The sequence below is a fragment of the Pseudomonas sp. PSB18 genome, from assembly GCF_014596565.1.
In the GTDB taxonomy this organism is placed as follows: domain Bacteria; phylum Pseudomonadota; class Gammaproteobacteria; order Pseudomonadales; family Pseudomonadaceae; genus Aquipseudomonas.
The window spans coordinates 1-57,671 of the sequence record NZ_NOIN01000012.1; the positions used below are offsets into that span (position 1 = coordinate 1).

The 57,671-nt window shown below is 60.7% G+C and carries 48 protein-coding genes (1 of these 48 running past the window's edge); 21 read left to right on the forward strand and 27 right to left on the reverse strand.

From position 1 onward, the window contains the following. Positions 1 to 2,432: RHS repeat domain-containing protein (locus CGA22_RS22980; protein WP_188258715.1), on the forward strand; the 2,432-nt coding region annotated here is incomplete at its 5' end. 108 nt (positions 2,433 to 2,540) lie between these two features. Then, a complete protein-coding gene (locus CGA22_RS22985; protein WP_188258716.1) occupies positions 2,541 to 5,300 on the forward strand; it encodes an RHS repeat protein in 2,760 nt (919 codons plus the stop codon). Between the two features lie 101 nt (positions 5,301 to 5,401). On the opposite strand, the gene CGA22_RS22990 is transcribed toward CGA22_RS22985, so the two are convergent. From CGA22_RS22990 to yaaA, 13 genes are all read right to left on the reverse strand, one after another. Then, positions 5,402 to 6,853, reverse strand: a complete 1,452-nt coding sequence (locus CGA22_RS22990; protein ID WP_041021625.1) for a mannose-1-phosphate guanylyltransferase/mannose-6-phosphate isomerase — start codon at positions 6,851 to 6,853, stop codon at positions 5,402 to 5,404. A 212-nt stretch (positions 6,854 to 7,065) separates the two neighbouring features. Then, on the reverse strand, positions 7,066 to 7,731 hold the full coding sequence (locus tag CGA22_RS22995) for an alginate O-acetyltransferase AlgF (protein WP_041021624.1): 666 nt from the start codon (positions 7,729 to 7,731) through the stop codon (positions 7,066 to 7,068). Between the two features lie 14 nt (positions 7,732 to 7,745). Next, positions 7,746 to 8,921: an alginate O-acetyltransferase gene (locus CGA22_RS23000; protein ID WP_041021623.1), complete on the reverse strand. Its 1,176-nt coding sequence runs from the start codon at positions 8,919 to 8,921 to the stop codon at positions 7,746 to 7,748. A gap of 11 nt (positions 8,922 to 8,932) precedes the next feature. Continuing rightward, on the reverse strand, positions 8,933 to 10,498 hold the full coding sequence (locus CGA22_RS23005; RefSeq protein WP_041021622.1) for an MBOAT family O-acyltransferase: 1,566 nt from the start codon (positions 10,496 to 10,498) through the stop codon (positions 8,933 to 8,935). Between the two features lie 195 nt (positions 10,499 to 10,693). Next, positions 10,694 to 11,815, reverse strand: a complete 1,122-nt coding sequence (locus CGA22_RS23010) for a mannuronate-specific alginate lyase (protein WP_041021631.1) — start codon at positions 11,813 to 11,815, stop codon at positions 10,694 to 10,696. A 23-nt stretch (positions 11,816 to 11,838) separates the two neighbouring features. Then, the gene (locus CGA22_RS23015) at positions 11,839 to 13,287 is read right to left on the reverse strand and encodes an alginate O-acetyltransferase (RefSeq protein WP_041021621.1); all 1,449 of its coding nucleotides are present in this window, start codon (positions 13,285 to 13,287) and stop codon (positions 11,839 to 11,841) included. Positions 13,288 to 13,298: 11 nt separating this feature from the next. Next, positions 13,299 to 14,888, reverse strand: coding sequence for a mannuronan 5-epimerase AlgG (algG, locus tag CGA22_RS23020; protein ID WP_041021630.1), 1,590 nt, complete (start codon positions 14,886 to 14,888; stop codon positions 13,299 to 13,301). Positions 14,889 to 14,914: 26 nt separating this feature from the next. Further along, positions 14,915 to 16,399, reverse strand: coding sequence for an alginate export family protein (locus CGA22_RS23025; protein ID WP_041021629.1), 1,485 nt, complete (start codon positions 16,397 to 16,399; stop codon positions 14,915 to 14,917). A 5-nt stretch (positions 16,400 to 16,404) separates the two neighbouring features. Next, entirely contained in the window at positions 16,405 to 17,784 is a 1,380-nt protein-coding gene (gene algK / locus CGA22_RS23030; RefSeq protein WP_223194903.1) for an alginate biosynthesis TPR repeat lipoprotein AlgK, read from the reverse strand. Between the two features lie 137 nt (positions 17,785 to 17,921). Further along, complete coding sequence (locus CGA22_RS23035) at positions 17,922 to 19,091, reverse strand: alginate biosynthesis protein Alg44 (RefSeq protein ID WP_041021619.1); 1,170 nt, start codon at positions 19,089 to 19,091, stop codon at positions 17,922 to 17,924. Between the two features lie 35 nt (positions 19,092 to 19,126). Beyond that, a complete protein-coding gene (gene alg8 / locus CGA22_RS23040; RefSeq protein ID WP_370444489.1) occupies positions 19,127 to 20,608 on the reverse strand; it encodes a mannuronan synthase in 1,482 nt (493 codons plus the stop codon). A gap of 100 nt (positions 20,609 to 20,708) precedes the next feature. Beyond that, positions 20,709 to 22,025 carry a nucleotide sugar dehydrogenase gene (locus CGA22_RS23045; RefSeq protein WP_041021617.1) on the reverse strand — a complete coding sequence of 439 codons (1,317 nt, stop codon included), beginning with the start codon at positions 22,023 to 22,025 and terminating at the stop codon, positions 20,709 to 20,711. Between the two features lie 808 nt (positions 22,026 to 22,833). Continuing rightward, positions 22,834 to 23,613: a peroxide stress protein YaaA gene (gene yaaA / locus CGA22_RS23050; RefSeq protein WP_041021616.1), complete on the reverse strand. Its 780-nt coding sequence runs from the start codon at positions 23,611 to 23,613 to the stop codon at positions 22,834 to 22,836. 329 nt (positions 23,614 to 23,942) lie between these two features. Here yaaA and CGA22_RS23055 point away from each other — a divergent pair, with 329 nt between their 5' ends. From CGA22_RS23055 to CGA22_RS23080, 6 genes are all read left to right on the forward strand, one after another. Further along, on the forward strand, positions 23,943 to 25,067 hold the full coding sequence (locus CGA22_RS23055; protein ID WP_041021628.1) for a polysaccharide deacetylase family protein: 1,125 nt from the start codon (positions 23,943 to 23,945) through the stop codon (positions 25,065 to 25,067). Between the two features lie 336 nt (positions 25,068 to 25,403). Continuing rightward, on the forward strand, positions 25,404 to 26,798 hold the full coding sequence (locus CGA22_RS23060) for a PhoH family protein (protein ID WP_188258717.1): 1,395 nt from the start codon (positions 25,404 to 25,406) through the stop codon (positions 26,796 to 26,798). Between the two features lie 277 nt (positions 26,799 to 27,075). Further along, positions 27,076 to 27,549 carry a cyclic pyranopterin monophosphate synthase MoaC gene (gene moaC / locus CGA22_RS23065; protein ID WP_024777617.1) on the forward strand — a complete coding sequence of 158 codons (474 nt, stop codon included), beginning with the start codon at positions 27,076 to 27,078 and terminating at the stop codon, positions 27,547 to 27,549. After that, complete coding sequence (moaD, locus tag CGA22_RS23070) at positions 27,546 to 27,788, forward strand: molybdopterin converting factor subunit 1 (protein WP_041021613.1); 243 nt, start codon at positions 27,546 to 27,548, stop codon at positions 27,786 to 27,788. Before moaC ends, moaD begins: the two co-directional genes overlap by 4 nt. Positions 27,789 to 27,791: 3 nt before the next feature. Then, on the forward strand, positions 27,792 to 28,244 hold the full coding sequence (gene moaE, locus CGA22_RS23075) for a molybdopterin synthase catalytic subunit MoaE (RefSeq protein ID WP_041021612.1): 453 nt from the start codon (positions 27,792 to 27,794) through the stop codon (positions 28,242 to 28,244). 237 nt (positions 28,245 to 28,481) lie between these two features. Continuing rightward, positions 28,482 to 29,258 (forward strand): ABC transporter substrate-binding protein, encoded by a 777-nt coding sequence (locus CGA22_RS23080; protein ID WP_041021611.1) that lies wholly within the window; start codon positions 28,482 to 28,484, stop codon positions 29,256 to 29,258. Positions 29,259 to 29,383: 125 nt separating this feature from the next. On the opposite strand, the gene CGA22_RS23085 is transcribed toward CGA22_RS23080, so the two are convergent. The 5 genes from CGA22_RS23085 to CGA22_RS23105 all read right to left on the reverse strand — a co-directional run bounded on the left by CGA22_RS23085 (position 29,384) and on the right by CGA22_RS23105 (position 34,689). Further along, positions 29,384 to 30,010, reverse strand: coding sequence for a transcriptional regulator (locus CGA22_RS23085; RefSeq protein ID WP_041021610.1), 627 nt, complete (start codon positions 30,008 to 30,010; stop codon positions 29,384 to 29,386). 88 nt (positions 30,011 to 30,098) lie between these two features. Beyond that, positions 30,099 to 31,226 carry an NAD(P)/FAD-dependent oxidoreductase gene (locus CGA22_RS23090; RefSeq protein WP_041021609.1) on the reverse strand — a complete coding sequence of 376 codons (1,128 nt, stop codon included), beginning with the start codon at positions 31,224 to 31,226 and terminating at the stop codon, positions 30,099 to 30,101. 175 nt (positions 31,227 to 31,401) lie between these two features. After that, positions 31,402 to 32,349, reverse strand: a complete 948-nt coding sequence (locus CGA22_RS23095; RefSeq protein WP_041021608.1) for an ornithine cyclodeaminase family protein — start codon at positions 32,347 to 32,349, stop codon at positions 31,402 to 31,404. Positions 32,350 to 32,476: 127 nt separating this feature from the next. Beyond that, the gene (gene rhlB, locus CGA22_RS23100; RefSeq protein WP_041021607.1) at positions 32,477 to 33,943 is read right to left on the reverse strand and encodes an ATP-dependent RNA helicase RhlB; all 1,467 of its coding nucleotides are present in this window, start codon (positions 33,941 to 33,943) and stop codon (positions 32,477 to 32,479) included. 89 nt (positions 33,944 to 34,032) lie between these two features. Continuing rightward, positions 34,033 to 34,689 carry an alpha/beta hydrolase gene (locus CGA22_RS23105; protein ID WP_041021606.1) on the reverse strand — a complete coding sequence of 219 codons (657 nt, stop codon included), beginning with the start codon at positions 34,687 to 34,689 and terminating at the stop codon, positions 34,033 to 34,035. 474 nt (positions 34,690 to 35,163) lie between these two features. Between CGA22_RS23105 and CGA22_RS23110 the strand changes: the two genes are divergently transcribed. From CGA22_RS23110 to CGA22_RS23125, 4 genes are all read left to right on the forward strand, one after another. Continuing rightward, complete coding sequence (locus CGA22_RS23110; protein ID WP_041021605.1) at positions 35,164 to 36,195, forward strand: amino acid ABC transporter substrate-binding protein; 1,032 nt, start codon at positions 35,164 to 35,166, stop codon at positions 36,193 to 36,195. Between the two features lie 65 nt (positions 36,196 to 36,260). Further along, positions 36,261 to 37,442, forward strand: coding sequence for an amino acid ABC transporter permease (locus tag CGA22_RS23115; protein WP_041021604.1), 1,182 nt, complete (start codon positions 36,261 to 36,263; stop codon positions 37,440 to 37,442). Positions 37,443 to 37,452: 10 nt separating this feature from the next. Continuing rightward, positions 37,453 to 38,550, forward strand: a complete 1,098-nt coding sequence (locus CGA22_RS23120) for an amino acid ABC transporter permease (protein ID WP_041021603.1) — start codon at positions 37,453 to 37,455, stop codon at positions 38,548 to 38,550. A gap of 10 nt (positions 38,551 to 38,560) precedes the next feature. Further along, positions 38,561 to 39,325, forward strand: coding sequence for an amino acid ABC transporter ATP-binding protein (locus CGA22_RS23125; protein WP_003178331.1), 765 nt, complete (start codon positions 38,561 to 38,563; stop codon positions 39,323 to 39,325). Positions 39,326 to 39,388: 63 nt separating this feature from the next. Here the strand turns inward: CGA22_RS23125 and CGA22_RS23130 are convergent, their stop codons facing one another. Together CGA22_RS23130 and CGA22_RS23135 are read right to left on the reverse strand one after the other, a co-directional pair. Further along, positions 39,389 to 39,871 carry a type II TA system antitoxin MqsA family protein gene (locus CGA22_RS23130; protein ID WP_041021602.1) on the reverse strand — a complete coding sequence of 161 codons (483 nt, stop codon included), beginning with the start codon at positions 39,869 to 39,871 and terminating at the stop codon, positions 39,389 to 39,391. Further along, positions 39,868 to 40,179, reverse strand: a complete 312-nt coding sequence (locus CGA22_RS23135) for a type II toxin-antitoxin system MqsR family toxin (RefSeq protein ID WP_041021601.1) — start codon at positions 40,177 to 40,179, stop codon at positions 39,868 to 39,870. The genes CGA22_RS23130 and CGA22_RS23135 overlap by 4 nt, the downstream gene beginning before the upstream one ends. 167 nt (positions 40,180 to 40,346) lie before the next feature. On the opposite strand from CGA22_RS23135, the gene CGA22_RS23140 reads away from it, so the two are divergent. From CGA22_RS23140 to CGA22_RS23160, 5 genes are all read left to right on the forward strand, one after another. Beyond that, positions 40,347 to 41,006: a FadR/GntR family transcriptional regulator gene (locus tag CGA22_RS23140; RefSeq protein WP_041021600.1), complete on the forward strand. Its 660-nt coding sequence runs from the start codon at positions 40,347 to 40,349 to the stop codon at positions 41,004 to 41,006. Beyond that, positions 40,996 to 42,324 carry a CynX/NimT family MFS transporter gene (locus CGA22_RS23145; protein ID WP_041021599.1) on the forward strand — a complete coding sequence of 443 codons (1,329 nt, stop codon included), beginning with the start codon at positions 40,996 to 40,998 and terminating at the stop codon, positions 42,322 to 42,324. Before CGA22_RS23140 ends, CGA22_RS23145 begins: the two co-directional genes overlap by 11 nt. An 88-nt stretch (positions 42,325 to 42,412) precedes the next feature. After that, positions 42,413 to 42,883: a nuclear transport factor 2 family protein gene (locus CGA22_RS23150; protein ID WP_041021598.1), complete on the forward strand. Its 471-nt coding sequence runs from the start codon at positions 42,413 to 42,415 to the stop codon at positions 42,881 to 42,883. 41 nt (positions 42,884 to 42,924) lie between these two features. Then, positions 42,925 to 43,239 (forward strand): GIY-YIG nuclease family protein, encoded by a 315-nt coding sequence (locus tag CGA22_RS23155; protein ID WP_041021597.1) that lies wholly within the window; start codon positions 42,925 to 42,927, stop codon positions 43,237 to 43,239. Between the two features lie 79 nt (positions 43,240 to 43,318). Next, on the forward strand, positions 43,319 to 44,254 hold the full coding sequence (locus CGA22_RS23160; protein ID WP_041021596.1) for a glutathione S-transferase family protein: 936 nt from the start codon (positions 43,319 to 43,321) through the stop codon (positions 44,252 to 44,254). Positions 44,255 to 44,448: 194 nt separating this feature from the next. Here the strand turns inward: CGA22_RS23160 and CGA22_RS23165 are convergent, their stop codons facing one another. Beyond that, positions 44,449 to 44,805, reverse strand: a complete 357-nt coding sequence (locus CGA22_RS23165; RefSeq protein WP_041022971.1) for a glutaredoxin family protein — start codon at positions 44,803 to 44,805, stop codon at positions 44,449 to 44,451. After that, positions 44,805 to 45,809: a nucleoid-associated protein YejK gene (gene yejK / locus CGA22_RS23170; RefSeq protein ID WP_014340016.1), complete on the reverse strand. Its 1,005-nt coding sequence runs from the start codon at positions 45,807 to 45,809 to the stop codon at positions 44,805 to 44,807. Before yejK ends, CGA22_RS23165 begins: the two co-directional genes overlap by 1 nt. Before the next feature lie 396 nt (positions 45,810 to 46,205). Between yejK and CGA22_RS23175 the strand changes: the two genes are divergently transcribed. Beyond that, on the forward strand, positions 46,206 to 46,490 hold the full coding sequence (locus CGA22_RS23175) for an HU family DNA-binding protein (protein ID WP_024777638.1): 285 nt from the start codon (positions 46,206 to 46,208) through the stop codon (positions 46,488 to 46,490). A gap of 86 nt (positions 46,491 to 46,576) precedes the next feature. Here the strand turns inward: CGA22_RS23175 and rlmF are convergent, their stop codons facing one another. From rlmF to CGA22_RS23200, 5 genes are all read right to left on the reverse strand, one after another. Then, the gene (gene rlmF / locus CGA22_RS23180; protein ID WP_041022970.1) at positions 46,577 to 47,602 is read right to left on the reverse strand and encodes a 23S rRNA (adenine(1618)-N(6))-methyltransferase RlmF; all 1,026 of its coding nucleotides are present in this window, start codon (positions 47,600 to 47,602) and stop codon (positions 46,577 to 46,579) included. Between the two features lie 254 nt (positions 47,603 to 47,856). Then, the gene (locus CGA22_RS23185; protein ID WP_041022969.1) at positions 47,857 to 50,703 is read right to left on the reverse strand and encodes a valine--tRNA ligase; all 2,847 of its coding nucleotides are present in this window, start codon (positions 50,701 to 50,703) and stop codon (positions 47,857 to 47,859) included. Positions 50,704 to 50,938: 235 nt separating this feature from the next. Further along, entirely contained in the window at positions 50,939 to 51,304 is a 366-nt protein-coding gene (locus CGA22_RS23190; RefSeq protein WP_041022968.1) for a hypothetical protein, read from the reverse strand. A gap of 7 nt (positions 51,305 to 51,311) precedes the next feature. Further along, positions 51,312 to 51,740, reverse strand: a complete 429-nt coding sequence (locus tag CGA22_RS23195; protein ID WP_041022967.1) for a DNA polymerase III subunit chi — start codon at positions 51,738 to 51,740, stop codon at positions 51,312 to 51,314. 60 nt (positions 51,741 to 51,800) lie between these two features. Next, positions 51,801 to 53,291, reverse strand: a complete 1,491-nt coding sequence (locus CGA22_RS23200; RefSeq protein ID WP_041022966.1) for a leucyl aminopeptidase — start codon at positions 53,289 to 53,291, stop codon at positions 51,801 to 51,803. 317 nt (positions 53,292 to 53,608) lie between these two features. Between CGA22_RS23200 and lptF the strand changes: the two genes are divergently transcribed. The 3 genes from lptF to lepA form a co-directional block, all read left to right on the forward strand. Continuing rightward, on the forward strand, positions 53,609 to 54,730 hold the full coding sequence (lptF, locus tag CGA22_RS23205; RefSeq protein ID WP_041022965.1) for an LPS export ABC transporter permease LptF: 1,122 nt from the start codon (positions 53,609 to 53,611) through the stop codon (positions 54,728 to 54,730). Beyond that, the gene (gene lptG / locus CGA22_RS23210) at positions 54,723 to 55,784 is read left to right on the forward strand and encodes an LPS export ABC transporter permease LptG (protein ID WP_041022964.1); all 1,062 of its coding nucleotides are present in this window, start codon (positions 54,723 to 54,725) and stop codon (positions 55,782 to 55,784) included. The genes lptF and lptG overlap by 8 nt, the downstream gene beginning before the upstream one ends. A 161-nt stretch (positions 55,785 to 55,945) precedes the next feature. Next, on the forward strand, positions 55,946 to 57,671 hold the 5' portion of the coding sequence (gene lepA / locus CGA22_RS23215) for a translation elongation factor 4 (protein ID WP_041022963.1). 74 nt of this gene lie beyond the right edge of the window; the window shows 1,726 of its 1,800 coding nt (coding positions 1–1,726); the start codon lies at positions 55,946 to 55,948; its stop codon lies off the right edge, out of view.

The window sequence follows — 57,671 nt, forward strand, 5'->3', positions numbered from 1 at the left end:
GTGAAAGCCGGCAGGGCTGGGATGGCCGGGGCACGCAGCGCGACGTGGCCTTCGACGACTTGCTCCGTCCGGTGGCGGTGTTCGAGCAAGGTCGCGGACAACCGCGCACCTGTGTCGAGCGTATGCAATATGGCGCGCCAGGCCAGGGCCAGCAGGCCTTCAATCAATACGGACAATTGATTCGTCATGATGACCCGGCGGGCACTTTGCTGCTGGCGTCCTTTGCCCTGACCGGCCAGAACCTGGTCCTGAACCGACGGTTCTGCCTGGATGGCGCCACCCCGGACTGGCCGGCCTCGGAAGCCGATCGCGAATCCCTGCTCGAGCTTGGCGACGGTGCGCTGTCGACGTGGCGTCTCGGTTCGCTGGGGGATGTGCTGGAGCAGATCGACGCCAAGGGCAATCGGCAGCGCCAGGTCATGACCCGCGATGGCCGGCTGTCCAGCAGCCAATTGCTGCTGCAGGGCCAGAGCCAATGGCAATCGCTGGTGAGCGAGATCGACTACAACGCCCAAGGCCAGATCGAACGGGAAATGGCCGGCAACGACGTGCAGACCACGCTCACTTACGCCCCTGAAGACGGATGGCTGATGGAACGCCATGTCCGGCGGGCCGGCCAGTCGCTGCAACACCTGGTCTACACCTACGACCCCATGGGCAACGTGCTGGGGATCGAGGACAAGGCCCTGCCGGTGCGCTACTTCGCCAACCAGCGCATCGACCCGGTCAGTCGTTTTCGTTACAACAGTCTCTATCAACTGATCGAGGCCACGGGATGGGAGGCGGGCGGCCCGAATCAGGGGCCCGACTCTGTGGGACGCGTCGATCCGGCTGCGCTCAGCAACTACCGACAAACCTACCGCTACGACGCCGGCGGCAATCTGCTGGAACTGACCCATGTAGGGGCGCAGAACCATGGTCGCCAGTTGCAAGCGGCGCGCTACAGCAATCGTTGCCTGCCGTACCGTGACGGCGTGCCGCCGACAGAAGAGGAGATCGCCGCGGCGTTCGATGCGCGAGGTAACTGCCTGGCGTTGGAGAGCAGCCGGACCCTGGCCTGGGACCTGCGCAACCAGCTGTGCTCGGTCACGCCGATCGAGCGCGAGTCGGGGCTCAATGACCGCGAGGCCTATGTCTACGATGGCGGCGGTCAGCGGGTGCGCAAGCTGCGCACGTTGCACACCGGGGCGCGGACCCTGGCTGCCGAGGTCCGCTATCTGCCGGGGTTGGAGCTGCGTGCCGACAGCGGCACCGGGGAGTCATTGCAGGTCATCACCGCCCAGGGCGGGCTCAACAGCGTGCGGGTCTTGCACTGGGACAGCCCACCGCCCTCAGGCGCGAATGACCGCTATCGCTACGGTGTTGCCGAGCACCTGGGCTCGATCAGCCTGGAGCTTGACCATGACGGGCGAATCATCAGCCAGGAACACTTCTACCCCTTCGGTGAAACGGCGTTCCTGGCCGGGGACGATGTGATCGAGGTCGGCTACAAGACGGTCCGTTATTCGGGCAAGGAGCGGGATGCGACAGGATTTTACTACTACGGCTACCGGTTCTATGTGCCGTGGTTGCAGCGTTGGGCCAGTCCGGATCCGGCCTGGGCGATTGATGGGCTGAACTTCTATCGGATGGTCCGCAACAACCCGCTGACGTTTTTTGACGAGCAGGGTGAAGAGCCGCACTCGAACTCGTCGTTAACCACCGCGGCTGGCATTTATGATGCTTACAAAGAGGGTTACAGCGATACGGACCGGCAGTTGCCTTTCAAGATGATGGCCGAGATTACCCAGAACGCACTGAACTTCAAAACCAACAAAGCACCACCGTCGGTGCTCGCGAAGACCGAAGGCAAGCGTTTCACCTTGAGGCACTACACGGTGGGGGACAAGGGCGAGGCGCCGCCCTTCATGGAGATTGCATCAAACTTTGCGTTGGTCCATAGAAAGGTGAAAACCCTGGGCGCCAAGGGCGGCAATACCAATGAGAAGGACTGGACCAAAGCGGGAAACAGCGCATTCACCTTCTTCCTCCTGGCCGTGGATGGCGAGGTCAATGAACGCAGGTTTCTTCAGGGCATGACCCACTATGCCGAATATGACCTTGAGGACGACAAGGCATTGGAGGCTGCACTGGGAGCGGGCTTTGCGGAGGTCGAGTTTTTTGCGTCGCCGGATGTGCTGGACCCCAAGCATTCTGCAAAGTTGGAAAACGTTCCGATGGTGAAAGGTCGTCTGAAAGACCTGAAGGCCCTGCTGTTGGGCAACTCGGGAATCTCTCCCGTGCAAGTGGGAAGAATGGATGCACGCGCGCTGCTCGACACGATTGATCGGGCATTCGGGGGCAGCCTGGAGATCAAGCTACCCGGCTCGATTAAAGTCCAGGCGTGGCAGAAGAAAGTCGCGGTCCCCAGAGTCGGAAGAATGGCCGCCTGATTCAATCTCCTGCTCCATCGGTCGTCACTGTTATCTCTGACAGTAGCCACCAGGGGGGGCTCCTTGTTAGATGTCGGCCAGATCGCACGACTCTCAGGAGGCCAAGGCATGAACATGGATCACGGTACACCGAGGTTGATTGCGGTGGATCCCAGGTCCTTTCCGGTCCGTTCGGTCGATTACTGTCGTGCGCTGGAGCGGGAGCCTGCGCAATCGCGGATCAACCGCAGCCTTTTCGACATTGGCGGACGCGCGGTCAAGCAATGGGACCCGCGCCTGTGGGCCCTGCAACAGGACGATGGGGCGACCCCGGCCAATCTTTCGACGGTGTATGCGCTGTCCGGTGACGTGCTGCTGGCGAGCAGTGTCGATGCGGGTTGGCAGCTCGACCTGCCTGGGCTCGCCAGTGAAAGCCGGCAGGGCTGGGATGGCCGGGGCACGCAGCGCGACGTGGCCTTCGACGACTTGCTCCGTCCGGTGGCGGTGTTCGAGCAAGGTCGCGGACAACCGCGCACCTGTGTCGAGCGTATGCAATATGGCGCGCCAGGCCAGGGCCAGCAGGCCTTCAATCAATACGGACAATTGATTCGTCATGATGACCCGGCGGGCACTTTGCTGCTGGCGTCCTTTGCCCTGACCGGCCAGAACCTGGTCCTGAACCGACGGTTCTGCCTGGATGGCGCCACCCCGGACTGGCCGGCCTCGGAAGCCGATCGCGAATCCCTGCTCGAGCTTGGCGACGGTGCGCTGTCGACGTGGCGTCTCGGTTCGCTGGGGGATGTGCTGGAGCAGATCGACGCCAAGGGCAATCGGCAGCGCCAGGTCATGACCCGCGATGGCCGGCTGTCCAGCAGCCAATTGCTGCTGCAGGGCCAGAGCCAATGGCAATCGCTGGTGAGCGAGATCGACTACAACGCCCAAGGCCAGATCGAACGGGAAATGGCCGGCAACGACGTGCAGACCACGCTCACTTACGCCCCTGAAAATGGATGGCTGATGGAACGCCATGTCCGGCGGGCCGGCCAGTCGCTGCAACACCTGGTCTACACCTACGACCCCATGGGCAACGTGCTGGGGATCGAGGACAAGGCCCTGCCGGTGCGGTACTTCGCCAACCAGCGCATCGACCCGACCAGTCGTTTTCGTTACAACAGTCTCTATCAACTGATCGAGGCCACGGGATGGGAGGCGGGCGGCCCGAATCAGGGGCCCGACTCTGTGGGGCGCGTCGATCCGGCTGCGCTCAGCAACTACCGACAAACCTACCGCTACGACGCCGGCGGTAACCTGCTGGAACTGATCCACGTCGGGGCGCAGAACCATGGTCGCCAGTTGCAAGCGGCGCGCTACAGCAATCGTTGCCTGCCGTACCGTGACGGCGTGCCGCCGACCGAAGAGGAGATCGCCGCGGCGTTCGATGCGCGAGGTAACTGCCTGGCGTTGGAGAGCCGCCGGACCCTGGCCTGGGACCTGCGCAACCAGCTGTGCTCGGTCACGCCGATCGAGCGCGAATCGGGGCTCAATGACCGCGAGGCCTATGTCTACGATGGCGACGGCCAGCGGGTGCGCAAGCTGCGCACACTGCACACCGGAGCGCGGACCCTGGCCGCCGAGGTCCGTTATCTGCCGGGACTGGAACTGCGCGTCGACAGCGGCACCGGGGAGTCATTGCAGGTCATCACCGCCCAGGGCGGGCTCAACAGCGTGCGGGTCTTGCACTGGGACAGTCCACCGCCCTCAGGCGCGAACGACCGCTATCGCTACGGTGTTGCCGAGCACCTGGGCTCGATCAGCCTGGAGCTTGACCAGGACGGGCGAATCATCAGCCAGGAACACTTCTACCCCTTCGGTGAAACGGCGTTTCTGGCCGGGGACGATGTGATCGAGGTCAGCTACAAGACGGCCCGCTATTCGGGCAAGGAGCGGGATGCGACGGGGCTTTACTACTACGGCTACCGGTTCTATGTGCCGTGGTTGCAGCGTTGGGCCAGTCCGGATCCAGACTGGGCGATTGATGGGCTGAATTTCTATCGGATGGTCCGCAACAACCCGCTCACCCTGTTCGACACCGATGGCAGGATACCCACAGGCGCTGCACCCCCTCCGCCCCCTGGAATGAGAGGCCCCCCCATGCCTCCTCCACCCATGGGCGGTCCGCCGCCCCCTCCTGGAGCTGGTTCCCAGCAACCCATCCAAAAAAAATGGGTCATTAAAAAAGACCCGGCATTATATAAGCAACAGGGGGGTGAGTACCCTTACTACTCTTCGTTCTCAATTACTCTGCAGAAGCTGAATATTGAGCATTACAGTTCGATTTTTGATATGGAGATGTTTGTAGATGTATGGCGTGAAACCGGGCGTAATATGATTCCGCCCGCCAGAAGCATAGATTATGAAAAGGCCTTGGAGGTTCAAGGCGTGCTCAGAGAAATAGATGCAGAATGGTCTACGTATCGTCGAGCAGAGGTAAAGGAGGTATTCCGCGGAGACTCGCCGGCTATATTGAAAAGCTATCCATGGCTCGCGACCTTTGCAAAGAGGGGAGGGGATAGTGCGATAGAAGAAACAATAAATTTGGAGATTCGCTCTCAACTTATAATGTCAACGGCAAAAGACCCCGGAATGGGTTACGTGTCCGGTAAATCAATAATGTGGCACTTTCAGTTGGAACCTGGACATGCAGGGGTCTCTGAGGGGTTGTATGCATCTGAGGGCGAAGTAACGTTTCCGCTACATAACAGAATTCAAATAGTCTCCTTGCATTACATTCCAAAAGGAAAGTCCTATATGAATAATGCAGAGCGATTCGGAGTGGCGCATCGATACATAATCAAGGCGAAAATGCTGCCCCGCTCAGTCTCCAAATAAATATCAGGGATGCGAAAGAAGAAACTAAAAAAGCCCCCACCCAACCCGCTGCGGATAGGGGACGCAGTGGGCTGGATGGGGGCTTCTTGTTTCGCTGATCGTTACTGCGCGATGGTCTTCACCGACACGCCGCGTTCGATCGGGGTGGAGCGACCGTAGATGTCTTCGAAGCGCTCGATGTCGTCTTCGCCCAGGTAGCTGCCGGACTGCACTTCGATGATTTCCAGCGGGATCTTGCCCGGGTTGCGCAGGCGGTGAACCGACGCGATCGGGATGTAGGTCGACTGGTTTTCGGTGAGCAGGAACACGTTCTCGTCGCAGGTCACTTCAGCGGTGCCGCTGACCACGATCCAGTGTTCGGCGCGGTGGTGGTGCATCTGCAAGGACAGGCACGCACCCGGCTTGACCGAGATGTGCTTGACCTGGAAACGCCCGCCCATGTCCACCGAGTCATACGAGCCCCACGGACGATAGACTTCGCAGTGGTTCTGGGTTTCGGTGCGACCCTGGGCATTGAGGGTGTTGACCATCTTCTTGACGTCTTGGACCTTGTCCTTGTGGGCAATCATCATGGCGTCCTTGGTTTCGACCACCACGATGTTTTCCAGGCCGATCACCGACACCAGCTTGCCGTTGCCATGGATCATGCAGTTGCGGCTGTCCTGGATCACCACGTCGCCCTTGGTGACGTTGCCGTCGGCATCCTTGGGATTGACTTCCCACAACGACGCCCAGCAGCCGACATCGCTCCAACCGGCCGACAGCGGCACGACGCAGGCGCGTTGGGTCTTTTCCATCACGGCGTAGTCGATGGAGTTATCCGGGCAGCAGGCGAAGGTGGCTTCGTCGAAGGTGATGGTGTCCGCGGTCTGCTCGCTACGCTCCAGGGTCAGCAGGCAGGTGTCGTAGATATCCGGATCGTGCTTTTTCAGCTCTTCGAGGAAACGGCTGGCGCGGAACAGGAACATGCCGCTGTTCCAGAAGTAGCCGCCGGCCTCGACGAACTCGGTGGCGCGCTTGACGTCGGGTTTTTCGACGAAGTGCGAGACACGGCTCACGCCTTCAGGCAGCAGCGCGTCGTTGGTCGACTTGATGTAGCCGTAGCCGGTTTCCGGTTTGGTGGCCGGTACGCCGAACAGCACCATTTCGCCACGCTCGGCGGCCACGGTGGCCAGGGCCAGGGCACGTTGCAGGGCTTTCTGGTCTTCGATCACGTGGTCGGCCGGCAGCACCAGCATCAACTCGTCGCGACCTTCGTTGACCAGCATCATCGCGGTCAGCGCCACGGCTGGCGCAGTGTTGCGGCCGAACGGTTCCATCAGGATGCGCTGGGCTTCGAGGTTACGATTGTTCAACTGCTCGTTGACGATGAAACGGTGGTCTTTGTTGCAGACCACGATCGGCGTATCCATGCCTTCGAACACCAGGCGTTCGAGGGTCTGCTGGAACAGGGTGTGTTCGCCGGTCAGGGCCAGGAACTGTTTAGGGAATTGCTTGCGCGAAAGCGGCCAAAGACGTGAGCCGCTACCACCTGACAAGATCACCGGAATCATGTGTGTTACTCCTTTGAAGCGTAATGGTTATAGAGCTACTGCGTTCTGTCGTTTCACTCTTGTTTTTATTCCGTACTCGAATGACGTCCCGGGTCAGTGTGGGAGGCGGGCTTGCTCGCGAAGGCTGAGTGTCAGTGGACATCGTTGCTGAATGTCCTACCGCAATCGCGAGCAGGCTCGCTCCCACAGGGGGCGTCAGTCGAGTGAATCCGTCAGCGAGTTGACACTGGACGCTTTACCCAGACCGGCGACAAGCTGCTTCCGGAGCCGGTGACGTAAAGCACGGCCGCTTCGCCGCGCTCCAGGGCCACGGGCTTGAGGTCGCCGACTTTCTTGTCGCCTTCGAACAGCGCCAGGCTGACTTTCACCGGGTTGATTTCACGTTCGCCACGGCCCTTGGCCGCCACGTTCGGCACCACGTCGGTCTTGCCGTCGGCGGTCTTGAGGGTCAGTGCCTTGTCGGTGAGGTTCTGCACCCGCACCAGGGATTTCTGTTTGTTCTTGAACGGTGGTTCTTCGATCAGTTGCGGCTGGCCGGTCGCGTTGTTGACCAGGGTGTAGTAGTGATCGGGAGCCAGTTTGACCGGAACGGTCTGGCTGCCGACCTTGGCGCTGTAGTCGCCGCCGGGCATGAAGCTGAAGTCGCTGCTGGCCAATGGGGCGACGTCGTTGAGGTTGGTGCTGCCGACGGTGGCGCTGACTTCGCTGTTGCTGGCGTTGTAGATGCGCACGAAGCTCGAGCCTTTTGGTGCGACCGGGCCGTACAGCGCCGAGTCACCGGCAAAGGCGGAGAAGGAAAGGGCGCTCATGCTGGCAACCAGGGCAACGGCCTTGAAGGAACGAGCAGCGAGACGGCGAGGAGTAGTGTTGAAAGTCATGGTGGACCTCTCTTTCAGTTTTGCGCCCGGTCGGGCGTCTCGGATTGAGTGTTGGCGGCAACGTTCTGTTGGCGCGCACCGGCTTGTTTGAGTTCTGCGACCCACTGCGGGTCGGCGTCGCCGATTTCGTTGTTCACGGGCAGATAACGTTCAGGAAACTCCCAGATCAGCACTTGTGGCGGGCTGTTCTTGAAAGCGTCGCTCTTGAGGTAGCTGAGCATCGGCAGAATCGGGCCATGGCCGTCTTCGGCGTAGTTCACGACGTCGCTGTGCAGGGCTTGCTTGAGCGCACCGACGAAGTTCCAGTTGGGGTTGGCGCTGTAGCTGGTGCCGATCAGGGCCACGGGAACCTGGGCGTCGGCAAACAGCGCGTCGTCGCCGGCCGGCTGGTCGTCGGCCTCGCGGGTATTGCGCTTGACCAGTGGCTCCTGGGCCGGCATCAGGTTTTCGAACAGCGGGTCCAGGGGCAGGAACTGGCGCAGGTCACCCTTGTGGATGATCTTTTCCGCAGGCTCGGTGACGAAGCGTTGCGGCTCGCCGTTGAGGGGCGCGCGTTCGGCAATGGCCTTGGCGATGTTTTCGGCGGCGACCTGGGCGCCTTCCGGGGTCCAGTGGGTGTCGGTACGCAGGAATACCTGCTGGCCGCTCTGCTTGGCCTGTTGCAGCGGGCCGAGCAGGTCAGGGGCGAGGATCTTGTCGGCCGCGACGCGGGCATGGAAGTCCTGGTAGAGATTGGCGTGAATGCTGGCTGGCTTCACTTCACCCAAGTGCTCCGGATACAGCCGCGCCTTGGCCGGCACGATCGCCATCACCAGGGTGATGCCCTGTTCCTTGAGTTTCTGGCGCACGCCTTCGACCAGCGCGTAGTTGCCTTGCAGGTTCAGTTCTTCATTGACGATCGGGTTGAACTCTTCGTCGCTGTACAACCACTGGTCGCGGCCCAGGACCACGCCTTTGCGGCCCTCGTTGAACAGCTTGTAGTCCAGCGCGGCCCAGATGTTGGTGCCCAGGCGCTTGATCGGGAACTGGTCGTCGTAGTGGGTTTCGACAGCCTTGGTCCAGCGCCCGTTGAGCACGGTGGCATCGGGGTTGGTGCTGAAGCCGAAGAAACTGCGCATCGACCACAGGCCCAGGACCGCGAGGATCAGTAGGAACAGTGCGATGTAAAAGATGCGTAATGAGCGGGTCATGTTCAGATCCCTCAGAACTGGAAGTAAAGGAACGGCGAGAAGCTTTGCGCCGAGAGTTTGAGAATCGAAGCGATGAACAGCAGCAGCACCAACGCACGCATGACATAACGCGGCCAGTCGGCAACCCAGTAGGCCGGTTGCACTTGGGCTTCGACGCCCACGGTGTAGCCCGGTTCGTGGATCTGCGCCGGGTTGTCGCCCGGTACGGCCTTGATCAGCCCTGGTTGTGCAGTGGCCGGGCCATTGGCTTCGGTGCTGACCTCGGGCTTGGTCTTGACCGGCGGACGGTTGGTGTAGAAGTCCCGCAGGCCGAAGAAGGCAAGGGTTATGTAGGCCACCACCAGCGTGGCGATTTGCAGCCCGGTGAGGTTGGCGCGGGTCAGTTCCGACAGCGACCAGTCGCCGAAGCTGAACATGGCGCCGTACATGCGACCGGCCACATGCAGGTTCTCGGCACGGAAGATCACCCAGCCCATCACTACCAGAAGGAAGGTCAGCGCCCAGCGGATCGGGTTGAGGCTGCGTGGGGTGGTGTTGATGCCCACGGCTTTTTCAATGGCCAGCCAGATACCGTGCCAGGCGCCCCAGATCACGTAGGTGATGTTCGCGCCGTGCCACAGACCACCGAGCAGCATGGTCAGGAACAGGTTGCGATAGGTCATCAACGTGCCTTTGCGGTTACCGCCCAGGGTGATGTAGAGGTAGTCGCGCAGCCAGGTCGACAGGCTGATGTGCCAGCGCCGCCAGAACTCGGTGATGGACTGGCTGATGTAGGGCTGCTTGAAGTTTTCCATGAAACGGAAACCCATCATCAGGCCCAGGCCGATGGCCATGTCGCTGTAGCCGGAGAAGTCGAAGTACAGCTGTGCGGTGTAAGCCAGGGCACCGAGCCAGGCATCGCCGGTGGTCGGGTTCTGCAGGGCGAAGCAATGATCGGCCACCACCGCCAGGGTGTCGGCGATGAACACTTTCTTGATGAAGCCCTGCATGAAGCGCGTGCAGCCTTCGGAGAACTTGTCCAGGGTGTGGGTGCGGTTGTTGAACTGGTCGGCCAGGTCACGGAAACGCAGTACGGGGCCGGCAATCAGGTGCGGGAAGATCGCCACGAACGCTGCGAAGTCGATCAGGTTGCGGGTCGCCGGGGTGTCGCCGCGATAGACGTCGATGATGTAGCTGATGGACTCGAAGATGTAGAACGAGATCCCGATCGGCAACAGCACGTGGGTCAGGATGAAGGGTTCGAGACCGAAGCTGGTCATGATCGCGTTGAGGCTGTCCACCCCGAAGTTGGCGTACTTGAAGTAGCCCAGGATGCACAGGTCCACCGCCACGCCGAGCAATAGCCAGCGCTGGGCCGGCTTGGTGCGCACGCCGGCGGCCCCGACTTTCAGGCCGATCCAGTAGTTCCACAGGGTCACGGCGGCGAACAGCGCGAGGAAGTCCACCCGCCACCAGGCATAGAACACATAGCTGGCGATCAGCAGCAGCAGGTTGCGATAGCGTTGCCCGCTCAAGTAGTACAAGCCGAGAAAGATCGGCAGGAACAGGAACAGGAACACGTTGGATGAAAATACCATCCCGATCTCTCCATGTTGAATCAACAGTCAAGGGCCAGAGCCCCCCCAAACCCCCCCAGTGAAAAAGGGCGGTTACGATCGTTCCCACGCTCTGCGTGGGAATGCCTCTACGGACGCTCCGCGTTCGGCTTTTGGGAACGCAGAGCGTCCCCCGGCTGCATTCCCACGCAGAGCGTGGGAACGATCAGCGGTGAATCAGCTTCCTTTGCCTTTTTCGTTGGCTGGGTCGTAGACCCGGGTCAAGTCCCCGCCGAGGCGGAAGGTCTTGAACGGTTGCATTTCATGTTTGCGCTCCAGCACATCGCCGGAGCAGGTGTAGAGGCTGCAGAACGGTTCGAGCCAGGCAAACTTCGAATCGACCTTCAGGTCCTTCATGTCCTGCTCTTCGCCGTTCTTCTTCTCGAAGATCTCCGGGTCTTTCACCCCGGCCAGCACCCGGTCACCCAGGCGCTTGAGGGCGCCGTTGTTTTCCTGGCGCAGATCCACACCGTTGACCTGGGCGAAACTGGCGATCATCGCCAATGGCGGCAGGGCATAGTTGTGATAGGAAAGGGCCCGTTGCTTGCGCTTGAGTTCGTTGGGCAGGAAGCCGTCGGCATCGATCTGGTTGACGCCGACCTTGTATTCCTTGACGGCCCAGTCGAACAGGTCGCGGCGGTTGGTCGCGACCGAAGTGGCCATCACCGACCAGGCGGCCCAGTAGGAGTGGTTGTTGGTCTTGTCCAGCGGCAGGTTGTCCCAGTCGCTGACCACCTGATCGGCCATCTTGCTGAACCAGCTTTCGATCAGTTGCGCCTGTTCCTGATGGTTCGCCAACGGATGAGAGTCGGAGAATTTCAGGCGCACATAGGCCGAAGCCATGCTGCCCAAGGCCCATTTGCGCATGGACTTGCCGGTGTGGTTGAAGTCCTTGGACATCAGCGCATCGGCTTTCGCCCAGGTGGTCAGCCAGTTCAGGGTGCAATCCAGTTGCTCGGGACGGCCGTCGCGCATGAACTGCATCACTTGCTTGCTGACGCCGCGCTCGATCTTGGTGATGTCGGCGGTGCTGTCGCGAAAGGCTTTTTCCGATTGCACGTTCAACGTCGCCCGGGCCTTGTCCGAGCCCTCGTACTTGCTGCGGAACTGCAGGGAGCCGGTGTAAGGCGCCGGTACGGCGTCGCAGCCTTGGCCGGAGTCGCCGGCCTTGGCCTTTTCGATCGGTGCGAAGTAACCCTGTGGCGGGCGTAGCGGGGCCGCGGCCTGGGTGGCCCCGGCGAACATCGCCAGGGTCAGCAGGGACGGCGCCAGCAGCGTTTTCAAGGTTCGGTTGCGCATGTTCCTGGTCATAAAGCGAGACCTCATTGTCCGATTTGAGCCGTTTGTTCGGCTTGCGGAGAGACATTGCGTTTGCAGATTTTCGCTTCCACTTGTTGCGGTGCCGCACCGGCTTCGGGGCCCTGGACTTCAACGGCAAGCAGGTTCTGCGAAGCCCAGTCCTCATCGGTGCGCAACTGGAAGGCGAAACGTCCGTCGGTGTCCGAGGTATTCGGTTTTTCGATCTTGATATCCTCGTGGCGCCCATTCATGTACCAGAGGGTGGCTTGCAACGTTTTCACCGAGGTATCGGCGAAACGGATATCGACCTGGTGACTGCTGTTACGCAGATCCATGTTCTTGCTATTGACCATCAATTCGTTCTTGCCCGGCTTGAGGGCGGTCTTGCTGCTCATCAGCGCCGGCTTGCCTTCACAACCGTTGTCGTCCAGCAGCGCCATCATCTGGCGATAGATGGTTTCCTGGTCCAGGCGATACAGCGGCGAGAATTCCCAGATCAGGATTTTCGGCGGGCTCTTCTGGAATTCTTCGCTGCCCAGGTACTGGATCATCGCGCCCTCGAAACCGCCGCCGGGGAAGGCCACGTTGAGGATGTCGGCGCCGATGGCTTCTTCCAGGAAACCGGCGAAGTTGTAGTTCTTGCCGCTGTGACTGGTCCCCACGAGGGTGATCTGCGGGTTGCCGGAATCGCCGAACAGATCGCCGTCACCGGCCTCGCCTTTAGGCTCGGTGGTGAACTGGTCCATGTATTGGATGGCGTAGCTGGTGCCGCACAGTTGTCCGGCCATGTTATGCAGGGTGCCGGTCTTGCCCATGCGGCCGGACTTCTTGGTCTCGAATTCACGCTTGGGAATGTCGGCGAAGGCCGGGATCTGCTTGACCTTCTCGGCGACGATCTTCGCTGTGCGCTGAGCACCGTATGGCGTCCAGTGCTGGTCGCCACGGAAGTAGAAATCGTGGGCCGGCAGGGTTTCGGGCAGGCTTTCGTTGGTCAGCGGCGACAGGTCCGGCACCACGTAGCCCATCTGTGCGAAACGGCCGAGCATGGTCTTGTAGTTGGCCAGGGCTTTTTCGTAGTCGAAACTGGCTTTTTCCTGCGGATTGAGCTTGTTGCGATTCACCAGGCCCCGGGTCGGCTGGTAGACGATGACCAGCTCGACGCCTTTCTTCTTGAACGCATCGTGCAGCTGTTGCATGCGCTTGTAGCCGGCCGGCGTGGTGTTGAATTCGGTGCGCAAGTCTTCCTGGGTCCGGAACAGCCAGTCGCCCTGGGCCTGTACCAGCGTGGTGAAGTTCTGCTGGTAGCGCGTGGTGTAGTTCTTCGCATCGTGAGCGGCAGGACACAGGTTGCAGCACGGCTCTGCGGTGAACGCAGGCGCCTTGATTTCGTCGGCGCGCGCGCCGCTTGCAGCGGCGAGAATGCCGGCAGTCAGGGCAGACAGGCCCAAGAGTTTGATCATCAGTGGGTTCATAAAGGTCATCCTCAATCCCGCAATTCGGTCTGGCTTTCGACGGGGTCGATCAGCACGGCTTTCTGCTGGCGCACCAGCAGGTCGAGAATTTCGTCCTGGCGTTCGCCCAGGACTCCCGTGAAGCTGATGCCGCTGGATTTGGTCGGCGCGAGCATGGACACGCGATACAGCTCGACGCTCAGGGGCGAGTCGATGGACAGCGGGCCACTGCCGTTGGCGGCCAGTTCGCCACCGACCACGATCAGCGAGACCTCGGCGTCGAACGGGTCGAGCTTGATGTCCCGGTCGGTGTTGGACAGGTCCTTGATGTGGCCATAGATGCCGGTCAGGCCGTTGGCCATGGCCACGTTTTCGTAGAGGCGGATGTTCACGCTGTTACGAATCCGGATGCCGTGACGCTGGTTGCTGATCACTTGGTTGGCCCACAACAGATTGTCGGCACTCTCGTAGAGGGTGATGCCGTCGGTGTGGTTCTTGTAGATCTCGTTGTAGGCGATGATGTTGTTCACGCTGTTACGGTCGATCACCAGACCCGAGAGCTTGTTGTCGTAACTGCGGTTGTTGAAGATGAAGCTGTCGTTGACCTCACGGGAAATAATGATTCCGTGCTTCTTCTTCGTCCCGTAGACGGTGTTGTCGGCGATGATCAGCCGATGAGACCGGTCGTGGGGGTCGATGCCGTAGACAATGTTGTCCTTGTAGGTGTTGCCCTTGACCACGAAGTCGCGCGTCTCGTAGCAGTAGAAGCCGTACCACATGTCCGAGAACTCGGAACCGATGATCCAGCCGGTCGGTTCCGGGCGCTTGAGGACCTTGGCCATGTTCGGCGTGTACTGGGAAATACTCACCCCATACGACTTACTGTTGGAGTAGCCGAAGCTGGCCATCTTGGTGTTGACGATGTAGGTCTCGGTGCCGCCCCACGCGAGCAGGAACGGACGGAACTCCTTGGGCGAACGGAACGTGGCGGGGCCATTGTCCTTTTCGCGCCAGCCGGTGACCTTGGTATCGCGGATGAACATCCGGCCATCGTTGACCAGGAACGAACCGCCTTCCTGGGACAGGCGCAGTTCCTGGGTCTGTTTGTCGATTTCCAGGATGCCTTTCTGGCCAACCACGATCGGAATCTTCGCCAGGTAGACACCTGGCGAGGTTTCGATGACGTACTTGGGCAGCTTCTTGGCCAGGTCCTTGAAGTTCATGTAGCCGTCGTCGATGAAGATGGCCTGCGGGATGCCATGCTGGCGCACCACCCACTCGGCCATCTTGTTGTCACCGCCGATGAAGTCCTTCAAGGCGTTTTCCTGCATCATCCGGCGCACGCTGATCTTGCCGGGTTTGGTCCGCACGATCTTGGCCGCGACCGCTTCGGCGGTGAAGCCTTTGAGGTCGGGCAAGGTCGGCTTGGCCAGTTCCAGCGGCTCGGTCGGCGCGCTGTTGACGGTGTAGGTCTTGGCTCGTTGCAGTTCCTTGACCACGTTGCCCGGCTTGACCACCGGTTCAACGTTGGCGAACGCCGGCGAGCCGGCCAGCAGCATCGCTGCGACCAACAGGCTGATCGAACCTTTCATCGCCTGGCTGTTCCTGAGGTAGCGGTTCATTTCGGGCACTCCCATGGCCATTTGCATCAGAAGCGCCAGATCACGTCGACGAAGGCGCGATGCATGTACGAGTCGACTTCCTTGCCGTAGGCATCGCCTGGCTTGAACACGCCGCCACGCAAGCGCACCAGCGCCGAGGGCTCGTCGATGGACTGGCTCAGTGCGGCCGGCAGCAGTCCTTGCTTGAAGTACTTGGTGACCACCAGGTCGACCTCCTGGCCCAGGTCCTTGTCGCCATCACGCAGCGGCAGGGTCGAGGTGGAGAGGATGGCGCCGGTCACGTCGTCGGTGTTGTTCTGCACGGCGTTGATGCCGTTGCTGCCCACCGGCTTGTTGCCGTCCACACGCCAGAACTTGTGGTACACCAGGCTGGCGTCGTATTCGTCGCGCAACTGCCAGGAGCCGAACAGGCTGGCGCTCTGGGTGTTGGCCATTTCGCCGCGGAACGCTTCGCCGAAACGGTGGACCCGCGAGCGGGTGCCGGTGAAATTCGAGCGGTTGCTCTGCAGGCCGTTCTGTTGATATTCATCGCTGGCGCGGGCATAGGTCGCACCGACTTGCCATTGCGGATCGAGGCGCAGGCGGATACCCAGGTCAGTGGCCCAGCCGTTCAGGTCTTCGCTGCGCTTGGCTTGCGCAGGGCGCGTGCCGTCGGCGTTGAGCGGGTTGACAGTGTCGCGGTCGCCGGTCATGCCGGTGAGGCTCGCCCAGTAGTTGACCGTGTTGGTGTTGCGCCAGTTATAGGCGTCGCTGTTGGCTTCCAGGCCGAGCCAGGTCAAGTCACCGTTCTGGGTCTTGTCCAGGGTATCGGTGGGTTCGCCCGGGGTCGGGTAATCGAGGCTGCCGTTGTCATGGGTGTGATGGGCACGGATACCGGCCCATTGGCCTGGCATCCACTGGTACGCCACATCGCCATAGACGTGCAGGCGATCCTTGTCCTTGGGCGACAGCTCCTTGAGGTCGGTGCGGTATTCGCTGAAACGTTCGGCGACGCCGAGGTTGGCCCGCAGCAACGTGGTGTCGAAGGTCCAGTTCAGGGCTTCGATGTTGGTGTCGCGCCATTGGCCGTCGTCGTTGCGCAGGCGCTGGCGCCCGAACTTCAACTGTTCGCCCGGGTAAGGCGTCAGGCCGCTGTAGCCAATCCAGAATTCACGCATGGCCAGGTAGTTTTTCTTGGCTTCGCGATCGCCGCTGTCTGTCTGCTGGTTGGCGCCATCGGACTGTTGCAGGGTGTCGGTCTCGATGACGTCGGTGGAGGTCACGGCCTGGGCCATGGCGTAGGCGCTCCAGTTACCGCTTTCACCATAGATCCACGGACGCAGGTCCAGGCCCACGCCGTTGACGTCGCCACCGCTCTGGGTGCCCAGGTCACGGTCGTCTTCGGATTGGCCGGTGATCTTCACTTCCAGGCCGAAATTCTTGCTTTCGGTCAGGGCCGCCAGGGTCGGGCAGGACCACATCAATGCGCATGTCAGGCCAATTCCAGCCTGCACAAAAGGATTGAATTTCAAAGACTTCATAGTTGTTCCTCGCCGTTATCTTCTTTTAGGGCTTGCAGTTCCAGCGTATCGGGGCTCATGACGCCACGAATGGCCTGCTCTTGTTGTAGCAGGCGTTTGGCTTGTGCAAGCTGCTCCGGCGGTAATTGTGCTTCGAGGGTCTGGGCAAGCTCGATGGCTTGCGGGGTGTTCTGGGCCTTGGCCAACTGGCTGAACACATAGGCGTTGACCGGGTTGGGCTTGGTGCCCTTGCCTTGGGAAAACAACTGGGCAATGGCGAAGTCGGCGCTGTTCTGGCCGTTGCGGGCGGCCTTGAGCAGATGGTCCAGGGCTTTTTGCGAGTACACCTGGCCCAGATAGCCACGGCGATAGATCTGGCCCAGGTAGTAATCGGCGGCCACTTCGCGGCCGACGGCTTTCTGGAAGTGTGCCTCGGCGGCCTTGGCGTCGGCCGGCACCCATTTGCCTTCGTAGTACAGCTTGCCCAGCAGCAGCTCGGCGCGAGGCTGGTCGGCGGCGCGGCCGTTTTCCAGGTATTGCATCATCTTGTCGACATCGCCCAGTTCGGGGAAGTCGTAGAGCAACTGCGCCAGGCTGACCCAGGCAGCGGGGTAGCCCGGGGCGATGCCTTCGAGCAACGACTGGGCGGTTTTTTCGTCAGTCTTGCCCAGGCTGGCATCGGCCAGGACACGGGCGACGCTGTCTACGCGCTGGGCGGATACGACGCCACGGGCGTGGCCAGCCTGCATCTGCTTGAGCAACTCGGCCTGCTGTTCCGGCTGGCCGCGCTTTTGATAGACCGTGGCCAGTTCGACGTAGCAGATATCGGTGGTGGCCAATGCGGCCTTGCAGACCTTCTCGACTTCGTCCAGGTGCTGGTCGTAGGTGCCCTGGGTGCGATAGAGCAGAATCTGCGCCAGGCCCGCTTCCGGGTAGCCGGCGCTGCGCCACTGGCTGATCTGCTGCTGGGCGTTGACGTTCGGGAAACTGTGGGGATATTGCAGGTACAGCATCGCCAGCGGGATCAGGGTATTGCCTTCACCGTTGGCGAAGGCTTTTTTCAACAGGCCTTCGGCTTCGTGCTTTTCAGCCTCGGTGGAACCTGGCTTGGCCACCAACAGGCGACCCAGGCGAGCCTGGGCCCGTGGCGAGATATCGGCGGCGGCGCGGTAAGTGGCCTCGGCCTTTTTCATCTGCTCGGGATCGCGGCTGTCCACCTGGATATCGGCCAGACCCACCTGGGCCTCGCTGTAGCCCAGGTCGGCCAGTTGCTGGTAGTTCTGCTGCGCCAGCGTCGTATCACCACGCTTGAGAGCCTCATTGGCCAGGCGCTGGTCGGGCAGGCCGGCGCAACCGGCCAGGCTGATTGCCAGCGCAATGGCACTGAGGGTTCCCATGTGGGAGCGAGCCTGCTCGCGATGCAGGCCACTCGATACATCAGACACACCGCGCTGATCCCATCGCGAGCAGGCTCGCTCCCACAGGGAATGCAGCGCATTGTTGTTTTGTGGAGTCGTCACGGGCAGTCCTCCGCTTACTTACCGACAGCCATGGCTTTTTCGATCAGCCAGTTCAGGTTCGGACCACGGTCACTGTTGACTTCCACGGGACGACCGGCCAGGGCGCTGTCCAGGGGCTCGTCGGGCTTGATCAGCACGCGGATATCCGATGACAGGTCTTCGCTTTTCAGGCTGGTGCTGCTGATGATCTTGCCGGTGCGGGTGATGTCTTCGCCGGCGACCTGGAAGTTGACCGCGGTGCCTGGACGCACTTCGCCGAACTGGCGATAGGAGAAGCGGGCTTCCACGTTGGCTTCGGTGCCGCGCGGAACCAGTTGGAAGATCACGTCACCCTTGCTGGCGTATTGACCGTTGGCGACCAATTGCTGGGCCACGATGCAGTCGCAAGGGGAGGTCAGGGTGCCGGTCATCTGTTTGCCGAACAGTTCCTCGACCTTGGCCGGTTGCAGTTGGTTGTCATCCAGGTGACCCTTGAGCACGTCGAGCATGCTGGTGCTGAAGGTCGCCAGCGGGGCGCCTTTGGCGGCCACGCCGTCAGCCTTGACCAGGCTCTGCACAGTACCGTCGCGTGGCATGGTGATTGCCATGCCCGGTACGTTTACCAGGCCAGCCTGGGCGTGGCTGACGAAGTACATGCCGTACACCGACTTGAAGATGAACCCGAATGCCGCCAGGCCGACGATGAATACGCCCAGGCTGAAGGTCACGGCCCGCAGGCGACCCAGGGCGCTCATGCCACTGCTTTCATCCTTCTGCTTGCGCGCCTTGGTGAAGTTGTCGCGTTGCAGAGTCGCCAGCACATCACCGACGCCGACGATGTCGCCGGCCAGGTGCGAGGTGATGATGTGACGCAGTGTCGAGATATCCCGAGGCTCCAGGTTCTGGAACTGGCAACCGGTGCGGCCGGTCTGGCGCTCGTGGGAGCGGATCTGCAATTCCACGTCCATGGCCAGGCCAAGGTTGTCGATGACGAATTGCAGGCGACCCTTATAGGCCTCGCCCACCTTGAGCGGCATCTGGCCGGCGTTGAAGCTCAGGCCACCAGCGGACAAGTCCAGGACCTTGACTTCCATGGGGGTGCGGTCGGGGCCGAAGAAGCGCAACTTGGCCGGGATTTTCACTCGGGCGTGTTGGCGCTGGGCTTCGGATTCATGCACTACGTTGACATTCACGGCGGTGTTCATAGGGGCGATTTCCTAGTTAATTCAGGCGAGTTCGGTCAGACCATCGTCAACAGCACGGCGACGAAAATACTGCCGGCAGAGAAGGTCATGGTCCGAGACGACCAGGTGTTGAACCAACGTTGAAAGCTGGCGAGATCACGGGTAAGCGAAGTGGGTTGGCGGGTCCAGGATTGTTGATCGAGGCGGAAAAACACGTAGATCTTCACCATCGCGCCGACGATCTGGTTGTAATAGAGAATCGCCGGGTAAGCGGGGCCGATCCGGTGTCCGGAGCACGACAGCAACAAGGTCAGGATCAACCGGGTGATACCGATCCACAGCAGGTACACCAGGATGAACGCGGTGCCGTACTTGAAGCTGGCGATCAGTGCCACGGTCAGGCCCAGCAGCGAGGTCCACATCGACACGCGTTGGTCGAACAGCACCACCGAGGTAAACAGGCCCAGACGTCTCAAGCCCAGGCCCAATGCCCGGGAGTTCTGCCGCAGGTTGTTGCCGTACCAGCGGAACATCAGCTTGCGACTGGCCTTGATGAAGCTTTTTTCCGGCGGGTGCTCAACGGTGTTGATCGCCGCGTCGGGTACGTAGAAGGTGTCGTAGCCCAGGCGCATCAGGCTGAACCAGCTCGACTTGTCGTCACCGGTCAGGAACTTGAAACGACCCAGGCGCCAGTGTTGCAGCGAGTCGCTTTCCACGTCGGCGATGAAGTCCGGGTTGGTCACCACAGTGGCGCGGAACACCGACATGCGCCCGGTCATGGTCAACACGCGCTTGGACAGGGCCATGGAGCACATGTTGATATGGCGCTGGGCGAAACGCAGCTTGTGCCATTCGGCCATGATGTAGCCGCCGCGCACTTCGCAGAATTCGTTGGTGGTCAGGCCGCCGACGTTGCCGAACAGCTGGAACCACGGCACGGTCTTGCGCACGACGCCTTCGGCGAGCACGGTGTCGCCATCGATCACGGCGACCACGGCACGGTCATCCGGCAAGTGGCGGGAGATGGCGCGGAAACCGTAGGCCAGGCCGTCACGCTTGCCGGTGCCCGGGATGCGCACGAAGTCCAGCTTGACCCGTTCTGGCGGGTTCATGCGGGCCCAGAGGCTCTTGACCAGCAGTTCGTCGGACATTTCCACGATGGAGCAGACCACGGTGGTGGGCAGCCCGCAGTCGATGGCCTCGCGAATCACCGAGCCGTAGACCTGGGCAGTGGTCAGCGCGTCGATCCGGAAGCTGGTGACCATCAGGTAGACGTGGGAAGGATCCGCCGCCGCGCCCAGCTTGCGTACCTTGCGACGCAGATGCGGGTAGACGATGTACAGGAAGATCATGCCACGCACGAAATGCGTTGCTCCCATGGAGTAACGCCAGATGCCCACGGCGCCGATCAGGAAAATGAAATCCTTGGATTCGGAGTCGAACGTGGACGTGGGCAACGCCATGGCGATGCCCATCAATAAACTCAAGTAAAACAGCCAACCGGCGGCCTGAAGCAGGCCGTGCTTTAGCCTGTGCATAATCTGCATCCGTCTCTATCTCGGGCGGGCTTTGTGAGCGGCCCGATGGGTTAAGGCAGGCGAAAGGCCGGCCGGGGCGGGCCCGGGCCGGCAAACAGACTTACCAGCAGATACCTTCGGTCCGGCCATTCGGTGTAGTGGCCTTGGCCATGAACCCAACCAGGTCGATGACCTGTTTGCCTTCCGGTACGTTCTCGGTCAGCGCACGGAACTTCTCGTCGCGGTTGCCAAGAATGATGATGTCGGAGTTATCGATCACCGAGTCGAAGTCGGAGTTGAGCAAGGACGAGACGTGAGGAATCTTCGACTCGATGTAATCCTTGTTCGCGCCGTGGACACGGGCGTATTCGACATTGCTATCGTAGATGCGCAGGTCGTAGCCCTTGCCGATCAGCATTTCCGCCAGTTCTACCAGTGGGCTTTCACGCAGGTCGTCGGTACCGGCCTTGAAGCTCAGGCCCAGCAGGGCGACTTTGCGTTTTTCATGACTGGAGACGATGTCGAAGGCGTTCTGCACCTGGGATTCGTTGCTGCGCATCAGCGAGTTGAGCAGCGGCGCTTCCACGTCCAGGGAGCTGGCGCGATAGGTCAGGGCGCGTACGTCCTTGGGCAGGCACGAGCCGCCGAAGGCGAAGCCGGGACGCATGTAGTACTGGGACAGGTTGAGGGCCTTGTCCTGGCAGACCACATCCATCACGACGCGACCGTCGACGCCCACGGCCTTGGCGATGTTGCCGATCTCGTTGGCGAAGGTCACCTTGGTGGCGTGCCAGACGTTGCAGGTGTACTTGATCATCTCGGCGACAGCGATGTCCTTGCGGATGATCGGCGCATCGAGTTCTTCGTACAGCGATTGCAGGACGTCGCCAGAGGCTTTATCGAACTCGCCGATGACGGTCATCGGTGGCTGGTCGTAGTCCTTGATCGCGGTGCTTTCACGCAGGAACTCAGGGTTGACCGCGACACCGAAGTCGACACCGGCCTTTTTGCCGGAGCAGTCTTCGAGGATCGGGATGACAACGTTTGCGACCGTGCCCGGCAATACGGTGCTGCGCACTACGATAGTGTGGCGGGTGCTCTTTTCGCGCAGGACAAAACCGATCTCGCGGCAGACGGCCTCGATGTAGTTCAGTTCCAGGTCGCCGTTCTTTTTGCTCGGCGTGCCGACGCAAATCATCGACAGGTCTGTATCGCGAATGGCTTCCGCGAAGTTGGTGGTGCCACGCAGGCGACCTGTTTGAATACCTTGAGCCAGCAACTCCCCAAGACCCGGTTCAACAATAGGCGATTTGCCGGCGTTGATCATATCGATCTTGTCTTTGGCGACATCTACGCCAACCACATCATGGCCCCGTGCAGACAGGCAACCGGCACATACTGCACCGACGTAACCCAAACCAAATATGCTAATGCGCATCGCATTTACCTCTGTTTTTCACGCCATTAAATGGCCGGAGTTAATAGTGTTCAGCGGTCATAGTGCACTCGGAAGTGTGGAATGCAGGCGCCACAGTGCCGTGTGCAGGCATACTAAGTTCCGAGTGTCTAAATAATTGCACTCAAGTTGTGCGCAATGCGGCCTTCTTGTTATGACCTGCCCTGTTATGCAGCCAGTCCTCGTTGTCCAGAACGTTCGTGCAAAGGTCGTTCACTTCTGACTTCTGGCAAAAAGCCCACAAAATCAGGAGCTTGTGTGCTCGGGTGAGCACGTTATAGGGGCGCAGCCTTGGCCTTGTAGGGGATAGCGATGGTGCCTTATCTCCTGTCCTTTCATCTTGGATCCATAAGAGCGACCGTTTCGCTTAGTTGTCGTGACAACTTGGTTACTTCAGTCGACGTCCCATGTAAGTTATCTCGTACACGCTCGGCGAGAATCGTTACGGGTGGTATGAGCCGTGCATTTGGACATAGTTCCTGCCCGCTCATCGCGATTTTGGAAATTTTTTGAAATATTGGCAGAGATGGCACTGCTCTCATATTGATAGCACTTGCTATTTCGCCCTTTAGTTACGGGGAGTTAAGAGGCCTAGATGTTTTTTTGCCACTACTGTTGAAAATTTTCCGTGCCACTACGGAAAAAACTGACATTTGTCGAGTGAAAGAAAAGTTAGCACAGGGGGTGGTTTAAATATTGACGCCAAGAATGTGGCGAATTGAGTGGGGAAGTTGAATGACCTGTTGGGGCTGATCGAGGCCCCTGATCAGGGGCCTGGAAGAGTGTTGCGTTATTGTGGGGCGTGGTCGCGCAGGAAAACCAGTTTTCCGGGTGAGGATTGCTCGGCACTGTAACGATAGCCTTGCACATCGAACTGTTTGAGCAAGGCCGGATCGTTGATGCGTTCCTGAATGACAAACCGGCTCATCAGCCCGCGGGCTTTTTTAGCGTAGAAACTGATGATCTTGTACTGGCCGTTCTTCAGGTCCTTGAATTCGGTATCGATGATGCGCGCGTTCAAGGCGCTGCGCTTGACCGCCGAGAAGTACTCGTTGGAGGCCAGGTTCAACAGCACGTCATCGCCCTGATCGGCGAGGGCTTCGTTCAACCATTCGCTGATGCGGGTGCCCCAGAATGCATAGAGATCCTTGCCTCGGGCATTGGCCAGCTTCGTGCCCATTTCCAGGCGATAGGGCTGCATCAGGTCCAGCGGCCGCAGCAGGCCGTAAAGGCCGGAGAGCATGCGCAGATGCTGTTGGGCATGATCGAAGTCGGCCTCGCTGAAACTCTGTGCGTCCAGACCCGTGTACACATCACCCTTGAAAGCCAGCAGGGCTTGCTTGGCATTGGCCGGGGTGAACGCCGGGGTCCAACTGCCGAATCGCGCAGCATTGAGGCCTCCGATCTTGTCGGAGACGTGCATCAGTTCGCTGATCTGTGCCGGCGAGAATTCACGCAACTGCTCGACCAGTTCCTGGGAGTGGTCCAGGTACTGCGGCAGGGTAAAGCGTTCGGTGGCCGGCGGTGTTTCGTAATCGAGGGTCTTGGCGGGGGAAATCACCATCAGCATGCAATCGTCTCCTTTGAGGGTGCGGCGATTCTAGGGGGTTGTCCGGGTGGACTCCAGCTATCGGGGTAATAGGTGATCGTGGTGTAAAGGAAATATTCAAAGCCCCTCAATTGTGGCGAGGGGATTTATCCCCGCTGGGCTGCGCAGCAGGCCCAACAAAGTGAAGCGAGATCAGCCTGAAGCACCGCGCGGGCGCTTTTAGGGCTGTTTCACAGCCCAGCGGGGATAAATCCCCTCGCCACAAAAGCCCTGTTCGAGCAATGAGATAAGCGGGCGTCGTTCTTGGATCAGCTATGATGCCGCGCGGGTTTCGTTATGGAGACATCCCTTTGCGTATCGTGCTTCTGTTATCGGCCTGGCTCTTGAGCTTCACTGCCACTGCCGCGCCCAACGACATCGCCACCCTGGACCGCAGTACCTGGCCGGAGCAACTGACCAGCCCGACCCTGTTCGACGTCGCTTCGCGGGCCGAGATTCTGATGTTCGCCCGGGTTTTGCTGGACACCGATGCCATGGACGAAATCGCCCTCAAGCAGTACCTGGGATTGCGCTCGGTGAACATGGCGGCAATCACCACCCTGCGTGCACGGTTGTGGCAGCGGTTACTGGCCAGCTACAACTTTGCCCAGCAGAGCTGTGATCAGGACGCCTCTTTCTGTTACCTGGTGGAGGACATGGCGACTTTGCGTGACGAGGCGCGCAGGTTTCATCTGGATGAAGACTCGTTCTATTTCAAATGGGCCGGGCCAAGCCAGATTTTTCATACCCAATACCGGGACGAATTGTTGCGAAAAGCCGCGCTTTTTCCGCAAACAAGCAGCGAAATCGAACGATTCGGCGATTACGAACGCAATGGCGAGGACATGCATGACCGGCTGTTTCTGCTGACCTTCGACAGCGGTGCCAATGTTGCGCCGGACAATACTCCGTGGCTGGCGGATTACTTGCGCAAGTTGAATATGAACGGCACCTTTTTTGTGTTGGGCAAGGACATCCAGGCGCGGCTGGTGGAGGACTCGGTCAACAACCTCCAGTCGTTATATTCGGAACAGTGTGTGGGTGTTCAGGGCTGGGAATTCCGTTCCCATAGCTATTGGCAGGACTGGCAAGACTCGATACGGCGCAGTGTCGACCTGGTCAAGGGCAAGCTGCCGGAGAACTACGTGCCGCTGTTCCGCCCGCCCCAGGGCCAGCGGCGTGGCGATGCCGAGGCATTTTTCAGGCAGCAGGGCCTGCAAGTCGCGTTGTGGGATATCGATCCCCAGGACGGCACCAACCGGCTCAAGCCCGAGCAGAGTGCTCAGCGCGCGTTGACCTTGATGCTGTTGTGGCGCCATGGAGTGATCAACTTCAACGCCAAGCAGGATGCGGTGAAGACGGCGATGCCCTGGCTCATTACGCAGACGGCGCAAAGCGGAATCGGTTGGGAGGATTGTCAGGAGGCGTTCCGCTGAAGCCGTAGAAGGCCCGGAAACATTGGGGGAAAGGAAAAATCCGCTGCGCATTCGTGACGAGCGGACTTCCGACTTTAACGGCGTAGCGACGGTACGCCAAGGGCTTTTCGTCACTCTGAAAAATAAACTTCAAAAAAGCGTCAAAGTGCTTTTTCCTGTCATGGTTTTTGGGGTATCAAGAAGTCAGACCGCCGAAACCTGCAACACAGGTGGCGTCTTCCAAGACCCCGTTTGTGTGCAGTTCACCTCAATCCTCGCGGGTGAATTCGGTGGCTACCTCGAGGCGCAGCACTGTCATGGTATTGCGTCGAATGGCCCCCACAAAGGTGACCGAGTATGGATGACCACGGACGTAGCCCTTCCTCCAACCAGCCAATCCTGTATGTACTCGATACCAACGTATTGATCCACGATCCAAACGCCCTGCTGAATTTCGAAGAACACCACGTTGCCATCCCGATGACCGTGCTCGAGGAGCTGGACAAGCTCAAGAGCGGCCACCACAGCGTCGCGGCCGAATGCCGGCAGGCGATTCGCCTGATCGACAAGACCCTGGGGGATGCCTCTCCCGAAGACGTCGAGCTGGGCGTACCGATCCAGCGCGGCAAAGGCGGCCCCAAGGGCCTGCTCTCGATCCTGATGAGCAAGCGCACTGAACCCAACCTGGTACTGCCCGAACACCTGAACGACAACATCATCATCAACCAATTGATCGACCTGCATTCGCGCAACCAGGATCGCGCCGTGGTGCTGGTGACCAAAGACATCAACATGCGCCTCAAGGCCCGAGCCTGCGGGATTGCGGCGGAGGATTACAGCACCGACCAATTGGTCGACGACGTCTCGCTGTTGCCCAATGGCTACCACACCATGACGGGCTCGTTCTGGGACCGCGTGAGCAAGGTCGATACCCGCCAGGACCATGGTCGCACCTGGCATCAGGTGCAACTGATCGACAACCTGCCGGCGGTGCACATCAATGAGTTCATCATCGACGAGCAGGGATTCGTCGGCTGGATCAAGGAGATCGAGGACGACAAGCTGCTGATTCTCGACTTGCACCAGGAACCCTTGCTGCATCAGGAGGCCTGGGGCCTCAAACCCCGTGACATCTACCAGAGCCTGGCTCTGTTCGCCTTGCTCGACCCGGATATCCACCTGGTCAACCTGTCCGGCGCCGCCGGTTCCGGCAAGACCATTCTGGCCCTGGCCGCCGCCATCGAGCAGACCATGGTCAGCAAGCGTTACCGGCGCATCATCGCCACCTGCAGCGTGCAGGGCCTGGACCAGGAAATCGGCTTCCTGCCCGGTACCGAAGCGGAAAAAATGGAGCCCTGGCTGGGGGCCATTACCGACAACCTCGAAGCCTTGCACATGGATGACGAAAGCACCCATGGCAGCGTCGACTACATCCTCAGCAAGGTGCCGTTGCAGTTCAAATCCCTCAACTACATCCGGGGCCGCAGCTTCCAGCAAAGCCTGATCCTGATCGACGAATGCCAGAACCTCACCCCGCACCAGATGAAAACCATCATCACCCGTGCCGGCGCCGGTTCCAAAGTGGTGTGTCTGGGTAACCTGGCGCAGATCGATACCCCTTACCTGTCCGCGACCAGCTCCGGGCTGACCTACCTGACCGAACGCTTCAAAGACTTCCCCAACGGGGTCCACATCACCCTGCAAGGTGTACCGCGCTCGATCCTGGCCGAATACGCCGAATCCCATCTGTAACCCCTGAAAAAAAACCGGGCGACCTTGTGGTCGCCCGGTTCCTAAACACGCCAAATAACCCTGTGAGCGAGCCTGCTGTGGGAGCAAAGCTTGCTCGCGATAAAGACACCGCGATTTCTGACAGACCGCATCAACTTGATCGCGGGCAAGCCTTGCTCCCACAGCAAGCTCTACTTCAGCGAGCCGGCTCTCATAGGCAAGAGCAGATGCGACAATCAGGCGTGCCGGAATTTGACTCACGGGTTTACAATCGACGCTCCTGATCAGGAGTAACCCTGTGCTGACCCATCTCGATTCCCAAGGTCGCGCCAACATGGTCGACGTGACCGACAAGGCCGTGACGTTCCGTGAGGCCACCGCCGAAGCTTTTGTGCGCATGTTGCCCGCTACGCTGCAGATGATCGTCAGCGGCGGTCACCCCAAGGGCGATGTGTTCGCCGTCGCACGCATTGCCGGCATCCAGGCGGCGAAAAAAACCAGCGATCTGATTCCGCTCTGTCATCCGCTGATGCTCACCGGCGTCAAGGTCGAGCTCAATGCCGAAGGGGAGGATCGGGTGCGCATCGTTGCCCGTTGCAAGCTCTCGGGACAAACAGGGGTGGAGATGGAAGCCCTGACCGCCGCCAGCGTTGCCGCGCTGACCATCTATGACATGTGCAAGGCCGTGGACCGGGGCATGACCATTGAAGGGGTGCGGGTGCTGGAAAAGCTCGGCGGCAAGAGTGGTCATTTCCAGGCGGACGCGTCATGAAAATCAATGTGAAATTCTTTGCCCGTTACCGCGAGGCCGTGGGCATGGACGCTTTGAGCGTCGAGGATCAGTTCTCTACCGTAGACGACGTTCGCACGCTGTTGGCGGATCGCCCGGGCTTCGAGGTGTTGAGCGAGCAGAACCTGATGTGTGCCCGCAACGAAGAGTTGTGTCAGCTCGATGAGCCACTGGTGGATGGCGACGAAGTCGCCTTCTTTCCCACGGTGACCGGAGGCTGAGTCATGGCGATTCGTGTACAGGCCGAGCCGTTCGATCCGGGCGCCGAAGTCAACGCGATGCACGCGGCCAATGTCGGTGTAGGCGCGGTGGTGAGTTTTGTCGGCTACGTGCGGGATTTCAATGACGGCCTGGACGTGTCCGGGATGTTCCTGGAGCACTACCCGGGCATGACCGAGAAAGCCCTGGGCAAGATTGCCATCGAGGCGCAGCAGCGCTGGCCGCTGCTGAAGCTGGAAGTGCTGCACCGCATCGGCGCCCTGGAGCCGGGCGAGCCCATCGTCTTCGTCGCTGCCGCCAGTGCCCATCGCCAGGCGGCATTCGACGCCTGCGCCTTTGTCATGGACTACCTCAAGACCCGTGCCCCGTTCTGGAAGAAGGAAAACACTGCGGAAGGCCCGCGCTGGGTCGAGGGACGGGACAGTGACCATGCGGCGGCGGATCGCTGGAAGCAGTAGACACTCCTTGGTTAGCTGATAGTCCGTCATCGCGAGCAGGCTCGCTCCCACATTGGATCCGTGCAAACCGGGATCCTCTGTGGGAGCGAGCCTGTTCGCGATGGGGGGCATCAGCCTTCCATCATTTCTTCAATTGACGATCTGTACATTAAAGTCCAGTATGGATTTATAAGTACATAATTAGTCGTGCCTGCTTTTTCTCTGCCAAACCAACAACAATCCCGCGAGAGAACGATCATGAAGAAATTCCCCCTTATCACTGGCCTGGCTCTGAGCCTGCTGGCCTCCAGCAGCCTGTTCGCCGCTGAGAAGACCCTGCGCATCGGCATCGAAGCGGCTTACCCGCCGTTTGCTTCCAAGACCTCGGAAGGGAAGATCGTGGGGTTCGACTACGACATCGGCAATGCGCTGTGCGCGCAGATGAAGGTCAACTGCGAGTGGGTCGAGGGTGAATTCGACGGGCTGATTCCGTCGTTGAAGGTGAAGAAGATCGACATGGCGTTGTCGTCCATGACCATCACGGAGGAGCGCAAGAAGTCGGTGGATTTCACCCACAAGTACTACTTCACCTCATCGCGATTGGTCATGAAGAAGGGAGCGGTGGTGGATGATCAGTACGCGAGCCTGAAGGGCAAGACCGTGGGTGTGCAGCGGGCGACCACCACCGACCGCTACGCCACCGAAGTTCTCGAACCCAAAGGCGTGATCGTCAAGCGCTACAGCAATAACGAAGAAATCTACATGGACCTGGCATCGGCTCGCCTGGATGCGATTTTTGCCGACACCATTCCGCTGGAAGATTTCCTGTCGATGCCCCGGGGCAAGGACTACGGGTTTGTCGGTCCTGAACTCAAGGACCCGAAGTACGTTGGGGAAGGTGCTGGCATTGCGGTGCGCAAGGGCAATGCCCAGTTGGTGGCGGATTTGAACAAGGCCATCGATGGGATTCGGGCCAACGGCGAGTACCAGAAGATCGAGGCCAAGTATTTCAAGTCGGATATTTATGGTGACTGATTGATTGTCATCGCGAGCAGGCTCGCTTCCACATTGGATCTCATTGAACATAGATAATGTGTTCGCCACCGATCGCCTGTGGGAGCGAGCCTGCTCGCGATGGCGTCAGTCCAGGCGACGCAACCTCAGCCTTTCAACTCTTTCAAGTGCTTGTACACCGTCGCCCGCCCCATGTTCAGCACATTGGCCACGTAATTGGAGGCGCTCTTGCCCTTGAAGGCACCTTCGGCGTGCAGCGCCAGCACCAGTTCGCGTTTATGGTCGCGAGTCAGCAGGTTCAGGCTCAACTGACGCTCGCGCATCCAGGCGTGCAGGAAGGTGTTGATGCGCTCCTGCCAGTCATCGCGGAACAGAGAGTCGGGCTGCGGAATCAACTTGCCGGGTGACAGGAACAGGTCCAGCGCGGCCTTGGCATTCTCGAACAGTGAAATATTCAGGTTGATGCACAGTACCGCCAATGGTCGGCCTTCGGCATCGCGCAAGACGCTGCTGAGGCTGCGAATCTTCTGTCCGTCCCAGTTCAGCTTTTCATACGGACCGATGTTCCGTTCGTTGACATCCTCGCTGAGCATGTCCTCCAGGGACGAGTCGTCACCGATCTCGCGCTTGGAAAGGTTGTTGGCGATGTAATCGACTTTCTGCGTGCGCAGGTCGTGCAGCACCACCTCGGCGTGAGGATAGAACAGGGTGGCGATGGCATCGGCGATGGTGTGGAAATTGTCCATGGCCGGATCGGGTTGCGGGGCAGTCATCACAGGGCTCCAGGCAGCGTCGGCGCCCCGTGAAGCAGGGGCGCAGGGAGTGTGCCGCAATCGTGGCGATGCGTCACCTCCAGGTAGGTCAGGCAAGTCGCGCTGGCGACAGCATTGCGCTGCTCAGGCCGAAGCGAGCCAGGGCTTCGGGCAGTGGTTCGCCGCGCACCAGCGCTGCGCTGGCCTGGCCCATCGCCGGGGAGGTCTGGATGCCATAGCCGCCCTGGGCGGCGACCCAGAAGAATCCGGGTAGCTGCGGGTCGAACCCGGACAGCAGATCGCCGTCGTGGACAAAACTGCGCAACCCGGCCCAAGTGCGGGTCGGGCGGCGAATGCTCAGGGTAGTGGCTTCTTCGATCTGGTAGATACCCAGGGCGATGTCCAGCTCTTCCGGTTGTACATCGTGGGGCTCCACCGGATCGGCGTTGGCCGGCGAGCCCAGGAACATGCCGGCATCGGGCTTCATGTAGAAGGATTCGTCGAGGCTCACCAGCATCGGCCAGTCATGGATGTCCAGGCCTTCGGGGCCGGCGAAGATGAAGGCCGCCCGCCGCTTGGGTTGCAGGCCCAACGTCCGGGCGCCGGCCATTTGCGCAACCTGGTCGGCCCAGGCACCGGCCGCGTTGATCAGAATCGGCGCAGTGAAGGTCCGGTTGGCCGTTCTCACCTGCCACAGCCCCTGGTTATCGCGAATCAGGTCCAGGACTTCGCTGTCGGTGTGCACCTCGCCGCCGTTGCGGCGGATGCCGCGCAAGTAACCCTGGTGCAGCGCATCCGTGTCGATGTCGGCGGCCGTGGGGTCATAGATGGCGCCATGGACTTTTTCCCGGCGCAGGATCGGCAGACGCGTGCAGGCTTCGTCGGCGCTGAGCAATTGCATCTGCGGCACGGTGGCCTTGGCGCTGAGGTACTGAGTGTTCAGCTCGGCCGGATCACCGGTGAAGTCCACGGTCATCTCGCCCCGGGGCGTGAGCAGGGGATGTTCGCAGAAGCCGGCGGGCGGCGCGTCGAAGAAGTCACGGCTGGCCAGGGTCAATGCCCGTACCTGAGGCGTGCCATAGGCGGCGGTGAACAACGCCGCTGAACGTCCGGTGGAGTGGTAGGCCGGATGGGATTCACGTTCGAGCACAATGACCCGGCCATGGGGAGCCAGCCAGTAGCCGGTGGAGGCACCGGCAATGCCGCCGCCGATGATGATGAAATCTGCTGAGGTCATGAAGCTCTCCTATGGAGCGCGGTCCCGGGAATGTCGCGGGTTCCTTGTGGGAGCGAGCCTGTGTGGGAGCCGAGCTTGCTCGCGATGAAGACGCCTCGATCCATTGACCGTGTTTTCGTTCATCGCGAGCAAGCTTTGCTCCCACAGGCTCGCTCCCACGGGGGAATGTGCTGTATCAGTTGCGGAGTTGGTAAAGCGCATTCGCCAGCGCCACATCTTCCAGTCCCAGGCCGATGGAGCGGAAGAACACGTGGCGCTCTAGGTCTGGTCGCGCAACCTGTCCGCTGAGCAGTTCAGGCAAGTCACCGATGATGCTCGACGGTTGCCAACCATGTTGTTCGGCAGCGATCAGCATCTCGCCGGCCGAGCCTGGGGTGGTCTGACGATAGTCGCAGTACACGTCCATGTCATCGAGGCTGTGGGGTGGCACTTCATGGGCGCGCGGGGCGTTAGTGCTGATTGAAGTGATCAGCGCCGGTTTGCCCAGTGTCTTCGGATCCAGCACCGCTTTGGCGGACGAGGTGCAGAGCATCACCACATCGGCATCGTGTACCGCCGCCGCAAGGCTGTCGGCAATCTCCAGGCGCGGATCCAGGCCGGTGATCGACGCGCGTTCCTGTGCCGTCTTGCTCTGCAGGCCGGGCGAGTAGAGGCTGATGGTCTTCCAATCCCGCAAGCCCTTGACGTAATGCACGTGCGCCCGCGCTACCGCACCGCTGCCGATGACGGCCAGGCGTTGGGCGTGGGGCAGGGCGAGGGCGTCGACGGCGACGGCCGTGGTGGCTGCGGTGCGGGCGGTCGTCAGTTCGGCGGCATCGCACAGCAACAGCGGCTGGCCGGTGCGCATCGACATCAGCAAGGTCCAGGCGGTGATCAGCGGGCCCTGTTCGCGCACGATGTAGGGTGACGTCTTGACGCCATAGACCTGATCTTCGGCCAGCACCCCCAGGTAGTTGATGAAGTCCCCGGCGCCCTGGGGAAATTCCACCCATTGCTGTGCCGGTTGCAGCGCCTGCCCGGTTGCAAGGTCGCGAAACAGTTTGCGCAGAATGTGTGGCACATCGACTTGCCCGAGCAGCGCGCGAGCCTGGGCTTGGGTCATCACGTAAGGTGTGCTGGACATCAGAACTCCGGAGGGCTTCGTATTAAACTAATTTGTCCATTATGGACTTTTAGTTTATTGGAGCAATATGCCGGGCAAAAAAAAACGCAGCCGTCGAGGGCTGCGCTTTTTTGGGCGAGGGCGACTGTCAGGGACGTTTGCGCTCAACCGGCCGCAGCAGATGGGTTGGCGGCATTTCGCAACTGATCTTGCGACCCAGCAGTGCCTCGATGGACGGCAACTGATAGGAGTCGTCCTCTCCGGCGAAGCTGATGGACACGCCCTCGGCACCCGCACGACCGGTACGGCCGATGCGGTGCACGTAGTCGTCCGGCACTTCCGGCAGGGTGAAGTTGATCACATGGCTGATGCCGTCGATGTGAATGCCGCGGCCGGCCACATCGGTCGCCACCAGCACACGGATCTTGCCTTCGCGAAAACCCTCGAGCGTCTTGATGCGTTTGTGCTGGGGCACGTCACCTGACAGCTGGGCCGCATTGACGCCGTCGCGCACCAGGCGTTCTTCGATGCGCCGCACTTCGTCCTTGCGGTTGGCGAACACCATGACCCGTTCCCAACCGTTGTCGTTGACCAGGTTGTAGAGCAGCTTGTACTTGTCGGCACCAGCTACCGCGTAGATATGTTGTTCGACGTTTTCACTGGCGACGTTCTCGGCTTCGATCTCGACGACGGCCGGGTCGGTGGTCCATTGCCGGGCCAGGTTCATCACGTCCTCGGTGAAGGTGGCGGAGAACAGCAGGGTCTGGCGTTCGCTTTTCGGTGGGGTCTGGCGAATGATCTGGCGCACTTGCGGGATGAAGCCCATGTCGAGCATGCGGTCGGCTTCGTCCAGCACCATGACCTCGACCATATCCAGGTGCACGTCGCCGCGCTGGTTGAAGTCCAGCAGGCGGCCGGGCGTTGCCACCAGGATGTCGCAATGACGGGCTTCGAGGTGCTTGAGCTGCTTGTCGAAGTCCATGCCGCCGACAAACGTCATGACGTTCAGGCCGGTGTATTTGGTCAGGTCGGCGGCGTCCTTGGCGATCTGCACCACCAGCTCGCGGGTCGGCGCGATGATCAGTGCCCTCGGTTCGCCCATGTAGCGCTCTTTGGGCGGTGGCGTCTGCAGCAGCTGGGTGATGATGGAGATCAGGAACGCGGCGGTCTTGCCGGTACCGGTCTGGGCGCGACCGATGGCGTCCTTGCCGGCCAGGGTGTAACCCAGCACCTGGGCCTGGATCGGCGTGCAATAGGGGAAACCCAGGTCCTGGATGGCATGCATCAGTTCCGGGGCAAGCTTGAAATCGTGGAAGCGGGTCTTGCCTTCCTGGGGCTCTACGACAAAGTCCTCGAGCTTCCAGGCGACGACCGGTGGCTTCGGTGCGCGTTCGCGGCGTGGCTTGGGGGCTTCGTTGCGCGGCTTGTCCGGCGCAGGAGCGGCGTCAGGCGAGGTCACCGGCTCTTTTTTCGTCTGCGCAACAGGTGCGGAGCGGCGCGATTGTTGTGGCGCTTCGGTATGGCTCGGGCCTTGGACCGGGGCGCTGGGGCCAGGCGCGAGCTGCTCGGCCTCGCTCTTACCGAACATCTTCTTGAGTGCTTTGAGCACGGTCATCTCATCGATTGGTTAAGGAATGTACGCCGGCCAGTGTAATGCAAGAAACGGGCGCGGCGTAGTGGGTTCGTCAAAGGCTTGGCGGCGATTCAGCGCAAGCGTTCGGCCAGCCAGGTGCCGATGTCGCGAATCTCCTCGGGTAACACTTCGTGGCCCATTGGGTATTCCTGCCATGTCACGGTGACACCATGCTGCTTCAAATACTCTTTTGCGGTCCGGCCCATGGGGTTGAGCACCACTTCGTCGTATTGCCCGTGCAGCGCCAGGACCGGAATGCGTTGCTGACTGGCGGATAATTGCAGTTCATCACCGAATGTCGGCGCATAGGTGGACAGCGCGATCACGCCGCCCAGCGGCCCCTGCCACTTCACGAAAGCCGTGTGATAGACCACCGCACCGCCTTGGGAAAAACCGGCCAGGAAGATCCTCGAGGCGTCTATTCCGCTGGCTCGCTGGCTTTCGATCAGGTCCATGACTCGTTTGGCCGACACTTCCAGTTGCTGCTCGTCAATGGCGCGCGCCGGGCTCAAGGCACGGATGTCGTACCAACTGGGCATCGCATAGCCACCATTAATCGTTACTGGCTGGGTCGGTGCCTGGGGTAGAACGAAACGCGTGGTGTGCAGGTTTTGCTGCAGGATTTCGGCTACCGGCATGAAGTCATAACGATCGGCGCCCAGGCCGTGGAGCCAGATAACACATGCGTCCGCAGTGCCGTTGGGCTCGAGAATCAGGGGGTCGGTCATGGCTGTGCTCCAAATCTGTGCGGGCGCGCTCTATCAGTGCATGGTTACGGTGCGTGCCCGGCGTCTCAGTTAATTAGATGTCGCAAAATTACAACTTTTTGTCTTGACGTAATTCTCAAGGGCCCAGCGCGACGGTCTGGTACGGGCTTTGCTATGAGGATACCCGAGTGATGAATCTTACGCTGCGCGGTAACACTATCAGCTCGACGCGACGCATGGGATATCGGAAATCCGGTGATGGATGTTCGCCAATAGCCGCTACGGGCTTCGCGAACGTGAAGGGCTACAGCCCGTTCGGCCGATTGGTGAGAAGTGGGTATGGCTGCCAATGGCACACCGTCCTCATTAATAGACTCATAGCGAAGGTCCAGACGTCGGTTGACCCTAAAAAAAGCCAACAAGGGTCGGCAATGCCCCAAAAGGGTGCGATAGGACTCAAGCTCCGACACAACAAGAGCAAAACTGGAGGTTTGAATGAAGTTACTGAAATCCACCCTGGCAGTAGTGACTGCTGCTGCAGTGCTCGGGGTTAGCGGGTTCGCTCAGGCGGGTGCAACCCTGGACGCCGTACAGAAGAAAGGCTTTGTGCAATGCGGCGTAAGCGATGGCCTGCCGGGTTTCTCGGTGCCTGATTCGACCGGCAAGATCGTCGGTATCGACGCTGACTTCTGCCGCGCGGTTGCCGCTGCGGTATTCGGTGATGCAAGCAAGGTCAAGTTCAGCCAGTTGAACGCCAAGGAGCGCTTCACCGCGCTGCAGTCCGGCGAAATCGATGTGCTTTCGCGTAACTCCACCATGACCAGCTCCCGTGACGCGGGCATGGGCCTGAAGTTTCCAGGCTTCATCACCTACTTTGATGGCATCGGCTTCCTGGCCAACAACAAACTGGGCGTCAAGAGCGCCAAGGAACTGGACGGTGCAACCATCTGCATCCAGGCCGGTACCACCACCGAACTGAACGTCTCCGACTACTTCCGCGCCAATGGCCTGAAGTACACCCCGATCACGTTCGACACCTCCGATGAAAGCGCCAAGTCGCTGGAATCCGGTCGTTGCGACGTACTGACCTCCGACAAATCCCAGCTGTTCGCCCAGCGCAGCAAGCTGGCTTCGCCGAAGGACTACGTGGTTCTGCCGGAAACCATTTCCAAGGAACCCTTGGGCCCGGTCGTGCGTAATGGCGACGACGAGTGGCTGGCCATCGTGCGTTGGACCGGCTATGCACTGCTCAACGCTGAAGAGGCCGGCGTGACCTCGAAGAACGTCGAGGCCGAAGCCAAGTCCACCAAGAACCCGGACGTCGCTCGTATGCTCGGCGCTGACGGTGAATACGGCAAGGACCTGAAACTGCCGAAAGACTGGGTCGTGCAGATCGTCAAGCAAGTCGGCAACTACGGTGAAATGTTCGAGCGCAACCTCGGCAAGGGCACCCCGCTGGAAATCGACCGCGGCCTGAACGCGCTGTGGAACGCCGGCGGCATCCAATACGCACCACCAGTGCGCTGATGGTTCTATCACCCGGTGGGCCAACCACCGGGTGATGTTCTGTTCCATTCTTTGCGGGGCACTTCATGCAAAATTCAATCGGCGCACCAAAGCAGAGGCTCAGCCTCAGCGATCCAAAAGTGCGTGCGTGGGTATTTCAGATCGTCACTGTGGTGGCGGTTATCACGCTGGGCTGGTTCCTGTTCGACAACACACAGACCAACCTCCAGCACCGGGGCATCACGTCCGGTTTCGGCTTCCTGGAACGCAGTGCCGGGTTCGGCATCGCTCAACACCTGATCGACTACACCGAAGCGGACAGTTATGCCCGCGTCTTTGTCATCGGTTTGCTCAACACGTTGCTGGTGACCTTCATCGGGGTGATCCTGGCGACCATCCTCGGCTTCATCATCGGTGTCGCGCGCTTGTCGCAGAACTGGATCATCTCCAAGCTGGCGACCGTCTACGTGGAGGTTTTCCGTAACATCCCACCGCTGCTGCAAATCCTGTTCTGGTACTTCGCTGTATTTCTGAGCATGCCTGGGCCGCGCAACAGTCATAACTTCGGCGACACCTTCTTCGTCAGCAGCCGGGGCCTGAACATGCCGGCCGCGCTGATTGCCGATGGGTTCTGGCCGTTCGTGGTCAGCGTCGTGCTGGCGATTGTCGCCATCGTGTTGATGACTCGCTGGGCCAACAAGCGTTTCGAAGCGACCGGCGAGCCGTTCCACAAGTTCTGGGTGGGCCTGGCGCTGTTCCTGGTGATTCCGGCCGTGTGCGCGATGGTGTTCGGTGCTCCTGTGCGTTGGGAAATGCCGGAGCTCAAGGGTTTCAACTTCGTCGGTGGCTGGGTGTTGATCCCGGAGCTGCTGGCCTTGACCCTGGCGTTGACCGTGTATACCGCGGCATTCATCGCCGAGATCGTGCGTTCGGGCATCAAGTCGGTCAGCCACGGCCAGACCGAGGCGGCCCGCTCCCTGGGGCTGCGCAACGGTCCGACCCTGCGCAAGGTGATCATCCCGCAGGCCCTGCGCGTGATCATTCCGCCGTTGACCAGCCAATACCTGAACCTGGCAAAAAACTCCTCCCTGGCGGCCGGTATCGGTTACCCGGAAATGGTGTCGCTGTTCGCCGGTACGGTGTTGAACCAGACCGGCCAGGCCATCGAGGTGATTGCGATCACCATGAGTGTGTACCTGGCGATCAGTATCAGCATTTCCCTGCTGATGAACTGGTACAACAAGCGCATTGCGCTGATCGAGCGGTGAGGAAACGCGCATGACATCCCATACTTTCAAACCCGACATGCCTCCACCGAGCAACAGCATCGGTGTGGTGGCGTGGATGCGCGCCAACATGTTCTCCAGCTGGATCAACACGCTGCTGACCCTGTTTGCGTTCTACCTGATCTACCTGATTATCCCACCGCTGCTGCACTGGGCGATCCTGGATGCGAACTGGGTAGGTACTACCCGCGCCGACTGCACCAAGGAAGGCGCCTGCTGGGTGTTCATCCAACAGCGTTTCGGTCAGTTCATGTACGGCTACTACCCGACGGATCTGCGCTGGCGCGTGGACCTGACCGTGTGGCTGGCAGTGATCGGCGCGGCGCCGTTGTTCATCTCGCGCTTCCCGCGCAAGGCAATCTATGGCCTGAGCTTCCTGGTGGTGTACCCGATCGTCGCCTGGTGCCTGCTGCATGGTGGCGTGTTCGGCCTGGATGCCGTGGCGACCAGCCAATGGGGCGGCCTGATGCTGACCCTGGTGATCGCTACCGTCGGTATCGCCGGCGCGCTGCCGTTGGGTATCGTGCTGGCCCTGGGGCGACGTTCGAACATGCCGGCGATCCGCGTGGTCTGCGTGACGTTCATCGAGTTCTGGCGTGGCGTGCCGTTGATCACGGTGCTGTTCATGTCGTCGGTGATGCTGCCGCTGTTCCTGCCTGAAGGCATGAACTTCGATAAGCTGCTGCGAGCGCTGATCGGGGTCATCCTGTTCCAGTCGGCCTATGTGGCCGAAGTGGTGCGCGGCGGTCTGCAAGCGATTCCAAAGGGGCAATACGAAGCGGCTGCGGCGATGGGCCTGGGTTACTGGCGCAGCATGGGCCTGGTGATTCTGCCGCAAGCCCTGAAGCTGGTGATCCCGGGCATCGTCAACACCTTCATTGCGTTGTTCAAGGACACGAGCCTGGTGATCATCATCGGCCTGTTCGACCTGCTCAACAGCGTGAAACAAGCTGCCGCCGACCCGAAATGGCTGGGCATGGCCACTGAAGGCTATGTGTTCGCCGCCCTGGTGTTCTGGATTTTCTGTTTTGGTATGTCGCGCTATTCCATGCATCTGGAACGCAAGCTCGACACTGGCCACAAGCGTTAGGAGTTCTGTAATGAGCGAAGCAATCAAACAGCCTGTGAGCCCTGAAGGCATTATTCAGATGCAGGGCGTCAACAAGTGGTACGGCCAGTTCCATGTCTTGAAAGACATCAACCTGAACGTCAAGCAGGGCGAGCGTATCGTGCTGTGCGGCCCGTCGGGCTCCGGCAAATCCACCACCATCCGTTGCCTCAACCGGTTGGAAGAGCACCAGCAAGGCCGCATCGTGGTCGATGGCGTGGAACTGACCAACGACCTCAAGCAGATCGAAGCGATCCGCCGTGAAGTCGGCATGGTGTTCCAGCACTTCAACCTGTTCCCGCACCTGACCATCCTGCAGAACTGCACCCTGGCGCCGATGTGGGTGCGCAAGATGCCCAAGCGCAAGGCCGAGGAAATCGCCATGCATTACCTGGAGCGCGTGCGCATTCCAGAGCAGGCGCACAAGTACCCGGGCCAGCTCTCCGGCGGTCAACAGCAGCGTGTGGCCATCGCTCGCGCCCTGTGCATGAAACCGAAAATCATGCTGTTCGACGAGCCGACCTCGGCTCTCGACCCGGAAATGGTGAAGGAAGTACTCGACACCATGATCGGCCTGGCCGAAGACGGCATGACCATGTTGTGCGTAACCCACGAAATGGGCTTCGCCCGCACCGTGGCCAACCGCGTGATCTTCATGGACAAGGGTGAAATCGTCGAACAGGCGGCGCCGAACGACTTCTTCGACAACCCGCAGAACGACCGCACCAAGCTGTTCCTGAGCCAGATTCTGCATTGATCGACGCCAGGTCATGAAATAAACCCGGACTGTGTTCCGGGTTTATTTTTTGTGGTGCGATGCTCAGGAATCCGTAAGGATTTCGTGCTCCTTGTGCACCGTGGTCTTGAATTGCCTTAAGTCGACGCCTTCCGCCAGGGTTCGTGCATCTGCGAGTAGATGGGGATAGCGGTCAAGCAGGCGCATCAGCAGCATCAATGGTTTTGGCGGCAATACCTCGCCGCGCTCGTAGCGGGACATCGCGTTGTGCCCTCCGCCTGACAAAAGCGATACGGCGTCTTTCTGCGACAGGTGCAGCTTGCGGCGGATGCGTTTCATTTCCTCGCCGATCATCTGCCTGGCGGCGTTGACCAGCTCATCCCCCGCCTTTGCATGGCGCTCCGCGCAGTCGGTATCGAGCTCGACTTCCCCGCACACCCGGCATTCCCAGCCCGACAGGTCATCGACCCGGCACTCCAGTCCCTTGACGCTCAAGGTTTCGCCGCGACCTTCGAAATACAACATGCCCTCCGGGGTACCACAACTGAAACATTGCTGGGTTGTCATACGTTTTTCTCCTTGAAGGAGATTACCGGTGGGCCTCCGCTCGGACGGTAGGTCACCTTGATGTAAATCTCCAAACCGTGTGTGTTGGCGTGATAGACGTCGTGCCAGACTCGATGATCGTCATAGGCAGTCATCGATTTATAGAACTGCTTTCGCTGGAGTCCGCAAATGACTTCCTGCATATCCGAGAGCGTCAGGCCGAGCACCCATGCATTGTTTTTTGCGGTGCTGGTGAACGCATTTCCCCTGAGCCGCCTGACATCCGCCCGTATCACCGCCAACGCGTAATGAGGTGTGTTCTTTTCCATAAGAAACCGTGGGCCTCTGCTTCTAGATTTACCCTAAAAGGGTAATTTTACCATCGGAAATTTTGCTTTGTTTTCCCTCTCACTGACCGTAGGCGGTTGCCGTCCTACACGAAGCTGACTAACATGTCAGAAAATTCATCCTATGATTGGATGAAAGGGCGCTTTTAATGACAGAAATTTCTCCAATAATCCGTCGATCATTGGTCGATCAGGCGCTGGACCAGATGCGTCGGCGTATCAGCGACGGTCTGTGGCCGGTGGGGCAGCGACTGCCCACCGAGCCGGAACTGGTGGCCGAGCTGGGGATCAGCCGTAACACCGTGCGTGAGGCCATGCGCGTGTTGGCCTTTTCCGGATTGATCGAGGTTCGCCAGGGCGACGGCAGTTATGTACGGGCGCTGGTCGATCCACTGGATACCCTCAAGGTGTTGTCCCGCTGTTCGCTGGAACAGGCTCGGGAAACCCGGCATATCCTGGAGGTCGAGGCCATCGGCCTGGCGGCGATGCGGCGTACCGACGAAGACCTGCAGGCCTTGCACCAGGCGCTACGCGCCAGCGGCGCGCACTATCACGGCGACCTGGAGCAATACATCGCCTGCGACCTGGTGTTCCATCGCCGCTTGGTAGACGCCGCGCACAATCCGGCGCTCAGTGAGTTGTATCGCTACTTTTCCAGCGTGATCGCTGCGCAACTGCGCCAGAGCCTGAACATCGTCCCGCGCCATCAACACGTGTTCGACCTGCATGCCGAAATCCTCGAAGCCGTCGAGCAGCAAGATCCCCAGCGGGCCAAGGCCCTGTGTCGACAGTTGATCAATGAACCCTGAATCCGAGTTTTCCATGTCCCGCGATCTGCTTGACCCTACCGCCTCGAAGACGCCCAAGCGCGGTGCCGAGCTCGAAGAGCTGTTGATCGACGCCGAAGCCGACGACGAACAGGCCCAGCAGGCCCATCCGCTGCTGCGCCGGCCCTGGCTGTTGCTGCTCGGGTTGATCCTGGTCGCGTTGAACCTGCGCCCGGCGCTGTCGAGCATGGCGCCACTGCTCAGCGAGGTTTCGAAGCACCTCGGCCTGTCGGCCGCCCAGGCCGGTTTGTTGACCACGCTGCCGGTGCTGTGTCTTGGCTTGTTCGCGCCATTGGCACCTGTGCTGGCGCGGCGTTTCGGTGCAGAGCGCGTGGTGCTGGGGATCTTGCTGACGCTTGCCGGCGGGATTGTGCTGCGCAGTTCGTTCGGCCAGGTTGGCCTGTTCGCCGGCAGTATCCTGGCCGGTGCGAGCATCGGTGTGATCGGGGTGCTGTTGCCGGGCATCGTCAAGCGTGACTTCGCCCGGCAAGCTGGCGCGATGACCGGGGTCTACACCATGGCGTTGTGCCTGGGCGCGGCGATGGCCGCCGGGGCCACGGTGCCGTTGAGCGAACAACTGAACCATAGTTGGGCACTGGGGCTTGGGTTCTGGGCGGTTCCGGCATTGCTGGCCGCCATGTTCTGGCTGCCGCAAACCAGTCAGAAACAAGGTGCCCACCAGGCGGCGTATCGGGTTCGCGGGTTGTTGCGCGATCCACTGGCCTGGCAAGTGACGCTATACATGGGGCTGCAATCGTCCCTGGCCTACATCGTGTTCGGTTGGCTGCCTTCGATCCTCATCGGCCGTGGCCTGACCCCGACCCAGGCCGGCCTGGTGTTGTCGGGCTCGGTCATCGTGCAGTTGATCAGTTCCCTGGCGGCGCCCTGGCTGGCGACCCGTGGCAAGGATCAGCGCACGGCCATCGTGATCGTCATGCTCATGACCCTCGCTGGGCTGTTTGGCTGCCTCTATGCCCCCCTCGACGGTTTGTGGGGGTGGGCGATCCTGCTGGGGTTAGGGCAGGGTGCAACGTTCAGTCTGGCGCTCACGCTGATCGTGCTGCGTTCCCGCGACGCCCATGTGGCCGCGAACCTCTCCAGCATGGCCCAGGGCTTCGGTTATACCCTGGCCTCCCTGGGGCCGTTCGCAGTGGGTGTGGTGCATGACTGGACCGGTGGATGGCAAGCCCTGGGCTGGATCTTCGGCTTGATCGGCCTGGGTGCGATCATCGCCGGCATCGGGGCGGGGCGGGCGTTGTACGTCGGGGTCAGCAGCGAAAAAATCACCGGCCTTCGCTGATGTCATTTACATGGCGAATGACGATAGTGTTCCCGGCGGCGGCAGATTATTGTGGTGGGTCCACTGAAACGCTTTTCGGAGTCTGTCCATGAGTGATGCCCATACCGCCCTGATCAACCGGTTCTATCAGGCCTTTCAGCGCCTGGACGCCGAAGCCATGAGCGCCTGCTACACCGACGACGTGATCTTCAGCGACCCGGCGTTCGGCGAGCTGCGCGGGCGTGATGCCGGTGATATGTGGCGCATGCTCACCACCCGCGCCAAGGACTTCTCCCTGACCTTCGATAACGTGCGCAGCGATGAGCGCTCCGGTGGCGCGCATTGGGTGGCGACTTACCTGTTCAGCCAGACCGGCAATGTCGTGGTCAACGACATCCAGGCCCGCTTCGTGTTTCGCGATGGCAAGATCTGCGAGCATCACGACAGTTTCGATCTGTGGCGCTGGTCCCGTCAGGCCTTGGGTGCCAAGGGCCTGCTGCTGGGCTGGACGCCGCTGGTGCGCAACGCGGTCAGGGCGCAGGCGCTCAAAGGGCTTCGGGCGTTCCAGGCCAGTCGCTGATAAGATCGCGACCTACTTCCTACGCGTCTGTAGAACATTTCGTGACGACTGCCAACAACACTTCAGAGCTGCCTGTGGAGGCCGCGACCGAGCCGGGCAAGCCCTGGTTCGTCTATCTGGTGCGGGCCGCCAACGGCGCGTTGTATTGTGGCATCAGCGACGATCCGGTGCGCCGTTTCGCCAAGCACCAGAGCGGCAAGGGCGCACGTTTCTTTCTCTCCAGCCCGGCGGTGGCACTGGTCTATACCGAAGCCTGCCGTGACAAGGGCGAAGCCTTGCGCCAGGAGCGGCTGATCAAAAAGCTGCGCAAAAGCGCCAAGGAATGCCTGGTGGCGTCGCATCATCCATCCCACTGATGAGTGCTCATCAGGTGGGTAGGCTGTCTGTCCACGGCGCGCTAAGCTTGTCGACCTCCTTCCTGCATTGGCAAATCTCATGTCAGAGCTGATTCTTCATCATTACCCGACGTCTCCCTTCGCCGAAAAAGCCCGCCTGCTGCTGGGTTTCAAAGGCTTGTCCTGGCGCTCGGTCAACATCCCGCCGATGATGCCCAAGCCCGATCTGACGGCATTGACGGGGGGCTACCGCAAGACGCCGGTGTTGCAGATCGGAGCGGATGTTTATTGCGATACGGCCTTGATCGCTCGTCGATTGGAGCAGGAAAAAACCACGCCGGCGCTGTTTCCCGAAGGCCGGGAAATGATTGCGGCATCCTTCGCGGCCTGGGCTGATTCGGTGGTGTTCCAGCATGGGGTGAGCCTGGTGTTCCAGCCCGAGTCGATGGCCGTGCGTTTCGCCAAGTTGTCGCCTGAGGCGATCAAGGCGTTCATCGCGGATCGCGCCGGGCTGTTCAGTGGTGGCAGCGCCACGCGTTTGGCTGCCGAGCAGGCCAGGCATCAGTGGCCGACGATCATGGCGCGCCTTGAGCAGCAATTGCAGCGCGAGGAGGGCGACTTCCTGTTGGGGGAGCCTTCGATTGCCGACTTCGCCATGGCTCACCCCCTGTGGTTTCTCAAGGGCACGCCGGTGACTTCGCCACTGGTGGATGCATATCCGGCCGTCTCGGCCTGGCTGACGCGGGTGTTGGCTTTCGGTCATGGCGCGTCGAGCGCCATGAGTTCCGAAGAGGCCTTGGAAGTAGCCCGCAACGCTACGCCGGCCGCGTTGCCGGATGAACCATTCGATGAGTCGAACGGGTTTGCGAAAGGGCAACGGGTGAGCGTCGCCGCGACTGACTATGGTGTCGATCCGGTGGCGGGGGAGTTGCTGTTTGCCGGGCGCGAAGAGCTGATCCTGCGTCGTGAAGATGAGCGCGGCGGGGTGGTGCATGTGCACTTTCCGCGGTTAGGGTTTCGGATAGAGGCTCGCTAAGTCACCTATGACCTGTGGGAGCGAGCCTGCTCGCGATAGCGGTGTGACAGTCAGTGCAAATGGTGACTGGAATGCCCTCATCGCGAGCAGGCTCGCTCCCACACTGGATCGGCGATGTTCCCAGGATTGCGGTCAGCAGCTGATTCAATGTGGGAGCGAGCCTGCTCGCGATTGAGGCCAGCGGCTGCAAAGCGCTATGTTGCAGACAACGCCTCAAGAATCCTTTGCGGTTCATACCCACGAATCAACGTGCCATTCACGTCCAGGATCGGAATTCCCCGACCGCCCAGCGCCTCATAGGCCTTGCGTGCTTCGGGGTCTTTCTCGATGTCGAACTCGCGATACGGCACGCCTTTTTCATCCAGGAACCGTCGCGTTGCCTTGCAGTAGCCGCACCAGTCGGTGGCGTACAGCGTAACGCGGGCATGGCTGCGGATCTGCTGCGAGACCATTTGCGAGGGGTTGAACAGCCGCTCGATCTTGCCCCAGTTCTGGTACGCCACGACCACCAGCAAGATCAGCAGGAACTTCCTCAGGACCCCGCCGAGCATCAATTGCGCCGCTTGAGCTGGTCAGTCAGGGACGTCGGCAACCCCTTGATGATCAACGTGCCGGCTTCTTCGTCGTATTCGATCTTGGAGCCCAGCAGGTGCGCTTCGAAGCTGATGGACAAACCTTCGGCGCGGCCGGTGAAGCGGCGGAACTGGTTGAGGGTGCGTTTATCCGCCGGAATTTCCGGCGACAGGCCGTAGTCCTTGTTGCGGATGTGATCGTAGAACGCCTTCGGGCGGTCTTCGTCGATCAGTTCGGACAGTTCTTCCAGGCCCATGGGTTCGCCGAGCTTGGCCTGGCTGCTGGCGTAATCCACCAGGGTCTTGGTCTTTTCCCGGGCATCGTCTTCCGGCAGGTCTTCGCTTTCGACGAAGTCGCTGAAGGCCTTGAGCAGCGTGCGGGTTTCGCCGGGGCCGTCGACACCTTCCTGGCAGCCGATGAAGTCGCGGAAGTATTCCGAGACCTTCTTGCCGTTCTTGCCCTTGATGAAGGAAATGTACTGCTTGGACTGTTTATTGTTCTGCCATTCCGACACGTTGATCCGCGCCGCGAGGTGCAACTGGCCCAGGTCCAGGTGGCGGGACGGGGTGACGTCCAGCTCATCGGTGACCGCCACGCCTTCGCTGTGGTGCAGCAGGGCGATGGCCAGGTAGTCGGTCATGCCCTGTTGGTAATGGGCGAACAGCACGTGGCCGCCCACCGACAGGTTGGACTCTTCCATCAGCTTCTGCAGGTGTTCCACCGCCACGCGACTGAACGCAGTGAAATCCTTGCCGCCGTCCAGGTATTCCTTCAGCCAGCCGCTGAATGGATGTGCCCCGGACTCGGCGTGGAAAAACCCCCAGGCCTTGCCTTGTTTGGCGTTGTAGCTCTCGTTGAGGTCGGCAAGCATGTTTTCGATGGCCGTGGACTCTGCCAGTTCGGAGTCCCGGGCATGGAGCACAGCAGGGGTGCCGTCGGGTTTTTTGTCGATCAGGTGGACGATGCAATGACGGATCGGCATGGGCTTCTCGGCTGATGAAAGAGAGGAGGGCGGGCTCCCCTGAAAAGCGCCCAGTGTACCGCAATCACTGGTTTTGGAGCGTTGCGAAGGGGATTTCGGAGCCGTCCGACGGCCCATATGCATTTTTTTACCGATTTAGCGCAATAAAGCTGACCAAATGGGTAGCTAAGGGCGGATATTTCACAGGCGTTGTGCTAGTTTTGCCCGGTCTTACGCGAAGGCACTGCGTTAAGCGTGCATTCAGCATTTGTCAGGTCGAACCAAACCCGGATTTCGGCATCTATTACCCCGACCCGTCGTGGTGATGACCGAGGGTGTCTGATCCGAGGAGATCGGGCTCGATGGCTGACACTGCACTCTGCAATCCATATGAATTTGATAGGGAAGGAACACTACATGGCTCTTACTAAAGACCAACTGATCGCTGACATTGCTGAAGCTATCGACGCGCCGAAAACCACCGCGCGTAACGCTCTGGACCAGTTGGGCCAAATCGTTGCCGATCAGCTGGAAAGCGGCGGCGAAATCACCTTGCCAGGTATCGGCAAGCTGAAAGTCACCGAGCGTCCTGCCCGTACCGGTCGCAACCCTTCGACTGGCGCTGCCATCGAAATCGCTGCAAAGAAAGTCGTCAAGCTGGTTCCGGCCAAAGGCCTGGTTGATTCGATCAACGCCAAGTAAGACGCTTTAAAAAAACCGTGCAGCGGAGCAGTCCGGGCACGGTTTTTTGTTGTCCTGAATAAAGTGGTCGGTGCAATGCGGCCCGTTCAGTCCTTGCGAACCCATCGCGCCTGACGCCAGGCCTGCTGCTGGGCCTCGGTATGGAAGGTCCAGGCCACGAAGCGACTCTGCTTTTGTCCCTGGGACATCTCCACCACCTGGCTGTGCACCGCGCCGGCCTTCTTCAATGCGGCCTGAATCGCCGGCAGATTCGACACCTTCGACACCAGGGTGCTGAACCACAGGACCTGCCGGGCCAACTGCGCACTTTCACCGATCAGCTGGGTCACGAAGCGGGCTTCTCCACCTTCGCACCACAACTCGGCGGCCTGACCGCCGAAATTCAGGACCGGCAACTTGCGTTTCGGATCGGCCTTGCCCAGGGCGCGCCACTTACGCTGGCTGCCTCGGGTGGCCTCCTCCAGGGAGGCGTGGAACGGCGGATTGCACATCGTCAGGTCGAACCGCTCGGCTTCGTCGAGCAGGCCCAGCAGAATCTGCTTGCGATTGGTTTGCTGGCGCAGTTGGATAGCCTTGGCCAACCCATTCGCCTGGACAATGGTCTTGGCCGAGGCGATGGCCGTCGGGTCGATCTCCGAACCCAGGAAGTGCCAGCGGTAGTCGCTGTAGCCGATCAGCGGATACACGCAGTTGGCGCCGGTGCCGACGTCCAGCACCTTCACCGCCGCCCCCCGAGGAATTTCCCCGTCGTTATGGTTGGCGAGCAGGTCGGCGAGGAAGTGCACATAGTCCGCACGCCCAGGCACCGGAGGGCACAGGTAGTCGGCCGGAATGTCCCAGTGGGCAATGCCATAGAAGGATTTGAGCAACGCCCGGTTGAACACCCGCACGGCTTCAGGGCTGGCGAAGTCGATGCTTTCCTTGCCATAGGGGTTGATGATCACGAACCTGGCCAGTTCCGGCGTGCCCTTGATCAATGCCGGGAAATCGTAACGGCCCTGGTGGCGATTGCGTGGGTGCAGGCTGGCTTTCTCACGTGGCACGACAGCCTTGGCTTCGGAGGCGGGCTTGGGCTTCTGGCGTGCAGGTCTGGGGGGGCGAGGCGCGGTCATGGGCGGGTCGATTCGGGGTTGGCTCAAAAAGTGGCGGGCATTGTCCCACATCCCGCACGGTATTGAGGCTTGCACGAATTAAATGTGGGAGCGAGCCTGCTCGCGATAGTGGTGTGTCAGGCTGCATCTGTGGCGAATTTTACTGCCGTCATCGCGAGCAGGCTCGCTCCCACAGGATTTGTTCAGCGTTTGGAGGAAATGGCGGGCAGAAAAAAGGAGGCCGCCAGGCCTCCTTCGTTCATTGCAGTTTGCCGTTACAGACTGGCAATCCGCGCATGTTGCTCGGCCAGCTTGCCCAAGGCCTGTTCGGCCTCGGCCAGTTTGGCCCGTTCCTTCTCGATGACATCGGCCGGGGCCTTGTCGACGAAGCCGGCATTGGACAGCTTGCCGCCGACGCGCTGCACTTCGCCCTTGAGACGCAGGATTTCCTTGTCCAGGCGTGCCAGCTCGGCGGCCTTGTCGATCAGGCCGGCCATCGGCACCAGCACTTCCATCTCGCCAACCAGGGCGGTAGCGGACAGCGGCGCTTCTTCGCCGGCAGCCAGGACCGTCACCGACTCGAGCTTCGCCAGTTTCTTGAGCAGCGCTTCGTTTTCCTTGAGGCGGCGCAGGTCTTCGGCGCTGGCGTTCTTCAGGAACAGGGTCAGCGGCTTGCCCGGGCCGATGTTCATCTCGGCGCGGATGTTGCGCAGGCCGAGCATGAAGGTCTTGAGCCATTCGATGTCGTCTTCGGCTGCCGGATCGATGCGGCTTTCGTTGGCCACCGGCCACGGTTGCAGCATGATCGTCTTGCCTTGGGCGCCTGCCAGCGGCGCGATGCGCTGCCAGATTTCCTCGGTGATGAACGGCATGAACGGATGCGCCAGGCGCAGGGCAACTTCCAACACTCGCACCAAGGTCCGACGGGTGCCGCGCTGGCGCTCGACCGGTGCGTTGTCGTCCCACAGCACGGGCTTGGACAGTTCCAGGTACCAGTCGCAATACTGGTTCCAGATGAACTCGTACAAGGCTTGTGCGGCCAGGTCGAAACGGAACTGGTCCAGTTGGCGGGTCACTTCGGCTTCGGTGCGCTGCAGCTGGGAAATGATCCAGCGGTCCGCCAGGGTCAGCTCGTAGGCTTCGCCGTTCTGGCCGCAGTCTTCCCCCTTGTCCAGCACGTAGCGCGCGGCGTTCCAGATCTTGTTGCAGAAGTTGCGGTAGCCTTCGACGCGGCCCATGTCGAACTTGATGTCGCGCCCGGTGGACGCCAGCGAGCAGAAGGTGAAGCGCAGGGCGTCGGTGCCGTAGCTGGCGATGCCGTCGGCGAATTCTTCGCGGGTGGCTTTCTCGATCTTCTTCGCCAGTTTTGGCTGCATCAGCCCGGAAGTGCGTTTCTGCACCAGGGTTTCCAGGTCGATGCCGTCGATGATGTCCAGTGGGTCGAGGACGTTGCCCTTGGACTTGGACATCTTCTGGCCCTGGCCGTCGCGTACCAGGCCGTGGACGTAGACGGTCTTGAACGGGACCTGCGGCGTGCCGTCGGGGTTCTTCATCAAGTGCATGGTCATCATGATCATCCGGGCGACCCAGAAGAAAATGATGTCGAAACCGGTGACCAGCACGTCGGTGGAGTGGAAAGTCTTCAGGAACTCGGTCTGTTGCGGCCAGCCCAGGGTCGAGAACGTCCACAGGCCCGAGCTGAACCAGGTGTCGAGGACGTCGTTGTCCTGTTGCAGCGCAACGTCCGGGCCGAGGTTGTGTTTGGCGCGGACTTCGGCTTCATCGCGACCGACGTAGACCTTGCCCGACTCGTCGTACCAGGCCGGAATGCGATGGCCCCACCACAGTTGACGGCTGATGCACCAATCCTGGATGTCACGCATCCACGAGAAGTACATGTTCTCGTATTGCTTGGGCACGAACTGGATGCGGCCGTCTTCCACGGCGGCAATCGCCGGCTCGGCCAGGGGCTTGGTGGAGACGTACCACTGGTCGGTCAGCCACGGCTCGATGACGGTGCCGGAACGGTCGCCTTTCGGCACCTTCAGGGCATGGTCGTCGACGCTGACCAGCAGGCCGGCGGCATCGAACGCGGCGACGATCTGCTTGCGCGCTTCGAAGCGGTCGAGGCCGGCATATTCGGCCGGGATCTGGCCGTCAATACCCTCGTTCAGCGTGCCGTCCAGGTTGAACACCTGGGCTGCCGGCAGGACGTTGGCATTCTTGTCGAAGATGTTCAGCAGCGGCAGGTTATGGCGCTTGCCGACTTCGTAGTCGTTGAAATCGTGGGCCGGGGTGATTTTCACGCAGCCGGTGCCGAACTCGGGGTCGCAGTAATCGTCACCGATGATCGGGATGCGACGGCCAACCAGGGGCAGTTCCACGAACTTGCCGATCAGCGCCTTGTAGCGCTCGTCGTTCGGGTTCACCGCTACGGCCGAGTCGCCCAGCATGGTTTCCGGGCGGGTGGTGGCGACGATCAGGTAATCCTTGCCTTCAGCGGTCTTGGCGCCATCGGCCAACGGGTATTTCAGGTTCCATAGGAAACCTTTTTCGTCGTGGTTTTCCACTTCAAGGTCGGAAATGGCGGTGTGCAGCTTGGTGTCCCAGTTGACCAGGCGCTTGCCGCGATAGATCAGGCCGTCCTCATGCAGGCGCACGAAGGCTTCCTTTACCGCTTCCGAGAGGCCGTCGTCCATGGTGAAGCGCTCGCGGCTCCAGTCCACGGACGAGCCGAGGCGACGGATCTGACGGCTGATGTTGCCACCGGACTCGTCTTTCCACTCCCAGACTTTCTCGAGGAATTTCTCGCGACCCAGGTCGTGGCGATTCTGGCCCTGGGCTTCGAGGCGGCGTTCCACCAGCATCTGCGTGGCGATACCGGCATGGTCGGTGCCCGGTTGCCACAGGGTATTGCGGCCTTGCATGCGACGGAAACGGATCAGGGCGTCCATGATCGCGTTATTGAAGCCGTGGCCCATGTGCAGGCTGCCGGTGACGTTCGGCGGCGGGATCATGATGGTGTAGGAATCGCCCGCGCCTTGCGGAGCGAAATAATTCTCGGACTCCCAGGTGTTGTACCAGGAAGTTTCAATGGCGTGCGGCTGGTAGGTCTTATCCATGCGCGGCGGGACCCTATTGGCATTTATTCAGGAAAAGCCGGGAAGTATAGCGGGCGGGGCAGATGCAAGCCACTGGCGGGAGGCGTCGGGCGCAGAGTTTGTGGACACCGTTGACCCCTGTGGGAGCCGAGCTTGCTCGCGATGACGGCGGATCAGTTGCATCCAATGCTGGATGTGCCACCGCCATCGCGAGCAAGCTCGGCTCCCACAAGGTGTTCGCTGTGAGGTAGAAAAATTACTCGTACTGACTGAGCAACCGCTCCATCCGCGCATCCAGCCGACGCTTGATCTCGGTCTCGATGTGCGGGGCGAAGTCGTCGATGACGTCCTGCATGATCAACTGCGCGGCGGCGCGCAATTCGGTGTCCAGGTGCAGCAGGGCGTCGGGGCCCTTGGGGTCGGCCTTGGGCGCCGGCTTGGGTTCGGGCTGGCCGGTGATCGGCTCGAACAGCAGCGGGATCTGTTCTTCATGCACGGGCTCATGCACGACCGTGTCGGTCAGCAACGGCGGTTGCAGGGTGTCGTCGCCGAGCAACTGGCGGATCGACTCGAGGTCGTCCAGCAGGTGTGGAGGCTTTTGCGGTGGTTTTGGAGTATCCATCGTAGGCTCAGAGTCGCTGTAAACGGTGGTCTTGCAGAGGATAGCCCTGTTCGCGGTAGAAACGGAAACTCTCCCGCGCGGCTTGTCGGATGGCCGGATCCTCCACCACCACTTCCGCCACCCGGGCGAAGCGCGAGGCAAAGGCCGGCACCTTCAGGTCGAGGTTGACCAGCAGGTCCTGGTGTTGGCCGCAATCATCCCCCAGCCCCAGCACGATCAGCCCTTCGGGTTCGCTTTCGGCCGGGCCATGAGGCAGGAAACTTTCGCCCTTGAAGGCCCACAGGCGTGCGTCAAGCGCTTCGCGTTGGGCAGCATCGCTGCAATGCAGGTAGATGTGATGGCCCATGCGCCAGGCTTTTTCGGTGAGCTTGCAGGCGAAATCCAGCCGGGCCGACGGATCGGCGCTGGGCAGGATATAGAAATCGACTTTGGTCATTGCGGTTCCTGAGCTGCCGGTGACGCCGTCCGCGGACGGCGCCACCGGCAATCATGGGTGTCAGGCCTTGGCGCGGTCCAGCAGGTACTGGGTCAGCAGCGGAACCGGACGACCGGTGGCACCTTTATCCTTGCCACCGCTGGTCCAGGCCGTACCGGCGATGTCCAGGTGTGCCCAGTTCAGGTTCTTGGTGAAGCGCGACAGGAAGCACGCCGCAGTGATGGTCCCGGCTTTCGGGCCGCCGATGTTGGCGATATCGGCGAACGGGCTGTCCAGTTGTTCCTGATACTCGTCGAACAGCGGCAACTGCCAGGCGCGGTCGTCGGCTTGCTGGCCGGCGCTGAGCAGTTGGCCGATCAATTCATCGTTATTGCCCAGCAGGCCCGAGGTGTGGGCGCCGAGGGCGACCACGCAAGCGCCGGTCAGCGTCGCGATGTCGATCACCGCTTGCGGCTTGAAGCGCTCGGAGTAAGTCAGGGCGTCGCACAGCACCAGGCGGCCTTCGGCGTCGGTGTTGAGGATTTCCACGGTCTGGCCGCTCATCGTCGTGACGATGTCGCCCGGGCGCGAAGCCGTGCCGCTGGGCATGTTCTCGGCGCAGGCCAGGATGCACACCAGGTTGATCGGCAGTTGCAGCTCGAGCACGGCACGCAGGGTGCCGAATACGCTGGCGGCGCCGCCCATGTCGTATTTCATTTCATCCATGCCGGCGCCAGGCTTGAGGCTGATGCCGCCGGTGTCGAAGGTAATGCCCTTGCCCACCAGTGCGTAGGGCTTCTCGGACTTCTTGCCGCCGTTATATTGCATGACGATCAGGCGGGGCGGCTGGGCGCTGCCCTGGCCGACGGAATAGAAGGAGCCCATGCCCAGGTCCTTGATTTTCTTCTCGTCGAAGACTTCGACCTTCAGACCCTTGAATTGCTTGCCCAGCGCCTTGGCCTGTTCGCCGAGGAACGTCGGGTGGCAGATGTTCGGCGGCAGGTTGCCCAGGTCGCGGGTAAAGGCCATGCCATTGGCGATGGCGGTGGCGTGGGTCACGGCGCGCTGGACTTCGGCCTGGGCGGCCTTGATGGTCAGCAGGGTGATTTTTTTCAAGGCCCGGGGTTCGGCCTTCTGGCTCTTGAAGCGGTCGAACTGGTATTCGCCGTCCACCAGGGTTTCGGCCAGCAGGCGGGTCTTGCCGTAGCTGTCGCGGCCCTTGACCACCAGCTCATCCAGCGCCAGTGCGGCATCGCTGCCGCCCAGGCCCTTGAGGGTGCCCAGCACGCCGGCGATGATCTTGCGAAATGGACGGTCGCCCAGTTCGGCTTCCTTGCCCACACCGACCAGCAGCACGCGTTCGGCCTTGAGGTTGGGCAGGTTGTGCAGCAACAGGCTCTGGCCGACCTTGCCGGCGAGGTCGCCGCGCTTGAGCACGGCGCTGATGGCGCCGCCGCACAGGGCGTCGAGCTGGGAGGCGACGACGCCGAGCTTGCGGGCTTCGCCGACGGCAACCACCAGGGTGGCGGTTTTCAACGTTTCTGGGCTAACGCTTTTTACAACCAGTTCCATGTCCGGATCCCTGAATGAATGGTCAATATGTCGGGCGCCGACTGTAGCGGGAGCTAGTTCCCCTCGCCACACGTCTCGAGTGACGCAACGTCACGGTATCGCGCCGGCGACAAAGGCCGCAGTTTGAACCCCGGCCCCCGAGGCTGACAACCCTTGGTACAGCTATCTTCATGGCTTTGGGTACCGGTTTAAAGCGTGCGAAGTGACAGGCGCCTCCAATCACAGGATAATGCGGCTCTTTTTTTCGGTGGCTCGTGATGGCGAGTTGCTCGATAGCTTGTTTGGCCCCCTAGCCTGACAATCCTGGAGTGTCTGGTTTGATCGTCTTTCGATATCTATCCCGCGAAGTCCTGCTGACCCTGAGCGCGGTCAGTGCCGTGCTGCTGGTCATCATCATGAGTGGGCGCTTCATCAAGTACCTCGCCCAGGCCGCTTCCGGCGCGCTGGATCCAGGTTCCCTGTTCCTGATCATGGGGTTCCGCCTACCAGGCTTCCTGCAACTGATCCTGCCGCTGGGCCTGTTCCTCGGCATTCTGCTGGCCTATGGTCGCCTGTACCTGGACAGCGAAATGACAGTCCTGTCGGCCACCGGCATGAGCCAGCAGCGCCTGTTTCGCATTACCCTGTTCCCGGCAACGCTGGTGGCGTTGCTGGTGGCCTGGCTGAGCCTGAGCCTGGCGCCCCAAGGGGCGAACCAGTTCCAGTTGCTGATCAACCAGCAGGACGCCCTGACCGAGTTCGACACCCTGGTGCCGGGGCGCTTCCAGGCCCTGCGCGACGGCACGCGCGTCACCTATACCGAACAGCTTTCGGATGACCGGGTCGATCTGGCCGGCGTCTTCATCACGCAAAAGAACCTGTCCTCCAGCACCCAGAAAGATCGCGGCATTTCCGTGCTGGTGGCCGAGAAAGGGCGCCAGGAAATCAAACCCGACGGCAACCGCTACCTGATCCTCGAAAACGGCTATCGTTACGACGGCAAGCCGGGGCAGGCCGATTACCGGGCCATCAAGTACGACACCTATGGCGTGCTGCTGCCCAAGCCCGAGGCCAGCGAGGAAGTCACCGACCGCGACGCGATGCCTACCGCCAGCCTGCTGGGCAACAATGACATCCGCGCGCGTACCGAGCTGCAATGGCGCCTGTCGCTACCGCTGCTGGTCTTCATCGTGACCCTCATGGCGGTCCCGCTGGCACGGGTCAATCCGCGCCAGGGTCGTTTCCTCAAGCTGCTCCCGGCGATTCTCCTGTATATGGCTTACCTGACCATCCTCATTACCGCCCGCAGTGCCCTGGAAAAAGGCAAGATCCCGCCGGCATTGGGCCTGTGGTGGGTGCATTCGATTTTCCTGGCCATCGGCCTGGGGCTGCTCTATTGGGAGCCGTTGCGCCTGAAACTGGCGAGCCGCCGCAGCGCGCTGGAGGTGGCCCGTGGTTAAGCTCGACCGCTACATCGGCAGCAGCGTGTTCATGGCGATCCTCGCGGTGCTGGGGATCATCCTTGGCCTGGCGACCCTGTTTGCCTTCATCGATGAAATGAGCGACGTCAGCGACACCTATACCCTGGCGGACGTGGCGAGCTATGTGCTGCTGACCGCGCCAAGGCGCCTGTACGACATGCTGCCGATGGCGGCGCTGATCGGTTGCCTGATCGGCCTGGGCAGCCTGGCCAGCAACAGTGAGCTGACCGTCATGCGCGCCGCCGGCGTTTCCGTCGGTCGGATCGTCTGGGCGGTGATGAAGCCGATGCTGGTACTGATGCTGGTCGGCGTCCTGATCGGCGAGTACGTCGCCCCGGCCACCGAGAACACCGCCCAGGCGAACCGTTCCCTGGCCCAGGGCGGCGGCGATGCACAAAGTGCCAAGCATGGCCTGTGGCACCGCCAGGGCGATGAATTCATCCACATCAACTCGGTCCAGCCCAACGGCATCCTCTATGGCGTGACCCGGTATCGCTTCGACGAACAGCGTCACATGCTGTCGTCGAGCTTCTCCAAGCGTGCCCAGTTTGTCGAGGATCACTGGCAATTGAGCGATGTCACCACCACCCTGTTCCATGACAAGAACACCGAGGTGGTCGCGACCCCGCAGGAGCGTTGGGACGTAGCGATCAGCCCGCAGTTGCTCAGCACGGTCGTCATGGCACCGGAATCCCTGTCGATTACCGGTCTGTGGGGGTATATCCACTACCTGGCCGACCAGGGCCTGAACAACGGCCGCTACTGGCTGGCTTTTTGGGTCAAGGTATTGCAACCGCTGGTCACCGCCGCCCTGGTGCTGATGGCCATCTCCTTCATCTTTGGTCCGCTGCGTTCGGTAACCCTCGGTCAGCGGGTGTTCACCGGGGTTCTGGTGGGCTTTACCTTCCGCATTGCCCAGGACCTGCTGGGGCCATCGAGCCTGGTGTTCGGTTTCTCGCCACTGTTCGCTGTGCTGGTGCCGGCGGGTGTCTGTGCATTGGCCGGACTCTGGCTGCTGCGCCGGGCGGGTTGATCCCAATTTCTTATGGTGAGCGGGCTTCTGTGGCGAGGGAGCAAGCTCCCTCGCCACAAGAGCTCATCGACAGGCGAACGTGACGCTTGCGCGCTGTATCAGGTACAATTCCCGGCTATTTTTCGGCGGGCCTTGCCTGCAGCCTTTTTGAGTGTTGATCCGTGAGTGATTTGAGTCATATCCGCAATTTCTCCATCATCGCCCACATTGACCATGGCAAGTCGACGCTGGCTGATCGCTTCATCCAGATGTGCGGCGGCCTGACCGAGCGTGAGATGGAAGCCCAGGTCCTGGACTCCATGGACCTCGAGCGTGAACGCGGGATTACCATCAAGGCCCACAGCGTCACCCTCTATTACAAGGCCAAAGACGGCGTCACCTATCAACTGAACTTCATTGACACCCCGGGCCACGTCGACTTCACCTACGAAGTCAGCCGTTCGCTGGCGGCCTGTGAAGGTGCGTTGCTGGTGGTCGATGCCGGCCAGGGTGTCGAGGCTCAATCGGTTGCCAACTGCTACACGGCCATCGAGCAGGGCCTGGAGGTCATGCCGGTCCTGAACAAGATCGACCTGCCCCAGGCCGAGCCGGAACGGGTCAAGGATGAGATCGAGAAGATCATCGGTATCGACGCCACCGACGCGGTCACCTGCAGTGCCAAGACCGGCCTGGGCGTGGATGAAGTGCTCGAGCGCCTGGTCACCACCATCCCCGCGCCGACGGGCAACATCGAAGATCCGCTGCAAGCCTTGATCATCGACTCCTGGTTCGACAACTACCTGGGCGTGGTGTCCCTGGTTCGCGTGCGCCACGGCCGCGTGAAGAAGGGCGACAAGATCCTGGTCAAGTCCACCGGCAAGATCCACCTGGTGGACAGCGTCGGTGTATTCAACCCGAAACACACCGCCACCGCCGACCTCAAGGCCGGTGAAGTGGGCTTCATCATTGCCGGCATCAAGGACATCCACGGGGCACCGGTCGGCGACACCCTGACCCTGAGCTCCACCCCGGACGTCGATGTGCTGCCGGGTTTCAAACGTATCCAACCCCAGGTCTACGCCGGCCTGTTCCCGGTCAGCTCCGACGATTTCGAGGATTTCCGCGAAGCGCTGCAGAAGCTGACCCTGAACGACTCGTCGCTGCAATACACCCCGGAAAGCTCCGACGCCCTGGGCTTCGGCTTCCGTTGCGGGTTCCTGGGCATGCTGCACATGGAAATCATCCAGGAGCGCCTGGAGCGCGAGTACGACCTGGACCTGATCACCACGGCGCCGACGGTAATCTTCGAGCTGCTGCTCAAGAACGGTGAAACCATCTACGTCGACAACCCGTCCAAGCTGCCGGACCTGTCGGCCATCGAAGACATGCGCGAACCGATCGTGCGGGCCAACATCCTTGTGCCTCAGGAGCACCTGGGCAACGTCATTACCCTGTGCATCGAGAAGCGCGGCGTGCAGCACGACATGCTGTTCCTCGGCACGCAGGTCCAGGTGACCTACGACCTGCCGATGAACGAAGTGGTGTTGGACTTCTTCGATCGCCTGAAATCCACCAGTCGCGGCTATGCTTCGCTGGACTATCATTTCGATCGTTACCAATCGGCTAATCTGGTGAAGCTGGATGTGCTGATCAACGGTGAGAAGGTCGATGCCCTGGCATTGATCGTGCACCGTGACAACGCGCACTACAAAGGTCGTGCATTGACCGAGAAGATGAAGGAACTGATTCCGCGGCAGATGTTCGACGTGGCAATCCAGGCCGCCATTGGCGGGCAGATTGTGGCGCGTACAACCGTCAAGGCGCTCAGAAAGAACGTATTGGCCAAATGCTACGGCGGCGACGTCAGCCGTAAGCGCAAGCTGTTGGAAAAGCAGAAGGCCGGTAAAA

Coding starts and splice junctions, on each gene's coding strand:
- CGA22_RS22985 (WP_188258716.1), top strand. CDS start 2,541: ATGAACATGGATCACGGTACACCGAGGTTGATTGCGGTGGATCCCAGG.
- CGA22_RS22990 (WP_041021625.1), bottom strand. CDS start 6,853: ATGATTCCGGTGATCTTGTCAGGTGGTAGCGGCTCACGTCTTTGGCCG.
- CGA22_RS22995 (WP_041021624.1), bottom strand. CDS start 7,731: ATGACTTTCAACACTACTCCTCGCCGTCTCGCTGCTCGTTCCTTCAAG.
- CGA22_RS23000 (WP_041021623.1), bottom strand. CDS start 8,921: ATGACCCGCTCATTACGCATCTTTTACATCGCACTGTTCCTACTGATC.
- CGA22_RS23005 (WP_041021622.1), bottom strand. CDS start 10,498: ATGGTATTTTCATCCAACGTGTTCCTGTTCCTGTTCCTGCCGATCTTT.
- CGA22_RS23010 (WP_041021631.1), bottom strand. CDS start 11,815: ATGCGCAACCGAACCTTGAAAACGCTGCTGGCGCCGTCCCTGCTGACC.
- CGA22_RS23015 (WP_041021621.1), bottom strand. CDS start 13,287: ATGAACCCACTGATGATCAAACTCTTGGGCCTGTCTGCCCTGACTGCC.
- algG (WP_041021630.1), bottom strand. CDS start 14,888: ATGAACCGCTACCTCAGGAACAGCCAGGCGATGAAAGGTTCGATCAGC.
- algK (WP_223194903.1), bottom strand. CDS start 17,784: ATGGGAACCCTCAGTGCCATTGCGCTGGCAATCAGCCTGGCCGGTTGC.
- CGA22_RS23035 (WP_041021619.1), bottom strand. CDS start 19,091: ATGAACACCGCCGTGAATGTCAACGTAGTGCATGAATCCGAAGCCCAG.
- alg8 (WP_370444489.1), bottom strand. CDS start 20,608: ATGCACAGGCTAAAGCACGGCCTGCTTCAGGCCGCCGGTTGGCTGTTT.
- CGA22_RS23045 (WP_041021617.1), bottom strand. CDS start 22,025: ATGCGCATTAGCATATTTGGTTTGGGTTACGTCGGTGCAGTATGTGCC.
- yaaA (WP_041021616.1), bottom strand. CDS start 23,613: ATGCTGATGGTGATTTCCCCCGCCAAGACCCTCGATTACGAAACACCG.
- CGA22_RS23060 (WP_188258717.1), top strand. CDS start 25,404: ATGGATGACCACGGACGTAGCCCTTCCTCCAACCAGCCAATCCTGTAT.
- moaD (WP_041021613.1), top strand. CDS start 27,546: ATGAAAATCAATGTGAAATTCTTTGCCCGTTACCGCGAGGCCGTGGGC.
- moaE (WP_041021612.1), top strand. CDS start 27,792: ATGGCGATTCGTGTACAGGCCGAGCCGTTCGATCCGGGCGCCGAAGTC.
- CGA22_RS23080 (WP_041021611.1), top strand. CDS start 28,482: ATGAAGAAATTCCCCCTTATCACTGGCCTGGCTCTGAGCCTGCTGGCC.
- CGA22_RS23085 (WP_041021610.1), bottom strand. CDS start 30,010: ATGACTGCCCCGCAACCCGATCCGGCCATGGACAATTTCCACACCATC.
- CGA22_RS23090 (WP_041021609.1), bottom strand. CDS start 31,226: ATGACCTCAGCAGATTTCATCATCATCGGCGGCGGCATTGCCGGTGCC.
- CGA22_RS23095 (WP_041021608.1), bottom strand. CDS start 32,349: ATGTCCAGCACACCTTACGTGATGACCCAAGCCCAGGCTCGCGCGCTG.
- rhlB (WP_041021607.1), bottom strand. CDS start 33,943: ATGACCGTGCTCAAAGCACTCAAGAAGATGTTCGGTAAGAGCGAGGCC.
- CGA22_RS23105 (WP_041021606.1), bottom strand. CDS start 34,689: ATGACCGACCCCCTGATTCTCGAGCCCAACGGCACTGCGGACGCATGT.
- CGA22_RS23110 (WP_041021605.1), top strand. CDS start 35,164: ATGAAGTTACTGAAATCCACCCTGGCAGTAGTGACTGCTGCTGCAGTG.
- CGA22_RS23115 (WP_041021604.1), top strand. CDS start 36,261: ATGCAAAATTCAATCGGCGCACCAAAGCAGAGGCTCAGCCTCAGCGAT.
- CGA22_RS23120 (WP_041021603.1), top strand. CDS start 37,453: ATGACATCCCATACTTTCAAACCCGACATGCCTCCACCGAGCAACAGC.
- CGA22_RS23125 (WP_003178331.1), top strand. CDS start 38,561: ATGAGCGAAGCAATCAAACAGCCTGTGAGCCCTGAAGGCATTATTCAG.
- CGA22_RS23130 (WP_041021602.1), bottom strand. CDS start 39,871: ATGACAACCCAGCAATGTTTCAGTTGTGGTACCCCGGAGGGCATGTTG.
- CGA22_RS23135 (WP_041021601.1), bottom strand. CDS start 40,179: ATGGAAAAGAACACACCTCATTACGCGTTGGCGGTGATACGGGCGGAT.
- CGA22_RS23140 (WP_041021600.1), top strand. CDS start 40,347: ATGACAGAAATTTCTCCAATAATCCGTCGATCATTGGTCGATCAGGCG.
- CGA22_RS23145 (WP_041021599.1), top strand. CDS start 40,996: ATGAACCCTGAATCCGAGTTTTCCATGTCCCGCGATCTGCTTGACCCT.
- CGA22_RS23150 (WP_041021598.1), top strand. CDS start 42,413: ATGAGTGATGCCCATACCGCCCTGATCAACCGGTTCTATCAGGCCTTT.
- CGA22_RS23160 (WP_041021596.1), top strand. CDS start 43,319: ATGTCAGAGCTGATTCTTCATCATTACCCGACGTCTCCCTTCGCCGAA.
- CGA22_RS23165 (WP_041022971.1), bottom strand. CDS start 44,805: ATGCTCGGCGGGGTCCTGAGGAAGTTCCTGCTGATCTTGCTGGTGGTC.
- yejK (WP_014340016.1), bottom strand. CDS start 45,809: ATGCCGATCCGTCATTGCATCGTCCACCTGATCGACAAAAAACCCGAC.
- CGA22_RS23175 (WP_024777638.1), top strand. CDS start 46,206: ATGGCTCTTACTAAAGACCAACTGATCGCTGACATTGCTGAAGCTATC.
- rlmF (WP_041022970.1), bottom strand. CDS start 47,602: ATGACCGCGCCTCGCCCCCCCAGACCTGCACGCCAGAAGCCCAAGCCC.
- CGA22_RS23185 (WP_041022969.1), bottom strand. CDS start 50,703: ATGGATAAGACCTACCAGCCGCACGCCATTGAAACTTCCTGGTACAAC.
- CGA22_RS23190 (WP_041022968.1), bottom strand. CDS start 51,304: ATGGATACTCCAAAACCACCGCAAAAGCCTCCACACCTGCTGGACGAC.
- CGA22_RS23195 (WP_041022967.1), bottom strand. CDS start 51,740: ATGACCAAAGTCGATTTCTATATCCTGCCCAGCGCCGATCCGTCGGCC.
- CGA22_RS23200 (WP_041022966.1), bottom strand. CDS start 53,291: ATGGAACTGGTTGTAAAAAGCGTTAGCCCAGAAACGTTGAAAACCGCC.